The 57,671-nt window shown below is 39.9% G+C and carries 41 protein-coding genes (1 of these 41 running past the window's edge); 23 read left to right on the top strand and 18 right to left on the bottom strand.

What is annotated here, in order from left to right:
• On the top strand, window positions 1–1,446 hold the 3' portion of the coding sequence (gene rnr, locus DXD04_RS03820; RefSeq protein WP_022053793.1) for a ribonuclease R. Its footprint begins 705 nt before the window's first position; the window shows 1,446 of its 2,151 coding nt (coding positions 706–2,151); its start codon lies off the left edge, out of view; the stop codon is at window positions 1,444–1,446.
• Between the two features lie 74 nt (window positions 1,447–1,520).
• On the opposite strand, the gene DXD04_RS03815 is transcribed toward rnr, so the two are convergent.
• The 5 genes from DXD04_RS03815 to DXD04_RS16855 form a co-directional block, all read right to left on the bottom strand.
• Window positions 1,521–3,542 carry a beta-galactosidase gene (locus DXD04_RS03815; protein WP_259299509.1) on the bottom strand — a complete coding sequence of 674 codons (2,022 nt, stop codon included), beginning with the start codon at window positions 3,540–3,542 and terminating at the stop codon, window positions 1,521–1,523.
• A gap of 69 nt (window positions 3,543–3,611) precedes the next feature.
• Window positions 3,612–5,393 (bottom strand): RagB/SusD family nutrient uptake outer membrane protein, encoded by a 1,782-nt coding sequence (locus DXD04_RS03810; protein WP_117671040.1) that lies wholly within the window; start codon window positions 5,391–5,393, stop codon window positions 3,612–3,614.
• Between the two features lie 11 nt (window positions 5,394–5,404).
• Complete coding sequence (locus DXD04_RS03805; protein ID WP_409034795.1) at window positions 5,405–8,437, bottom strand: SusC/RagA family TonB-linked outer membrane protein; 3,033 nt, start codon at window positions 8,435–8,437, stop codon at window positions 5,405–5,407.
• A 339-nt stretch (window positions 8,438–8,776) separates the two neighbouring features.
• Entirely contained in the window at window positions 8,777–12,784 is a 4,008-nt protein-coding gene (locus DXD04_RS03800) for an ATP-binding protein (protein WP_181977450.1), read from the bottom strand.
• A gap of 20 nt (window positions 12,785–12,804) precedes the next feature.
• Window positions 12,805–12,936, bottom strand: coding sequence for a hypothetical protein (locus DXD04_RS16855; protein WP_007560208.1), 132 nt, complete (start codon window positions 12,934–12,936; stop codon window positions 12,805–12,807).
• Between the two features lie 88 nt (window positions 12,937–13,024).
• On the opposite strand from DXD04_RS16855, the gene DXD04_RS03795 reads away from it, so the two are divergent.
• Window positions 13,025–13,930, top strand: a complete 906-nt coding sequence (locus DXD04_RS03795) for a serine O-acetyltransferase (protein ID WP_117671034.1) — start codon at window positions 13,025–13,027, stop codon at window positions 13,928–13,930.
• A gap of 264 nt (window positions 13,931–14,194) precedes the next feature.
• On the opposite strand, the gene fucO is transcribed toward DXD04_RS03795, so the two are convergent.
• The 5 genes from fucO to DXD04_RS03770 all read right to left on the bottom strand — a co-directional run bounded on the left by fucO (window position 14,195) and on the right by DXD04_RS03770 (window position 20,032).
• Window positions 14,195–15,349 (bottom strand): lactaldehyde reductase, encoded by a 1,155-nt coding sequence (gene fucO, locus DXD04_RS03790; RefSeq protein WP_117671032.1) that lies wholly within the window; start codon window positions 15,347–15,349, stop codon window positions 14,195–14,197.
• A 32-nt stretch (window positions 15,350–15,381) separates the two neighbouring features.
• The gene (gene rhaD, locus DXD04_RS03785) at window positions 15,382–16,191 is read right to left on the bottom strand and encodes a rhamnulose-1-phosphate aldolase (RefSeq protein WP_007560202.1); all 810 of its coding nucleotides are present in this window, start codon (window positions 16,189–16,191) and stop codon (window positions 15,382–15,384) included.
• Window positions 16,192–16,217: 26 nt separating this feature from the next.
• Complete coding sequence (gene rhaT, locus DXD04_RS03780) at window positions 16,218–17,228, bottom strand: L-rhamnose/proton symporter RhaT (protein WP_117671030.1); 1,011 nt, start codon at window positions 17,226–17,228, stop codon at window positions 16,218–16,220.
• Between the two features lie 65 nt (window positions 17,229–17,293).
• Window positions 17,294–18,547 carry an L-rhamnose isomerase gene (locus DXD04_RS03775; RefSeq protein ID WP_007560199.1) on the bottom strand — a complete coding sequence of 418 codons (1,254 nt, stop codon included), beginning with the start codon at window positions 18,545–18,547 and terminating at the stop codon, window positions 17,294–17,296.
• Between the two features lie 6 nt (window positions 18,548–18,553).
• Entirely contained in the window at window positions 18,554–20,032 is a 1,479-nt protein-coding gene (locus tag DXD04_RS03770) for a rhamnulokinase (RefSeq protein WP_117671028.1), read from the bottom strand.
• A 26-nt stretch (window positions 20,033–20,058) separates the two neighbouring features.
• Here DXD04_RS03770 and DXD04_RS16640 point away from each other — a divergent pair, with 26 nt between their 5' ends.
• Both DXD04_RS16640 and DXD04_RS03765 read left to right on the top strand, forming a co-directional pair.
• Window positions 20,059–20,220, top strand: a complete 162-nt coding sequence (locus tag DXD04_RS16640; RefSeq protein WP_181976305.1) for a hypothetical protein — start codon at window positions 20,059–20,061, stop codon at window positions 20,218–20,220.
• A complete protein-coding gene (locus DXD04_RS03765) occupies window positions 20,195–21,088 on the top strand; it encodes an AraC family transcriptional regulator (protein WP_007560193.1) in 894 nt (297 codons plus the stop codon). Before DXD04_RS16640 ends, DXD04_RS03765 begins: the two co-directional genes overlap by 26 nt.
• 85 nt (window positions 21,089–21,173) lie before the next feature.
• Here the strand turns inward: DXD04_RS03765 and DXD04_RS03760 are convergent, their stop codons facing one another.
• The 7 genes from DXD04_RS03760 to DXD04_RS03735 form a co-directional block, all read right to left on the bottom strand.
• On the bottom strand, window positions 21,174–23,741 hold the full coding sequence (locus DXD04_RS03760) for an alpha-L-rhamnosidase (RefSeq protein ID WP_443683835.1): 2,568 nt from the start codon (window positions 23,739–23,741) through the stop codon (window positions 21,174–21,176).
• Window positions 23,647–24,576, bottom strand: coding sequence for a glycoside hydrolase family 78 protein (locus tag DXD04_RS17150; RefSeq protein ID WP_462333460.1), 930 nt, complete (start codon window positions 24,574–24,576; stop codon window positions 23,647–23,649). Before DXD04_RS17150 ends, DXD04_RS03760 begins: the two co-directional genes overlap by 95 nt.
• Window positions 24,577–24,883: 307 nt before the next feature.
• Window positions 24,884–26,440 (bottom strand): sulfatase family protein, encoded by a 1,557-nt coding sequence (locus tag DXD04_RS03755; RefSeq protein WP_117671026.1) that lies wholly within the window; start codon window positions 26,438–26,440, stop codon window positions 24,884–24,886.
• Window positions 26,441–26,460: 20 nt separating this feature from the next.
• Complete coding sequence (locus DXD04_RS03750) at window positions 26,461–28,101, bottom strand: RagB/SusD family nutrient uptake outer membrane protein (RefSeq protein ID WP_117671024.1); 1,641 nt, start codon at window positions 28,099–28,101, stop codon at window positions 26,461–26,463.
• Between the two features lie 6 nt (window positions 28,102–28,107).
• Window positions 28,108–31,413 carry a TonB-dependent receptor gene (locus tag DXD04_RS03745; protein ID WP_117671022.1) on the bottom strand — a complete coding sequence of 1,102 codons (3,306 nt, stop codon included), beginning with the start codon at window positions 31,411–31,413 and terminating at the stop codon, window positions 28,108–28,110.
• Between the two features lie 230 nt (window positions 31,414–31,643).
• On the bottom strand, window positions 31,644–32,648 hold the full coding sequence (locus DXD04_RS03740) for a FecR family protein (protein ID WP_117671020.1): 1,005 nt from the start codon (window positions 32,646–32,648) through the stop codon (window positions 31,644–31,646).
• Window positions 32,649–32,714: 66 nt separating this feature from the next.
• The gene (locus DXD04_RS03735; protein WP_117671018.1) at window positions 32,715–33,323 is read right to left on the bottom strand and encodes an RNA polymerase sigma-70 factor; all 609 of its coding nucleotides are present in this window, start codon (window positions 33,321–33,323) and stop codon (window positions 32,715–32,717) included.
• A gap of 449 nt (window positions 33,324–33,772) precedes the next feature.
• On the opposite strand from DXD04_RS03735, the gene DXD04_RS03730 reads away from it, so the two are divergent.
• The 7 genes from DXD04_RS03730 to DXD04_RS03700 all read left to right on the top strand — a co-directional run bounded on the left by DXD04_RS03730 (window position 33,773) and on the right by DXD04_RS03700 (window position 37,779).
• On the top strand, window positions 33,773–34,093 hold the full coding sequence (locus DXD04_RS03730) for a DUF3836 domain-containing protein (RefSeq protein WP_117671016.1): 321 nt from the start codon (window positions 33,773–33,775) through the stop codon (window positions 34,091–34,093).
• 26 nt (window positions 34,094–34,119) lie between these two features.
• Window positions 34,120–34,989 (top strand): CPBP family intramembrane glutamic endopeptidase, encoded by an 870-nt coding sequence (locus tag DXD04_RS03725; protein ID WP_117671014.1) that lies wholly within the window; start codon window positions 34,120–34,122, stop codon window positions 34,987–34,989.
• Entirely contained in the window at window positions 34,976–35,605 is a 630-nt protein-coding gene (locus DXD04_RS03720; RefSeq protein WP_117671012.1) for a DUF2975 domain-containing protein, read from the top strand. The genes DXD04_RS03725 and DXD04_RS03720 overlap by 14 nt, the downstream gene beginning before the upstream one ends.
• The gene (locus DXD04_RS03715) at window positions 35,602–36,249 is read left to right on the top strand and encodes a DUF2975 domain-containing protein (protein ID WP_117671010.1); all 648 of its coding nucleotides are present in this window, start codon (window positions 35,602–35,604) and stop codon (window positions 36,247–36,249) included. Before DXD04_RS03720 ends, DXD04_RS03715 begins: the two co-directional genes overlap by 4 nt.
• Window positions 36,250–36,263: 14 nt before the next feature.
• Window positions 36,264–36,503, top strand: coding sequence for a hypothetical protein (locus DXD04_RS03710; protein ID WP_117671008.1), 240 nt, complete (start codon window positions 36,264–36,266; stop codon window positions 36,501–36,503).
• A gap of 12 nt (window positions 36,504–36,515) precedes the next feature.
• Window positions 36,516–36,725, top strand: coding sequence for a helix-turn-helix domain-containing protein (locus DXD04_RS03705; protein ID WP_022053808.1), 210 nt, complete (start codon window positions 36,516–36,518; stop codon window positions 36,723–36,725).
• Between the two features lie 175 nt (window positions 36,726–36,900).
• Complete coding sequence (locus tag DXD04_RS03700) at window positions 36,901–37,779, top strand: hypothetical protein (protein ID WP_147330739.1); 879 nt, start codon at window positions 36,901–36,903, stop codon at window positions 37,777–37,779.
• Window positions 37,780–37,824: 45 nt separating this feature from the next.
• Here DXD04_RS03700 and DXD04_RS03695 read toward each other — a convergent pair whose 3' ends face one another.
• Complete coding sequence (locus DXD04_RS03695) at window positions 37,825–39,033, bottom strand: ROK family transcriptional regulator (protein WP_117671004.1); 1,209 nt, start codon at window positions 39,031–39,033, stop codon at window positions 37,825–37,827.
• A gap of 250 nt (window positions 39,034–39,283) precedes the next feature.
• Between DXD04_RS03695 and DXD04_RS03690 the strand changes: the two genes are divergently transcribed.
• The 12 genes from DXD04_RS03690 (at window position 39,284) to DXD04_RS03635 (ending at window position 57,605) form a co-directional block, all read left to right on the top strand.
• Window positions 39,284–40,366: a cyclically-permuted mutarotase family protein gene (locus tag DXD04_RS03690; RefSeq protein WP_117671132.1), complete on the top strand. Its 1,083-nt coding sequence runs from the start codon at window positions 39,284–39,286 to the stop codon at window positions 40,364–40,366.
• A gap of 91 nt (window positions 40,367–40,457) precedes the next feature.
• The gene (locus DXD04_RS03685) at window positions 40,458–41,375 is read left to right on the top strand and encodes a dihydrodipicolinate synthase family protein (RefSeq protein WP_022053812.1); all 918 of its coding nucleotides are present in this window, start codon (window positions 40,458–40,460) and stop codon (window positions 41,373–41,375) included.
• Window positions 41,376–41,385: 10 nt separating this feature from the next.
• Window positions 41,386–42,570 carry an AGE family epimerase/isomerase gene (locus DXD04_RS03680; protein ID WP_117671002.1) on the top strand — a complete coding sequence of 395 codons (1,185 nt, stop codon included), beginning with the start codon at window positions 41,386–41,388 and terminating at the stop codon, window positions 42,568–42,570.
• 38 nt (window positions 42,571–42,608) lie between these two features.
• Entirely contained in the window at window positions 42,609–43,847 is a 1,239-nt protein-coding gene (locus DXD04_RS03675) for an MFS transporter (protein WP_117671000.1), read from the top strand.
• A gap of 19 nt (window positions 43,848–43,866) precedes the next feature.
• Window positions 43,867–44,313 carry a NanQ anomerase/TabA/YiaL family protein gene (locus DXD04_RS03670; RefSeq protein ID WP_117670998.1) on the top strand — a complete coding sequence of 149 codons (447 nt, stop codon included), beginning with the start codon at window positions 43,867–43,869 and terminating at the stop codon, window positions 44,311–44,313.
• Between the two features lie 15 nt (window positions 44,314–44,328).
• The gene (locus DXD04_RS03665) at window positions 44,329–45,951 is read left to right on the top strand and encodes a sialidase family protein (RefSeq protein ID WP_117670996.1); all 1,623 of its coding nucleotides are present in this window, start codon (window positions 44,329–44,331) and stop codon (window positions 45,949–45,951) included.
• Window positions 45,952–46,293: 342 nt separating this feature from the next.
• Window positions 46,294–49,659: a SusC/RagA family TonB-linked outer membrane protein gene (locus tag DXD04_RS03660; protein WP_117670994.1), complete on the top strand. Its 3,366-nt coding sequence runs from the start codon at window positions 46,294–46,296 to the stop codon at window positions 49,657–49,659.
• Between the two features lie 13 nt (window positions 49,660–49,672).
• The gene (nanU, locus tag DXD04_RS03655; protein WP_117670992.1) at window positions 49,673–51,232 is read left to right on the top strand and encodes a SusD family outer membrane lipoprotein NanU; all 1,560 of its coding nucleotides are present in this window, start codon (window positions 49,673–49,675) and stop codon (window positions 51,230–51,232) included.
• 97 nt (window positions 51,233–51,329) lie between these two features.
• Window positions 51,330–52,808 carry an alpha-L-fucosidase gene (locus DXD04_RS03650; protein WP_117670990.1) on the top strand — a complete coding sequence of 493 codons (1,479 nt, stop codon included), beginning with the start codon at window positions 51,330–51,332 and terminating at the stop codon, window positions 52,806–52,808.
• A 20-nt stretch (window positions 52,809–52,828) separates the two neighbouring features.
• Window positions 52,829–54,838, top strand: a complete 2,010-nt coding sequence (locus tag DXD04_RS03645) for a family 20 glycosylhydrolase (protein ID WP_117671130.1) — start codon at window positions 52,829–52,831, stop codon at window positions 54,836–54,838.
• Window positions 54,839–54,865: 27 nt separating this feature from the next.
• On the top strand, window positions 54,866–55,528 hold the full coding sequence (locus tag DXD04_RS03640; RefSeq protein ID WP_117670988.1) for a GDSL-type esterase/lipase family protein: 663 nt from the start codon (window positions 54,866–54,868) through the stop codon (window positions 55,526–55,528).
• 1 nt (window position 55,529) lies between these two features.
• A complete protein-coding gene (locus DXD04_RS03635) occupies window positions 55,530–57,605 on the top strand; it encodes a GDSL-type esterase/lipase family protein (RefSeq protein ID WP_117670985.1) in 2,076 nt (691 codons plus the stop codon).
• Window positions 57,606–57,671: the final 66 nt, after the last annotated feature.

Raw genomic sequence — 57,671 nt, 5'->3', positions numbered from 1 at the left:
GTATATCCGCAGGCAGTAGAAGCTGCAGCAGAGAAACTGTCGGCCGATATCACGCCGGAAGATTATGCCGAACGCGAAGATTTCCGCGATGTCGTGACGTTCACCATCGACCCGAAAGATGCCAAAGACTTTGACGACGCATTGTCTATCCGCACCCTGAAACCCGGCTTATGGGAAGTGGGTGTACATATTGCGGACGTATCTCACTATGTAAAAGAAGGAAGCATCATCGACAAGGAAGCAGCCAAACGTGCGACTTCTGTCTATCTGGTAGACCGTACCATCCCGATGCTGCCGGAACGTTTGTGCAACTTTATTTGCTCCCTGCGTCCTGATGAAGAAAAACTGGCTTACTCTGTCATTTTCGAAATGAATGAAAAGGCGGAAGTGAAAAACTACCGCATCCGTCATACGGTAATCAAATCCAACCGTCGGTTCACGTACGAAGAAGCACAGCAAATCATTGAAACAGGAGAAGGTGACTACAAGGAAGAGGTACTTCAACTGAATCGTCTGGCACAGATTCTGCGAGAGAAACGAATGGCCGCCGGCTCTATCAACTTTGACCGCTGCGAAGTAAAATTTGAAATTGACGAGACCGGTAAACCGCTCAGCGTATACTTCAAGGTATCTAAAGAAGCCAACAAGCTGATTGAAGAATTCATGCTGTTAGCCAACAAAACGGTGGCAGAATACGTAGGAAAAGTCCCCAAAAACAAAAAACCGAAGGTACTTCCTTATCGTATCCACGACTTGCCCGACCCTGACAAGCTGGATAACCTGAATCAGTTTATCGCCCGCTTCGGTTACAAAATCCGCACAGGAGGTAGCAAAGCTGAAGTATCCAAGTCCATCAATCACTTGTTAGGCGAAATTGAAGGAAAGAAAGAACAGAATCTGATAGAAACAGTGTCTTTACGCGCCATGCAGAAAGCACGCTATTCGATTTATAACATCGGACACTACGGACTGGCATTCGATTACTACACGCACTTCACCTCTCCTATCCGCCGTTATCCGGACTTGATGGTACACCGCCTGCTTACCCGTTACCTGGCAGGAGGACGAAGCGCACAAGCCGACAAGTATGAAACTCTCTGTGAACACAGTTCGGCAATGGAGCAGACTGCAGCCAGTGCAGAACGTGCATCCGTGAAATACAAACAGGTGGAATTTATGGGTGAACGTATCGGAGAAGTGTACGATGGTGTAATTTCCGGTGTCACAGAATGGGGACTCTACGTAGAAATCAACGAAAACAAATGCGAGGGCATGATTGCCATGCGCGACTTGGGCAACGATTTCTATGAGTTCGACGAAAAGAACTACTGCCTCATCGGACGTCGTCATCACCAGAAATTCAGTCTCGGCGATCCGATTAAGATTAAGGTAGCCCGTGCTAACCTGGCTAAGAAACAGCTGGATTTCGTATTGGCTGAAGCTTAAATAATCCAGCTATAAAATCCCCTTACTCTATCTCATTCCGAATTGATGCAGACAAAGTAAGGGGAATTTTTTTATCAATATTCTTCTCCTATAATTACGCCCCAAGGCTCTATTACTACAGAAGCACCTTTCTTCAATTGTTGTTCATCCAATAATGAACGGCTGTCACTATATGGATAATCAAGCGTAACTGGCTTCATTGAATAATTAAATAAATAATGAACTTTCTTTCCATATCCATTCTCCACAGAGCGAAGAATCAATGGGAAACTAAATTTACGTTCTACAGAGGCAATCTGCTGACGGTCTGCTGCACGAGCGATCAGCTTTTCCAACAACTTCTGCGAAGGTACTGTCCCCACATAAATCAAATGTCCTTTTCCATAAGCATTTTCCGTTATGCACGGCCATTTACCGAAAAAAGGATGATCTGCGTACGCCAACGGAACTGCAGTTGTAGGACAAAGAAACTCCATCCATGTACTTATCTGGTTTTCTTCCACTCCTAACTCGTTTGACTTCAAAGGCAACTGGTTGATACTAGAAAACTCCTGATAAGTAAATCCACAGGCTTTCGCCAAAGGACCTGGAGCAAGCATAGGCCGAACTACATTATCCGGATCGCAATAACCGCTTTTATAGAACATAACCACATCACCTCCCTTTTCAACAAAATCAGCAATTTTATACAAAAGTTCGTCTGATGCCACATAAAGAGGAGGAATTACCAACATATCATACTTATCAAAATCAGTTATCTTATCACACGGAACGATATCGCATTCAATATTCTGACGATATAATGCCTCATAAATCATATAGTCCTTATATTGATCACCATGAGTATACGGCATAAAATCCAGTCCAAACTTAGAATCATGGCTAAATAACATAGCAACCCGGTTATGTTTACGAGAATTCACCAACCTTTTTCCAATTTTCTCCAATTCCTTAGCTCCTCTCGAAAACTCAGCATACACGCGGTTAGGTGTCATGTCATGGCCCAAGAGACCTCTCCAGTATGTTTCCTGACCATAATGTAAGGTGCTCCAATGCCAATATTCTACCATATTTGCGCCACCTGACAAAAACGCATACATATTCTGCCGCAATTGCCCATCATACGGAGGCCATTGGTCGCGACTACTCCATCCCGTACCCTGAGCATTAGTCTCAGTTATCAGAAAATTTTTATGCTTGCATAGTTCACGCATATAATCACAAGCATATCCAATCCACTGACCATCCTGGCCGTCCTGCATCGTATAATACACATTAATGGCGGGATAATCCATCTGCCGGAAAGCTTCTATTTGGTCGATATTACAGAAATAAGGCATAAAACAATGGGTTACAAATTGATCCGGTCGTTTATATTCATTCACAATATCCACCTGCCAGTTTAAGAAATCAGCCGTAACCTTACGGTTCCATCGTTCCCACCACAATTTATAAGAAGGATTCGTCACTCCTTTACGGTCATAAAACTCCTCCCACGTATTAATGTTCATGCCCCAGTAATTCAACCCCCACCGCGCATTTAATGAATCCAAATTAGCATGAAAGCTATCTTTTATATAATTTCGGAAACTTTCAAAATAACCTGGATTATCTATACCTCTGGCTTCTACTTCATTGTCAACCTGGAAACCAATAATAGCCGGATGTTTGGCATAACGCTCCATCAATTTTCGGATAATACGCTCACAATAATGACGATAAATAGGATTAGTCAAATCCATATTCTGGCGGATACCATAATAGCTTTGTTTACCATCCACAGTTTGTGAAAGCACTTCCGGATGTTGATGAGCCATCCAAGCCGGAATAGAATAAGTAGGAGTACCTAAAATAATTTTAATGCCAGCTTTACTTAATTTATCAATAATCCGGTCCATCCATTCAAATTGAAAGACTCCATTCTGTGGTTCAAAGACCGACCATGTAGACTCACCGATACGTACTACCGAGAGATTAGCCTGCTTCATCAGGCGTATATCTTCATCCAACCTATCTGTCGGTGTATATTCACTATAATATGCCGCTCCATAAAGAGGCTTTTCAAACTGAAAATATGTAGAAACAGATTGAGACATACTTCCTAAAGGAATTAACAACAAACTTAAAATTAACCTTAAACATCTCATATTCAAAAGGATAAAAAATTAATAACCTGGATTTTGTATTAACAAATCATTTTTATTTATTTCATCTAAGTAAATAGGCAGAAAATAAGCCTTATTATTCCATTTACGTTCTTGCACTTCTATTACAGAATAAACTGGATCCTGTGAACCATAAGGATAACGAATATCTATACCTTGAGCTGGTTGTATAACCTCTGGAGCAATCATCCATCTACGAATATCAAAATAACGATGTTGTTCATAAGCTAGTTCTATTTTTCTTTCATTACGATAATGGTCCATTAATTCTTTCCCTGTTTCAGTAGATGGAATATCAGGCATACCAGCACGTTTTCGAATCATATTAATATATTTTCTAGCTTCTTCTTCCTCTCCTAATTCCAAACAAGCCTCAGCATAATTCAACAGAACTTCTGCGTAACGAATTTGTCTCCAAGGAAAAAGTTGTTTGTCATATTGATGGTTAACTGAAGGATCTAAGAATTTACGCATATAATATCCTGTATATGTACCATTCCAATCTTCAATTGGACCTTGCCTTGTATCTAAACCTGCAGTATAAGAACCATCTGCCTGTTGATAAAATCCAGTCTGTACAATTCCGTCAGGGTCAGCATCAACTGTATCATCTGGCCTTTCCCGCCAATGAGCTCCATCGTACAAAATACATGCATAAAAACGAGGATCTCTATTTTCATATGGATGTATTGCTTGGGCAGGATTGCTCCAACTAAATTTTGTTCCATCACTCATTTCATAAGAATCAACTAACTGACCCGTAGGCGTATTTCCACCCCAACCATGAAAACCATTAGGGCTATTAAATAAGCCAACACGAGGAAGCTGAAAATCATCGCTATTATGATTAACCAAATCATAATACTGAAGCATTATATCTTCATCCGAATTATGGCACAAAAAGATATTAACATAATTAGCTACCGCTTCATCTGGAGTAGCCCACTGCTGACCTTCTCCATAAAGATGATAAATACCTAAATCTATCACATCTTTTGCTGCTTTTTTTGCATTCTCCCAACGCTCTCTCTGATCACCATCCACATAGCCTACTAACTCAGGATGTTCATATCCTACAGCCCACTGAGATTGAGAAACATATAAATCACTTGCAGCATACAACAAAACACGAGATTTTAAAGCTAGTGCAGCTCCTTTTGTCGCACGTGCCTTATCTCCACTCAAAGGAAGAAGAGAGGCCGCATCATCCAAGTCTTTCACTATAAAATCTACAGTTTCCTTGAAAGTATTACGTGAAACTTTCAGTTCATCCTCGGGAGTAAAAGTCTTATCAATTAACGGAACACCTCCCCATTGAATTAACAACCAATAATAAAAATACCCTCTAAGATATAACACTTCACCATGTAAACGTTCTATAGCCTCCCCTTGTAACTCATACTTCTTGACATTTTCTAAAAACATATTACAAGCTCTAATATTTTTGTACAAACTATTCCATGTAATATTTTGAAATGTCATAATCCAAAAATTAGGAGCTAATATGCCTTGATAGCTTGGACTCAATTCACTCTGAACTACAGGCTGACTTTCCCACGACCATACTTCCATAGATTCATCACAAAGTGAAGATAACATTACTGTATGAAATCCCCATTTTTGTCCTTCATAAATATTATTTACAAATGCAGTCACCAGCGCTTCATCTGTCCACACAATCGCATCAGAATAACGATCTATAGGAGTTATATCAAGAAAATTATCATTACACGATGAAAATGTTAACCCTAAAAGCAATGCTAAAGAATATATCTTTTTCATATTTCTCAAATTTAAAAAGTAAGATTAATACCAAAATTTATAACCTTATTCAAAGGATAATTATAACCAGATCCACTTGTGTTTTCTGGATCATAATCCTTCATATCTGGGCTAAAGGTCAAAAGATTATAAGCATTTATATATATACGTAAATGTTCAATACCTGCTTTTTTCGTCAATATAGAAGGAATAGTATAACCCAATTCTATATTCTTCATTCGGACATAATCTGTTTTATGTAACCAGAACGTATTCTGTTGATTCACATAATATTCATTACTTCGATTATACGTACGTGGGAAAGAAGCTGTCGGATTATCTTCTGTCCAACGATTATCATAAAAACTTTTTAAGAAATTTGCAAAATCTCCAGACTCTGTGGTCTGATAAAAAATACCCCCAAAAGCTCCTTGAAACATACAAGAGAAATCAAAGCCTTTATATGCAACATCAACAGTTAATCCACCTGTAAATCTAGGGGTACGGCTACGATCATCCCTTACACGGTCATTTCCATCAATAACCCCATCTTCATTTACATCTTTAAAAATAATATCTCCAGGACGAGCTCCGGCCCAATGAGGATAAGCCTCAACTTCTTCTTTATTCTTAAAAATACCTATTGCCTGATAATACAATCCGGCATCAATAGGTTTACCTGTTGATTTTTGATAATCAGGAACTCCAGGAGCTTCATCCCAGAATAAAATTTTATTTCTGGCATAAACTCCGTTTAAATTTACTCCTAAACGCCACTCATTAAATGTTTTCCGATAATCAATATTAAAATCCACCCCCTGATTTAGAACCTTACCTAAATTTTCATCCGGCAATTCCAATCCTGATGTAGCAGGAACAGAGGCATTCCTTTTCCACAGAATATCAGTTCGTTTATTATGAAAATAATCAACTGTCAAAGCCAAATCTCCCTGCAAGAACTGTAAATCAAGACCTATATTTTTTTGAGTTGCAGTTTCCCAAGTTACGTTTTGATTAGGAGCAACACTTTCCATTAAAGCTTGATTCATCGTAGTTCCATTATTTGTTACATACATCAAACTATTAAATAAATATGAAGACATATATTGATAAGGATCTATCAAATCATTTCCCGTTTGTCCCCAAGACGCTCTAATTTTTGCAAAAGAAATAAAGGGGACATGCTTTTTCCAAAAGTTCTCTTCAGAAATTACGTAACCCAAAGAAATTCCTGGAAAGAAACCAAATTTATTCTTCTTAGCAAAAATATATGAGCCTTGATATCTCCAGACAAATTCAGCTAAATACTTTGATTTATAAGCATAATTCAAACGTCCAAAATAATTCAATCGGGCCTCCTTGTAACCAGTACCTGTGTTATTTATTTCATCTTGCCCACCTGCAAACAACTGATCTATAGATGAAGATAAAAAATACCGTCTAAAAGCTTCAAAAGAATCACCTTCATCTGTAATACGTTCTACACCAGCTAATACATTTACCGAATGGTCATCCATAAAAGTACGAGAATAGGAGGCAATACCACTTAAAAGTATTCCTAAATTATCTTCCATAGACTCCGTCAATCTTGGATCACTAAACCCTTTCTTTCCTTCTACCAATACAGGTTGTCCATTTGAATCTACAGAAGTTCCGTCCCACGAATACAAATACCATGGCTTCTGCCAAATTTTTCTGAAACGAAACCCTTTATCCAAAGAGGCTGTAGCTTTTATTGATAATCCCTCAACGTGAGGAATTTTAATATTCACTCCAAAATCACCATTCAATACATACTGCTTATCTCTATCATATCCTGTTTGATTTGTACAAATAACTACCGGATTATCACCAAACTCAATATCTGGTCCAGGCAAGCCATTAGGCCAATATGCTGGAGAATTAGGTTTAGATCGCATCAACATACGAAAAATATTTTCTGCAGAACGAGTGGGATATTTTCTGTCCTCCATACGGGCAGCTACATTTATATATGCATCTATATACCTATTGATTTTTGTATCCAGATTCATCCTTAAATCATACTGATTATAATTTGCTCCACTATTTTTATAAAAAGCATCTTGGCCTTTTGCCGACAAACTAGCAAAATATTTTACATTTTCAGTTCCTCCCTCAATTGTTGCATTAGCATAAGTCTGTGCAGACCACTTTTTCAATGTTTCTCCAAACCAGTCTGTATCAGGATGTCCCCAAGGGTCGCTTCCATCCACATATTGTTTCAAGTCTGATTCTGAATAACGAGGTTTATTACCTGCATATGCATCTATTTCATTCATCAATGTAGCATACTCGTACGCGTTAGTCATCTCTGGAATAACAGTCGGAGCCGAAATTCCATAGTTATAAGACATACTTACTTTTGGTTTTCCCAATTTACCTCGTTTCGTAGTAATAAGAATAACCCCATTCGCAGCTTGCGCACCATAAATCGCTGCAGAAGCATCTTTTAGCACTGACATCGTCTCAATTGTAGCCGGATCAATTCGCTCAAGAGAACGGCCAGGTACTCCATCTACGACTATCAATGGATCAGATTTACCAAATGTATTAACTCCACGAATCGTAATTGTTGCACCATCATATCCTGGTTCTGAGGTATTAGAGACTGCTACAACTCCAGGAAGACGCCCTGCTATACCTTGACTTAGATTGACAACAGGAGTTCTCGCAAGCTTTTCTCCTCCTACACTCGTTACAGATCCAGACAATGTTGCTTTTTTTTGTGCTCCATATCCCACCACAACAACCTCATCTAACTGCTCACTATCTTCTTTCAATAAAACTTCCAGAACTTGATTATTATCAACAGACACTTGCTGGGTCACATAACCAATATATGAAATATTCAGAATAGCATTCCTACTATTAACCGTTAAAGAAAAATTTCCTTCAAAGTCCGTAACAGTACCATTAGTAGTATTCTTTTCCAAAATAGAAACTCCTATTAAAGCCTCTTTTGTTTTTTCATCCAAAACTTTTCCTCTAACGAACCAATTTTCCGCTTTTAATTGCAGAAGTACAACAAAAGAAAATAAGAAAATAAATAATAGACTTCTTTGTAGTCTATAATCTCTACCACTTATATCAAATAAGCTTATATTTTTCATATGATTTAGATTAAGTAAATAATTAATGATTAACGATTAAACACAGACCACAAAATGCATAATGACTATAATAGCAAAGAATGATACAATAAGTAACTGGCTTTATAAAAACACAGCTTTGCATCATCCTTACATTGTCTCTTTATAAAAAATTTTTCCTTTACCATTTTGAAACATATTATTATTTCACAATGGCAAAGGAAAATTAAAACTCAGTTCAAAGCGTGTCTAAATACTGCCTGAAGGGAGAAAATATTATCGCATGCAAGGATTTTATACCTCTCTTGACATTTTTATTATACTTTTTTGTTGAAATTCAGTCGGCGTTACACCAAACTCATCCTTAAAACACTTGGTAAAATATTTAGGATTTGTGAATCCTAATGCATAAGCTATCTCAGAAATAGATAATTGACGAGCATTAAGCATAACACAGGCTTCTTTCATTTTTATATTCCGAATAAAATCCAATGGTGTAAGCCCTGTCATAGCTTTTATTTTTCTATGCAAAGTCGATTTCGACATGCCCAGTTCTTTTGATAACATTTCCAAATCAAACTCTGCCTCCTCTAAATGTTCTCTTACAGTAAAAGTTATTTTTTCCAGTAATTTTTTATCTGCAGCCTGATAAGGAAGTATAGAGAAATCCATACTTTGTTCTTTACGAAAAGTTGACTGCAATCGCTTATAAGTTAAAATTAAATTATCGATACGTGCTTCGAGCACTTTTATTTCAAATGGTTTGGTCAGGAAACCATCAGTACCAATATTATAACTTACCACCTGGTCTTCTACTCCTTGTTTAGCTGTAAGAATAATAATAGGGATATGCATATATCGATAATCTGTTTTTATCTTTTTACATAAATCCCATCCAATCATATCTGGCAATGTAATATCACACACAATCATATCAATATCATTGTGTGACAATTGTTCTAAAGCACACTTAGCCGTTTCCGCCACCAATACATTATATTTACCTAAAAATGTTTGCTGTAAAACATAAAGCAATTCCTTATCATCATCAATAAACAAAACTGTACTTTTTTCTACTACTGTACCTTCATTCTCCACAACAGAAACTATATCAGAAGCATCCATTATTTGTTTATTATCCCCAGAAAGAGTGGTCGTCTCTTCTATTGTTGCATAAACCTCTTTATTCAATGGAAGTGAAACCGTAAAAACAGAACCCTCTCCATACACACTCTCCACTGAAATCTCACCATGATGAAGTTCAACCAATGACTTTGTCAAATACAGGCCAATTCCATTTGATTCATTACCGGTCGCATTTTTACCAGTATAAAACTGATTAAAAATCAATTTTAAATCTTTCGGTTTTATCCCTATTCCCTGATCTGAAACTTTTATTATCAAAAAATGTCGGTCGCTTTCCATTTTTTCTGAAACTTGTAACTCAACCCTCTTACCTTCCGGAGTGTATTTTATGGCATTAGAAAGCAGATTATATAAAATCTGATCCAGTTTTTCAAAATCCACATAACCTTCAATAGATGAATTCGTTACCACATTAAATTGTTGGTGTTTTTTGCTTGATAAAGCCATAAAAGAAGCTACGCATACATTTTTTATATATGAATCTATTCGACCATAACTAATATGTAAAGGCATGGTCTGCGTATTGATTTTACGAAAATCTAATGCCTGCTGAATCAAATGGCGCACCTTTAAAACATTTCTTTTCAATATATTAACTTGTTTTCCGTATTGATCATGAAAAGTGTTTTTCTCAAAGAACTCTATAACCGTTAATATGACTGTCAAAGGAGTCAGTATTTCATGAGAAACATTAGTAAAATAATCAATCTTCGTTTTTGCCAGCTCTTCCTTAAGTTTTATCTGATTTTTCTTTTTCAATCTTCTCAAGTAAAAATACTCTACCAGACATAATACTGTTATTCCCAAAACGATATAAAAAGTATATGCCCACCATGTTTCATACCATGCAGGAAGCCGAACAATAGTCAAATCATATTGACTATCCACCCATTTTCCATTATCTATATACTTTAATCTAAAATGAAAGGTACCTTTAGGCAGTTCATTATAAAAAGCAGTAAATTTATTTACTTCAGGATACACCCAATCCTTATCTACCCCTTCCAACTTAAAGGCTATTTGTTTTTCTCTCTGAAGTCCATATTCCAATGTAGAAAAAGATAATTCTATATTTCTATCACGACTTGTCAAAAACACATGAGATACCGTATTTCCTATTTTCGGCTTATCAAAAAACACGCTACTCCCATCTACCTTAATATCTGTCACCATAGGAGCGAAACTACAATCTGCTCCCCACTGACTACCAGACTGAAGCAAATGAATAAATCCATTATGTCCACCGGCATAAATTCCACCCGAATTATCCGGACAAGCAGCCTGCCCTCTAAACAAATGAACTCGTATATTACTGTCTCGAGTGGAATACTCTGTATAAAGCTTCGTTTGCAGATTATATTTTAAAATCTTTTTATTAGTAATCACCCATAGGTTCCTACGGTCTACCAACAACTTCAATACAATACAGTCATTTAATATCTCATTAAGTCCTATCAGTTCAAATTTATCTTTGGCAGGAGTCGACCTATAGACATACCCCAATGAAGATACAATCCACATACAATCATCATAATCTACACAAGAAAGTTTGGGAGTATCTTCTTGTTCCGAAGTAAAACAAATAACTTTTCGTGTCGCTACAATTTTCTTATCACTATATCTCAAAGAAAACACTTGATTGGAAGTCGAAATTCCCCAAATCTCTCTATGAGTATCTACACATAAATGAGTAATATTTCTTTTATTCAAAGGTTCACAAAAAACAGCAGAATAATCATTGGGGGATATAACAAACAAATTATTGGAAGTTAATACCCACAAATTTAAATTTGAATCTTCCATCATTTGAAGAATATCTCCACAATTGTCCGTATATAAAGACAAATCTATTTCCTTTGTCACATACAATTTACTGCCATTTCTAATTATTTTTACTAAACGCGAATCTCCTCTTCCATTCACCCATACAGATAAAGGTTGCTGAGCTTTAACCATTAAATTAACCTCTCTGACTTTACCATTTAAATCCGCATAATGCAACTTATCAGTATCCAACTCATACAGACACAAGCCCAGTCGATCTTGATTCACCCATGCTACATTATTTTCATCCACACACAAATGCAAAATATTGGTATCCCATCCTAAATCATTCTTTACTTGCGATAATGAATAATATTTAATCCCCGATTTATCAAAACGAACGACATTTGCCAAATCATAAGAGCTTAACCATAAATTTCCTTCCCTATCCTTCAAAATACGAGTATACATCTTTTGAGTATCCACACGGCTATCTATATCAACTAACTTTATATCACCATGAGATATATCTAATGCATAGAGTTTGTTATAAGATAAAAACCATAAATAATGATACACATCATCTTGAACTATACTATATACGGCGGATTCTTTCCCATCTTTTCCCATTAAAAAAGAACAATTTACAAAATAAGCTTTTTCTGGTGAATCAGGTTGAAATTTCCATAAACCATTTCCCCATGTACCAATCCAGTAACCACCCGCTTTATCTTGATACATCGTATAGTAATCTACGTCAATCATATAAGGATAATAGGAGAATGTATCTAACTTCGAATCATAACGGCATAGTCCACCCTTTCCCATCAGCACCCATAATACACCAGATTTATCTTCATACAAACTATTAAGTATAATTGCCTGCTGACTATCGATTTTTAGTATATGCCGCATGTCATATTTACGGACAAGACTTCCGTCTTTTCTGCAACGATAAAGATTTCCTCCAGAAGCTATCCAGATTTCCCCTTTTTTTGTTGTAAGCATAAACGCTATGTCTTTATCTTGTAAGCTTTTCTCCGGAATAGGAATAACTTTACCTGTATGTTTTTCAAATAAATTGATTCCTTTGTGAGTACCAATCCACAAATAATCTATGCTCTCCGCAAAACTTGTAATCCTATTATCAGTCAGCAAATGAGGAAAACGATAGTCATTCTTAAAAGAACGGACTTGATGTCCGTCATATCTAGCTAATCCATTGGATGTACCAATCCACAAATATCCCCATTCATCTTGGTATATATCCCAAATTTCATTTGAAGCCAAATCTGAATAGAAAGGCATCGGCTTAGATAATATATCCTGAGACATTCCGGGTATAATACCAATCAAGAAAAAATAAATTATAGCTACTACTGTGTTTTTCATGGGTATCATGTAGATTTTTATTATTTCACCCTGCGGTTCAACTGATTATTCGCTTTCTCCGGACGGGACTTTCCCACCCTTTTTCCACTTGTCTTTTTCTTATTGCTCTGTTTTGCCTTGAAAGCAAACGGATTTTTCTTGTTTACTACCATACCATTCTGATTTTTCTACAAAAATAAGATTTTATTGGATTCATCACAAAATATCGTTACTTTTGCCAATTATCAAAAAGGAATGCTTATGAGCCCAATTGATTACACACATATACTGACAAAGGCTGTTGACGAACTTTCCGACAGCCAATCTTACCGTGGACTGTTCCATCAGCACAGAGAAGGTGAACCGCTTCCTTCCGGAAAATCACTGGAACGTATCGTAGAACTATCACGTGCCATCTTATTCCCCGGCTACTTCGGTAATTCTACCATCAACAGCCAGACCATTAATTACCACATTGGTGTCAATATTGAAGAGCTGTTTTCTCTGCTCATCGAACAGATACAGGCCGGATTGTGCTTCGGGGTGGAAAATTCAGGCCAGTGCGACTGTCAGTCACCTTGCCGTGCCACGGCTACCCAATTAGCGGCTGAGTTTATCAGCCGTCTGCCGGAAATCCGACGGATTTTGGCTACCGATGTAGAAGCTGCATACTACGGTGATCCAGCTGCCACCTGCTTTGGTGAAATTATCTGCTGTTACCCTGTTATCCGTGCAGTGACCAACTACCGGATTGCCCACGAACTTCACCGGCTCAACGTGCCTCTTATTCCGCGTATCATCACGGAAATGGCTCACTCTGAAACCGGAATCGACATCCATCCGGGTGCGCAAATCGGACATCATTTTACCATTGACCACGGTACGGGTGTCGTAATCGGTGCGACCTGCATCATCGGCAATCACGTGAAACTATACCAGGGTGTCACATTGGGTGCCAAGAGTTTCCCTTGCGACGAACAGGGAAACCCCATCAAGGGTATTCCACGCCATCCGATACTGGAAGACAATGTGATTGTCTACTCCAATGCCACCATATTAGGACGCATCACCATCGGTGAAGGAGCTACCATTGGAGGTAACATCTGGGTGACGGAAAGTGTACCTACCGGTGCCCGCATCGTACAGCGAAAGAGCAAGGAAAATTAAGGAGAAAATGCCTGCCCAAAAACGCACTTACGTTTACTCCAAAACGCAAGGACGTTTGAAACCAAACGCAAGTACATTTCATCTAAAACGCCCTTGCGTTTCAATCCAAACGTAAAGGCGTTTTAGAGTAAGCACAAAGACATCTTATTATTGATGGTTGAAACGGCCGTTTTTTACTTAAGAACCTAAAAAAAATAACGTCCGCAGTCCCGGAAAACTCACCGGAAACTGCGGACGTTTTTGTATATAAAATAATAAGAATGCTTAGAAAGCCTTATGGTAGAGCGCTTCAATATCTTCTACTGAAGTCGGACGCGGGTTACCTCCAGTGCAGACATCATTGAATGCATCGATAGCCAACTGATGCAAATCTTCTTCCTTCACACCGATTTCATGCAACTTCTGTGGAATACCGATGCTCAAAGAAAGCTGGCGAACAGCTTCTACCGCAGCTTTTACACCTTCTGCTTCGCTCATGCCGGTAGTATCTACTCCCATCGCCTTAGCAATATCCAGGTATTTTGGTGCGGCAGGAGATTCTGCATTGTATTCCATGACGTAAGGCAACAACAATGCATTGGCTACGCCGTGCGGAGTGTCATAGTGCGCACCGAGAGGATGAGCCATAGAGTGAACGATTCCCAGACCTACGTTGCTGAATCCCATTCCGGCAATATACTGTGCCTGCGACATGGCTTCACGAGCTACTGGATCACTACCATTGTCTACAGCAGCCTTCAGATTCTTGGCAATCATCTCAATGGCCTTCAGTTCAAACATATCTGACATCACCCAAGCTCCCGGAGTAATGTAGCTTTCAATGGCATGTGTCAGGGCATCCATACCTGTAGCCGCAGTCAGGCCCTTCGGCATAGAATACATCAGTTCAGGGTCTACGATAGCTACCGACGGAATATCGTTCGGGTCTACACATACCATTTTCTTGGTAGCAGCCTCATCAATAATCACATAGTTGATGGTTACCTCAGCCGCAGTTCCAGCAGTAGTAGGCAGAGCAAAAGTCGGCACTGCTTTATGGCGCGTATCTGCTACTCCTTCCAATGAACGTACATCGGCAAATTCCGGATTGTTCACTACGATACCGATACCTTTAGCCGTGTCAATGGAAGAACCGCCACCCAATGCAACGATAAAGTCGGCACCGGAAGCCTTGAAAGCTGCCACACCATTCTGTACATTGGCAATGGTGGGGTTGGCTTTTACATCACTATATATTTCGTAAGGAATACCTGCCTTTTCGAACACTTCCACCACCTTGTCGGCTACGTGAAAACGAATCAGGTCCTTGTCAGTCACAAAAAAAGCTTTCTTGAAACCTCTACGGCCTGCTTCTGTAGCGATAGCTTCGCGACATCCGGCACCAAAGTAAGAAGTTTCGTTCAAAATCATTCTGTACATAATTTCATGGTTTTAAAAGGTTAGATTTTTATTTATTTCGGAAGATGGAACACGTCCGTCAGTTCCTGCATTTGTTCTTTCGTCATACCGTCCGGCTCAAATCCCATGCAACGGGCATTAATGTAAATCTGGGCAGCCTTGGTCAGCACGTCAATCTGGTCAAATGCATCCATTACATCGGTACCGACAGCAAACACACCGTGTTTTTCCCACATTACTACATCATAATCGTCCAGTTCCTTCAGTGTAGCATCTGCCAGTTCTACTGAGCTCGGCATCTTATAAGGCACGATACCCAATCCACGCGGACAGAATGCCTTTGTTTCCGGAATCATGCTCCACAACAGATAAGTCAGTACATCCTTTTCCAGGAACTTCGGAGTATGGCTCATTGCCACCAGTTCGATGGGGTGTGTATGTACGGTAGCCTTTTTCTGGGCACCTTCCGCAATCAGCGTATTGTGAACAGTCAGGTGAGAAGCCACCTCCGAAGTCGGCATCACCGGCTGGTCAGCGATAATGACATAGCTGGCACAATCGTCGCAGATACGAATCACCGAACCGTTTTCCATCGGCCAGCGAGCCAAGTCGCGCATACGTTTCTGTGTACCTTTGCAGAAAAAATAACAGCCTTTCAGATGCGGTAATACTGCTCCAATCTGTTTCGGTTCACTGATGGCCGGCATCTGACGGATTTCATCGTCCACAAACTCTGTTACATTGATCGTGATATTTCCACCGTTGCGTTCAGCCCATCCTTTTTGCCACAAATATCCGGCCACTTCAGCCACTTTATTGATTTCACGGGCCAAACCCGGACGTCCTTCAAGAATTGATTTCATTATATTATGTATTTAAATTTAATTTTTTATTTCAACAGCTGCGGAAGGAAAGAAGATACAATCAGGACAATCAGTCCCAGTACCAGTACCCAGATGGTCTTTGCAGAACATCCTTTCCATTCCTTCAAAATAATTCCCCACACATTCGAGAATGTCACGTTCAGCGACATCAGGATACACCAGGAGAACGTAAGCAGTACCGGTGAAGCTATCAGGAAACCTTTTCCCAGACTCAAGCCAAAGAACTGACTATACCATAACACACCGGCCAACGCACAGAACAGAATGTTGTTCACATACAGCGAGGTCTTTCCATAATCACCCCATGTCTTGTTCTTTGCATTCTGATAAAAACAATACACCATGTTGGTAAGGAAACCTCCGGCAGTCACCATAAGAGTAGCCGGCAAAGTTTTATACACTTCTGCACTTTCCGGGAAACACAAACTCTGCCCGAATCCTAATCCGATACTGAAACAGGCGCTCATGAAACCGGCCAATAAAGCTACGAAGATTCCTTTAGTAAAATTGAAATCTTTCACAGCTTTTTTCTTTTCTTCCTCGCTCAGACTGGCAGACTTCATATTTCCTGCATAACCGATGATGCCGATACCTAGCAAAGTCACAATCACTCCCACAATAACCGGCATGGTCAGTTCCTCCATGTGACCAGTAAATATGGGCGTCAAGATTGTTCCCAGTCCGGCACAGGTACCCAGCGAGATAGACTGTCCCAATGCTACTCCAAGGTAGCGCATACTCAAACCAAATGTCAGACCACCCACTCCCCAGAGTACACCGAAGAACATCGCCCAAAGCGTATCGGCTGGATGAGCCGCATAAACCTCAAAAAGGCTGTGTCCGTCCGGAACAGCCAGCAACGCGCCCAAGAAAGGAAAAACAAGCCAGGCAAATACTCCCTGCACAATCCAGTAAGATTCCCAGCTCCAGTTCTTTATTTTATTGATGGGTACATAGCAACTCGACTGGCAGAATGCTCCCACTGCAATAATCAACAATCCGATAATGATTTCCATAGCCTATAAATTAAGCCAGCCGGACAACGGGCAAGACAAGCTTTTCCCGTCGTCCGGCTGTAAGATTAATTTCTCTTAGAAGTTACTTCCGCTTCGTATTTTTCTACTTCAGCAATGTATTCTTCGCCTACAGGTACATTATTCTTCAAGCAGAACATATCCCATACAGCTCCCCAAGGCAATGACTTGCATTCTTCGAGCAATGCCAGACGCTGGAAGCCACGGTCAGTTTCTTCATAGTCACGCAGCGTGTTCAGCGGTTCGAGCAACGCCTGCAACAGGCACTTCTGTGTAGCACGCATACCGATTACATACGCACCGATACGGTTGATAGAAGCATCGAAGTAATCCAAACCGATGTGTACACGGTTCAACGCATTGCAACGTACGATTTCCTTGCACAAATCGAGTGTATCGTCGTTCATGATAGTTACATGGTCTGAGTCCCAACGAACCGGACGGCTTACGTGCAACATCAGTTCCGGTACATAAAGTAACAGAGAAGAAACCTTATCAGCCACACTTTCTGTCGGATGGAAGTGACCGGTATCGAGTGTAATCAGTTTCTGGTTCTGTACACCATAACCAATATAGAAGTCGTTAGAACCCACTGTATAGCTTTCCAGACCAATACCGAATACTTTTGATTCGATGCAGTCCTTCATGTGATCGTACTTCTGTGCAAAAATCTGGTCCAAAGAATCTTTCAGCAATGCACGGTACTTCATACGGTTTACGGTAATATCCTTGCTACCATCGTGTACCCACAAGTTCATGATACAAGGATCTCCCTGACGCTTACCCATTTCTTCAGCAATGGCACGGCAGCGTTTGGTATGTTCAATCCAGAAATCACGGATAGCCTTGTCAGGATTTGACAAAGACAAGTTTCCAGACTTCGGGTGAGAGAAAGAAGTAGAGTTGAAATCCAGCTTCATGTCATTCTCTTTTGACCACTGCATCCAGCCTTCAAAATGTTTTACTTCCACCTGGTCACGGTCAACAAACTGTCCGCCGAATTCACCATATATTTCGTGCAAGTTCAAGCGATGTTTTCCCGGTACGTAAGAAGCAGCCTTCAGGATATCTGCACGCAATTCTTCAATGTTACGAGCCTTTCCCGGATAATTTCCGGTAGCCTGAATACCTCCGGTCAGTGAACCCTGTGATTCGAATCCGGTCACATCATCTGCCTGCCAGCAGTGCATAGACATAGGTACAGACTGTAAAGTTTCCATTACGGCATCCGTATCGATACCCAATTTGGCATAGCGTTCTTTCGCTATTTCATACGCATTGATAATCTGTTGTTCTTTCATGGCAAATTATTTTTTAATGATTGATATATATTTCTGATAAGCTTCATTCCACACTTCCGCATCTGCCGGTGAGAAATAATCCGGTTCCACATTGACAGAAATCACGTTACGCATTTCCTGCAACGTACTTACTACTCCGGCTGCTTTAGCCTGAAGCATGATATTTCCAATTGAAGATGCCTCGCTCGGTCCGGCCACAACCGGCAAGCCGATAGCATTTGAAGTAAACTGATTCAGCAGTTTGTTGCGTGAACCTCCTCCAATGATATGCAACTTTTCAATCGGATTTACGGAAAGTTCACGGAATACATCGAGTACCTCACGGTATTTCAGTGCCAGACTCTCAAAGATGACACGAATAAACTCACCATGTGTCTGCGGTGCATTCTGTCCCGTACGTGCACAATACTCACAAATGGCTTTAGGCATATCCTGTGGATTGGTAAATCCCGAGTCATCCGGATTGATGAAGCAAGCAAACGGGCGAGCAGCCTGAGCCAGTTCCACCATCTGCGGATAAGTATAATCCGTTCCTTCCTTATGCCATTTCTTCAGACATTGTTCTACAATCCACATACCTGTGATATTCTTCAGCAAGCGAATGGTACCGTCTACTCCTCCTTCGTTCGTAATATTATAGTGAGTTGTCTTTTCATTCACAACCGGACCATCTGTTTCAATTCCCATCAATGACCATGTACCTGAACTCAGGTAAGCAAAGTTCTTGTTGGCAGCCGGTACAGCCGCTACGGCAGAAGCTGTATCGTGTCCGGCTACGGCAATTACCGGAACAGATTCTATCTGAAGTTCTTCACACAAATCCTCGGTCAGCATACCGACTTTAGCTCCCGGTTCTACCATATCCGCAAACAAGAATTTGCTGACACCCAGCACTTCCAGTAATTTTTCATCTAATTTGCGTGTTTCCGGATTCAGCAACTGAGAAGTCGATGCAATGGTATATTCTGTCACCATCTTTCCAGTGAGCAAATAAGAAAGCGCATCCGGCATGAAGAGCAGGCGACTGGCGTGCGTCAGTCCGAAATCCTTCCGTTGTTTTAGGGTATACAACTGGAAAATACTGTTGAAATCCATGTGCTGGATTCCCGTCTTTCCATACAACTCATCTGCCGGCATTACCTTTTCAAAGAACTCTTCCTTCTTACCGATAGTCTGCGGGTCACGATACGCATACGGGAGGCCTATCAGTGCTCCTTCCTCATTCACAAAAGCAAAATCCACTCCCCATGTATCAATACCGATAGAAGTGACAGATACTTTTTTCTGTGCCACAGCAGCCAGACCTTTCTTCAAATTCTCATACAAGGAAAAAATATTCCAGTAAAAATGTCCGTTGAGTTGCAGCATCTGGTTCGGGAAGCGGGTAACCTCTTCCAGCGTCAATTTATCACCAGTCAGCGTCCCCAATATGGTTCTTCCGCTAGTTGCTCCTAAATCAAATGCAATAAAATATTTGGAATCCATGCTAAAAGTTTATTTGGTTAACTACTGTGGCAAAAGTAGAAAGAAAAAATTCCCTTCTTGCGGAAGAAATGACTTTAAAATATAAGTTTTTGATTTTTCCTGCTAACGAAAATTCAGGAGTTTATCAGGGATTTTTTATCTTTGCGAAGAAAGGGACAAAAAATGGAAAAGAACAGCGTAAACTATAAATATCTGGTACGAAGTCCGCGCGATATAGACTGGGGAATTACCGTGGATACCGTAGGTTCGGAACCCATTCCACCCAACTATCCGGTGTACCCACCTCGTACCGGACATCCGGATGCCTTTTATTTCACTCCCTCACGCGGCCGTGTGCTGGACAGCTACCAGCTATTATACATCACTCACGGAAAAGGCTATTTCTATACCTCTCCCGACACATTTATCGAAATCAAGGAAGGAGACATCTTGATTCTCCAGCCTCACGTATGGCACAGCTATTTCCCCGATAAAAAAACCGGCTGGCAGGAATACTGGATCGGATTTCAGGGAATCAACATGGACAGCCGTTTCCAAAACAACTTTTTTGCAAAAGACCAGATTGTTTATCACATCGGTGTGCAGGACAGTATCGTAAAACTTTACGAACAAGCCATCCAGGTGGCCATGGAAGAAAAAGCGGCCTGTCAACAATATCTGGCTGGCATTGCTAATCTTATCTTAGGCATGACCATGTACTACTCGCAGAACTACGAGTTCGACAACAAAGCCACCGAGCAGATTAGCAAAGCCAAGGTATTCATCCGCGAGAACCTGCTAAAAGGTATAGGCCCGGAAGAAGTCGCCGACTCCCTGCACATGAGCTATTCCTGGTTCCGCAAACTGTTCAAAGAGTATACCGGACTTTCTCCGGCGCACTACATTCAGGAACTGAAAATCCAGCAGGCCAAAGACTTGCTGGCCACCACTCAGCGAAGCACCAAAGAAATAGCCTATTACCTGACCTTTGACGATATACCTTACTTTACCAAAGTTTTCAAGAAATATACAGGATACACCCCGCAATCCTATCGAAAAAAATTCGGAAGAGAATAAAAATACAACCTCCTTCTGCGCTGAAGAATCACTCACAGCAAGCAGAAGGAGGTTGCTTTGTTTTATGCCGATGTATAGCCGAGAATTATTTCACTACAAAATGGTAAGTTCCCGACAACAATTCCGCCTTACACATTCCACCCTGATACGTCACTTCTTTTATACCCTCTTTTCCAGCTTGTAACGCGCGACCATTTTCAGTTACGCTATCCATTGAAGCAGCAGTCAAATAAAGTGTCGCACTGGTATTCGCCGGAACCGTGAATGAATACCTCACTTCTCCATCCTTCACTTCCCATGCGCTTTCTATACGTCCGTACAGCGAATCATAATATCCTCTGGCAAAAGTCATCTTTCCTGTAGGGTCTACCTTCGGACAAAGCACAAAATGCTTGAATCCCGGATGATGCTCATCCCGCATAATTCCCAGCGAGTAGGCATACATCCAAGCCCCGACGGCTCCAAAGGAATAATGGTTAAACGAGTTCATCCGGTTGTTCTCTCCAAATCCGTCGACATGCGTATACGAGTTCAGGCGTTCCCAAATGGTAGTAGCTCCCTGCTCCACAGAATACAACCACGAAGGATAAGTAGTCTGTTGCAACAAGTTATAGGCTACCTCATCATATCCATTATCCGAAAGTGCCTTGCTAATCCATGCCGTACCGATAAATCCCGTCATCAGCGAATAAGCCGGATAAGTCTTTCCATCGTCCGCCACATTCTCCCGCTGCACCGTATGCGCCAGATTAGCTGCAAACCGCTCTTTCCATTCCGGATTCACAATGCCGAAAGACAAAGGAAGCACATACGAGGTCTGTATATCCACCAGTTTTCCCTTTTCCGGACCGTTTGTTCCCGAAGAAATCGTTTTCGCCGTCTGCGGGTCGATATATGTACGGTTAAAAAACGACTTACGTTCGTCATACAACTTCTCAAACTTTTCTGCATCCTCCTTTTTACCTAAAATCTGAGCCACCTTTTTCATGATGTCCAGGTCATAGAGAAAGTACGCTTCCCACATCAGTGTCTTGTCATTCTTGTTATCCTCCGGTCCCAGCCAGTCACCCAAGTTTCCCCAGACCTTCTCCTGTTCCAGTACGCCCGTCTCCGGATTGATATTCTTGGTCCGCACATAATCCACATAACGGCACATCGCCTCATAGTGCTCTGCCAGCAAGCTCTTGTCACCATATTGCTGATACACTTCCCACGGCACTGTAATACCTGCACTTCCCCACAGTAGACCACCAAATCCGCCACCTAGAGGAGCCACATCCGGGAAACGGCCATCCTCACGCTGTACGTCCCTCATGGCACACAAATAACGACGCAAGAACTGCGGCACATCTACCAGGTAAGTAGCCGTGCGGGAGAAGACCGATATATCACCCGCCCATCCCAAACGCTCGTTACGTTGCGGACAGTCGGTTGGGATAGAGAAGAAATTGGCATAAGTAGACCACACAATATTGTGCCACAACTGGTTAACCTTCTCATTAGACGTTTCATACTTAGATGCCAGTCCGTCAATCGAACTCAACACCACTCCTTTCACATCCTCCAGCGGCAAAGCCTTGTCTATGCCCGTAATCTCAATAAATCGGTATCCATGATAGGTAAATCTCGGCGCAATCATTTCATTTCCTCCTTTCGTGATGTATTTATCCTGCGCCATAGCTGCACGAATATTTTCCAGCATAATCATTCCCTCATTTCCGGCATAACGCGGCAAGTCGGGATATTTCACCTCGGCATAACGCAGATTGATTTCCTGTCCTGCCTTCATTCCCTTGAGGGTGATTTCAGGCACTCCCACCATATTCTGCCCCATATCGTACACAAAGATGCCCGGACGAACCTCTTCTACCGATTGTGCCGTCAGCTTCTGAATGGCCTTTACCGTCTGACCGTATTGAGCCACCAAGTGGAAATTAGAATAATCATCGACTTTTGGCATTGTTCCTCCACCTAACCGACTGACATGACCTCCGAGCGAGACTTCTACTGCTTTCGTCCAGGCCGAATCATCATATCCCGCTTTCGTCCATCCTTCAATCGCTTTTTCTCTCAAGGCATCATATACCTCGCCCTGAAAGAAACTACCATACACCACAGGCCCCTGATTAAAATACTTCCACGTATCTGGAGAAGTTACGATTGTCTGTACCTGACCATCTTCATAAGTCACAACCAACTGTGCCAGCAACGACTGACGGTCACCAAAGAAATTCCAGTTTTCTCCGGCATAAGTTGCTCCTCCGCTCCACCATCCTTCGGCCAAAATTGCTCCAACGGCATTCTTCCCTTTCGCAATCAGTTTTGTCACATCGTACACCTGATACAGATGCGTTTTATTATACTGTGTCACACCCGGATTAAAATAGTCCTCTCCCACACGCTGTCCGTTGAGATATATTTCATAAATACCCCGGGAAGTCACATACAAACGCGCCTTACGAACCTTATGGGAGGAAGTCACAAACTCCGTACGCAGCATCGGCATAGCGTTACGGCTGGGATTCTGTACATAGCACTTCTTTGCGCCATTCAACAGTTTAGCATCCAAGGTGACAGAAGCTACTCCGGAAATTGCGAATATCCGTTCTGACTCCTGAAAAATCAGTTGCGTGCTCCAACACATACCCCACATCACCGACTACCGGAAACGCCACGAAATCACCTCCCTGTCCCAAAGGATTCAGATTCACTTCCCCAATCTGCACCTCTCCTTTTTTCAGTGTAGTGAAACCCAGATTGGAATACAAAGAGAACGTATGCGACTGATATTGATTCTCCGCATTCAGCACATCAGCGGGCAACATAAAAGATTTCAAAGGAACAGAAAGTTTGTCATCCGGCCGATAACCGGCACGATAAATATGTACCCAGGCATTTCGTCCGTCTTTCAAAGGAGACAAATCGAATTCTATTTTTATGTATGACTCATCCTTTCCGCTGGCAATGTGATAAATGTTCTTATTCGCATCCATCAGACGTTCATCGTTGGCACCATACACAAATGCTATCTTACGCGACGCAGCCTGCTTTTTCATCTGAAATGAACAATCCAGTCTGAATACTGGCAAATAATGTGAATAAAGCACCATATCCTCGTCACTGCCTCCAATCCAACGTGCTCCGTTCCAGCCCTCTTTATCATCAGACGTCATCAGGCTTGTCTCAAACCAAGAATCTTTTTCCGCAATTTCTCCCTTATTGTTCCAGATTTTTACTTTCCAGGTATAACGGGTAGCCGGCTTCAACGCCTCTCCCTGATAAGTCACATGCTGGGACACATCTGTTGTCACTTTTCCGGAATTCCAGACTACCTTTCCAGCCTCATCCTTTACCTCTAATTGATAAGCTGTCTGATATATGCCTCTTTCGTGTGGGTTACTTACAAGTTGCCAGCCGAATCTGGGGACTGACGTATCTAACCCTAAAGGATTCTCAGCTAACCCCACTTTCATTTCAGCTATTGACATGTATTCCTTCCTATAAGTGCTGCTCGATAAAATTATTCCTAACAAAATTATTATCAAAAAAGATTTTCTACCCATACCTCATTATAATTAAATTTCTCTCGAAATTACAAAAAGAGATTTATCATACAAAAAGAGATTATCTCAAATAGAATTACAAAAAAATTAAAAATAAAAAACCTCCTACTTTTAGACATATCATTAAGGTAAATGAAAGCTAAAGCAGGAGATTTTTATATTATAATTTACAGACTTTAAGTAAGTCTATCCATTGATTCTCCTTTAGAGCACCAACTAAATAGCTTTACAACTACTGACCTAATTTCGCTTTTCGCAACAAAGTCTGCATTTCAAATAACTTTTCAGGATATTGAGCCGCTACATTTTCTTGTTCGTTAACTTTCTTCATTTCATACAATTGTGGAATACTGTCATTACCTGTTTCTATTCTCGGTCCCCAAGTAATCATACGTGGCCCATCATTTGGTTCTATATATTTCCAATCTTTAGTTCGGATAGACAATACATGATTAGCCGCAAACTCTACAACCCAGGAACGATCTGTATTATCCGTACCCAATAGATTACCTAACCGGCTCCAACTATCAGGAGCACTCCCTTTAGGTAAATGTGCATGAATCAACTCTCCTAATGAAGCCATCCAGTCAATCTGCGACATCAACACATTTGATACGCCTTTTTTTTGTATCATTTTTGGCCAGCGCACAATGGCAGGAACAGTTGTTCCACCTTCAAAAGCACTATACTTATAACCTCTTAACGGTCCGGAAGGCGTATGCCCATTCAATAGCTCTTCAGCTCGATCATCATAACCATCATCCACAACCGGCCCATTGTCACTAGACAAAATAACAAGCGTATTTTCTGTTAAACCCAATCTATCTAACGTTTTCATAATTTGGCCTACACTCCAGTCAAATTGCAGAATAGCATCTCCACGCAACCCCATCGGACTTTTTCCTCGAAAACGTTCGTGGGGGAAACGGGGTACATGCACGTCATTTGTTGCAAAATAAAGAAAAAACGGTTCATTTTGATGCTGGCTGATAAAATCAATAGCATGCGAAGTAATAGAATCAGCAATATTCTCATCTTTCCACAATGCCTTTCCACCTCCTTTCATGTATCCAATACGGCTAATACCGTTCACAATTGACATGTCATGCCCATGGCTTGGCTTCAGGTTATACAATAGCTCAGGATTGTCTTTTCCTGTAGGTTCTCCTGGAAAATTTTGCTTATAACTCACCTCGATAGGAGCTGTCGGATCATATCCCGCCACTTGTCCATTCTCTATAAATACGCAAGGAACACGGTCAGCTGTAGCAGCCATAATATAATGATAGTCAAATCCCAAATCAGCCAAAGAAGCAGGTAAAGGAGCATTCCAATCCTGCTCACCAGTCTTATCACCTAAGCCTAAATGCCACTTGCCAACGGCTCCAGTCACATAACCAGAATGCTTAAACATATCAGCCATAGTATATTGTTCAGGACGAATAATCATTCCTGCATTTCCAGCTGCAACATCTGTACCTTTTTTCCTCCAAGCATATTCACCCGTCAATAATGAATAACGTGAAGGAGTACTGGTAGCAGCCACAGCATGCATATTCGTAAAACGTAACCCTTCATCAGCCAGCTTGTTCACATTTGGCGTCTCTATATTTTTCGCGCCATAACATTGCAGATCACCATACCCCAAATCATCTGCATAAATGATAATGACATTGGGCAATAGGCGTTCAGTTACCTCATTCTTATTGCTATCTTCCACAGAAGCTCCACTAACCCAATTACAAACAAACGGAGAGAGTAGAGAGAATGTTAAATACTGTATTTTCATATCATTAATTATTATCAGTACTAATCACGTAAATTGGGATTTATATTCTGCTCTGACAAAGGAATAGGCCATTTATAATCTTGCGGATTGCGAAAATCACGACGTCCAACATACCAACGACAATTCCCTGTAGGATCTATTTCCTTAGTAGAGGAAGCATAAGTAGTAGAAGAAGGGTAAGGTGCTCCCCAAACTTCTCCAACTAAAACCTTGTCTGCAATTTCCCAACGCAATAAATCCCAATAACGTATTCCCTCATAGGCCAATTCTATTCTTCGTTCGTTACGGAGTCTTTCCCGTAAAATAGACGGATCTGTTTCTGTAATAGGAGGCATCTCTACCCCGGCACGACCACGCACTTTGTTGATTGTAGCATCTAATATAGGCTTATCAATAACCTCTCCCCCTTCAATCAAACATTCCAGATAACCCAACAACACTTCCGCATAACGAATTATAGGTGTCACTGCGCTATAGCTTTGAATATCATTAATCGGATTCTCATCAAAATACTTCCGCCACATGAAACCTGTTTTTGATGCTTCTGACGAATAATCAAGTCGCTCTTTAGCAGAAGCTTCATAATCTGGACTCATGCGATACGTTGTACCCATAAAATCCGCACCATTATAAAACAAAGTATAGTCCAAACGAGGGTCACGGTTCTCTCCTAAATTATTTGGATTATAACGTGGGTCATCATAACTGAACGGAGTACCATCAACAAATTCATAAGATTCAAACAAGCCGGCAGAAGGATTGGAAAGACTCCATCCTCCATCTTTAGCTGGAAGCACTTGCTGAGGCATACCACAGCCAAAATAATTCTCCAAATAAGCAATATAGAAAATATTCTCTTTATTGCCAACCCCGGTACCTGGCCAGAATAATTCCGGATAACTCGTGTGGATATCATTGTCTCCATAATCTATGATTTCCTTATAAGCGGCAGCTCCACTCGCCCAATCTTTTTGAAGCATACATGTGCGGCCTAGAAAAGCCAAAGCAGCCTGTTTGCAGGCACGGCCCGTTTCACTTGAAGCAAGATCCTTAAAGCGTGGCAAATCTGCAGCAGCTTCTTTAAATTCAGTAGCACACCATGCCAATATTTCAGATTGTGTACTTCTTTTTACCGTATTGGCCTCCTCACCACTCAACACAGTGGTTACTAACGGTACATCCTTAAAATAACTTGCCAGATAATGATATTGAGTCGCACGCAAAAAACGAGCTTCAGCTATCATCCTTTTATTCTGGTCTGATTCTGGCATTTTTTGCATTCCTTCCAGAAAACGATTGCATTTACCAATGCGTGAATAAGCCGACGACCAATAATTCGCGATAAAAGAATTCGTGTTCAGCAACTGCCCACTAGATATCTTGTAAAAGTCATTATTTTCTCCCCTGCGATCAAACGCATTGTCTGTCAAATGTTCCATAAACAGCAACCCATGATAAGACCAGAAATCAGACACGCTATATTCCAAGCCATTAGTTATCTTTCCACGATAAAGAGCAGTCAAGGCAAGTTCTGCATTTTTTTCATCATTCCAAAAATTTTCTTCCGATAGGTCGGTCAGAGGCAATCTTTCCAAGTCACATGACGAGAAAGACAATGAAGCAAGCAAGGTAGCAAGCATCAAATATTTAGAACATTTCATAAGGCTTTAGAATTTTAATGTTAAACCAAAGGTGTAAGTAGACATAGTTGGATAATATTGTCCATCATTACTTGTATTCTCAGGATCCCAACCTTCACGATAGCTTTTAAATGTCAGTGGATTATCCAAACTTACATAAAAACGCATACCACTGGAACCAAACTTCCGAGTCACAGATTCAGGCAATGTATAGCCAAACTGGATATTACGGACTTTGACATAAGAAGCATTCAACACCCAATAATCCGAAGTTAAAGTATTATTGCTTCCCGCATTTGACATAACTTCCAAACGCGGATATTCAGGATAACGATTGTCTTGCTGTACATTCCAGCAATTTTCCATCTGCCAACGCTGTATATTGCCTTCCTGATAAAAAGCATATCCGGCATATACAGAAAGCGTACCTTTTACACCAGCAACTCCCTGTATTAACATACTAAAATCAAATCCTTTATATTCAGCACCCAAATTCAGGCCAAAAGTATATTTCGGAATACGTGATCCTAAGTATGTTCTGTCATCAGGCGTTACTTTTCCATCACCTGTAATGTCTACATAACGGATATCTCCAGCCTGTGAACCTTTGGCTATTTCAGCCTGATCATACCAATCGTTCACTTCTGCGTCCGTAAGAAACACACCATCTGTCTTATACCCATAAAACATCTCCATCGGATAGCCAATAAACAAATCGCTTCCATTACCTATCATACCATTATTTTGGGTTACATTTCCCATTCCCAATGTTAGAACTTTGTTTTTAATGATAGAAAAATTACCATTAACATGATAATGGAAATCACCGATTGTATTTTGATGTCCTATCTCAAACTCCCATCCCTTGTTTTCCAATTCACCGGTATTAACCTCTGAGATGGCCAAACCAAAAATAGAAGAATAACTAGCCGCAGGCTTGTAAAGCACGTCCGTTGTCTTTCGATGAAAATAAGTAGCATTCAAGGTCAGTTTATTATCAAAGAAACCCGTCTCGATACCAAAATCAGCCGTACGCGTCCGTTCCCATTTCAACGTCGGATCTACATAAGTCGTAACAGCTGCACCTTGGGTATATACGCCTCCAAACACATAATTCTGTGCCTCCCCCAAAGTATATACAGACTGGTAAGGATAATTACCGATATTATTATTTCCCAATATACCATAAGAAGCCTTTAGTTTCAAATTATTGAACCAGTCGGACACATTTCTCTCTTTCCAGAATTTTTCTTCAGACACACGCCATCCGGCAGCTACAGAAGGGAAAAAACCGAATTTTGTATTTGACGGGAACCTTGAAGAGCCGTCATATCTCATAGTCGTCTCAAAAAGATACCGCTGATCATAATTATAAGTCAAACGACCAAAAACAGACTGTATTGCCCAGTCATATCCACCTCCATCATTAGTTTGACCGTCAGCTCCACCTGCTCCCAGATACGGCACATCATCTGATGGAAAGTTATTACGGCTTCCACTTAATGTTCGTTGTCCTTCGTCTTCCCAAGTATAACCTAATAGTACCGACAAATTATGTCTCTTTGCAATAATAGTATTATAATCGGCTACGGCCTGAAATGTCTTATATACAGTACGCTCCATGGAATTGGTTAAAGATGAAGGACCTGTACTCTGCCCTCCGGCCAGCGGCATATCTGCCCGATAATTACGGATAGTGCTTAATGCATAGTTATATCCACCAATAGCTCTCAATGTAAGTCCTTTTATAGGTTTCCAAGTAAGCTCTATATTACCATTGAATTTATCAAAATCCTCACGGTAAAAAGAAGCACAATTCACCCACGCCACTGGGGTACCCTGTAATTTGGGTCCCGGACCGATTTCACCAGTTGATAAATAACTAGGTGTCAGTCCCGGATAACGGACAGCATTTGCTATAATACCTTTGAATCCCTCATTATCAAGTACTCCAGGAGTAGAAGGTTCATGCCTATCAGATGTCATTCCGCTAACTCTCACACTAAGTGACACATTTTTAGCAATTTCCGCATTCAGGTTTACTCTTGCATTGTAACGGTTATAATAATTATTATCCAGTAAACCATTCTGACGAAGATATCCAAGTGAAGCCATATACTGAAGTTTTCCAGAACCTCCATTCACACTTAATTCATGCTTAGTCTGCAAGGCATGTCCACCAAGCAATTCATCCAAATACATTTCATCAGCATAATTGTCCGGATCGGAACCATCACGATATTTCCGAATCATCTCTGGAGTGTAAGTTTCTGTTCCCATTGCCATATTATAGTACTCAGCATACTCATACGAATGGGCAAAATCAGGTAATTCCGTAGCCTGACTCATACCTATAGAACCATTGTAGGTAATATGTGTTTTGCCTGCCTTTCCTTCCTTTGTAGTTACGAGGATTACTCCATTTGCCGCACGGGAACCATAAATAGCAGCCGAAGCCGCATCCTTCAGCACTGAAATATTTTCTATTTCCGATGGAGTCAAATCACTAAGAGAACCAGGCATCCCATCAATCAGCACCAACGGATCAGGAGTAGCTCCGAAAGAGCCTACTCCACGTACACGAATTGTACCGGCATCTTGTCCCGGATTTCCACTTGTCTGTGTGATAGTTACTCCAGATAACTGGCCAGTCAACATATTGGAAACATCCGGAACCGCACGTGATTCTAAAGTTTCACTATCTAATGTTGCAATAGAGCCTATCACATTCACCTTTTTCTGTGCTCCATAACCAATGACTACGACTTCATCCAACGTTTCAGAATCTTCTCTTAAACTAATAGCTATTTGTTTCCCTGAAAGCACTTGTACACTTTGGTTCTTGTACCCTACATACGAAATGTCTAGCATAGCTCCTTCGGGCACTTCCAACATAAAATTACCGTCAATGTCCGTAATCGTACCATTAGAAGTTCCTCGTTCCATGACTGTTGCACCAATAATCGGTTCGCCATTCACATCCCGAACAGATCCTTTTGTCTGCAACTTTTTGGACGAAACCACCCCATTCTCGGACTTTTTTATAATAATATTCTTATCTTTAATCTCATAAGTAATTCCTATTTGGCCAGCCAAGATTTGCCGAACCACATCATCTATATTCCCGTCTTGCACGGAAATGGAAATGTGTTTCTGCGTATCCACATCAACTGATGAAAACACAAACGAATACCCTGACGACTTCTTCAACTGTTCCATCGCCTCCTTTACCGTTACATTACCGGTTTTCAGTGTAATATTCTGAGAAAAGACCGATAAGTTCAGGCAAAGCGCTGCCGAGGCTACTAACATAGCCTTATTGAAATATCTCATAATTCTGTTGATTTTTAATTAAATAACTAAAATAAGAATTGTAAGAATCGAAGAATACCTATCTTTGCGGCATCTTTGATTCAAGTTTTTGCCCTATGCAGAAGACTTGCAAACCAGCAAGGAGGATGTGCCCGCATCTTCCTTGTTTTTTATGTCTTCGCCTTATGGACCCTGTCAGCCGGAAGATTCTATGTTCATGGTGTTTCTCTTTTTAAGGTTTGACAAATTAGTTAATAAAGGATGTATTTTTCATTTTCGTATCGATACTTCATACGATTGGTTGAAGCAATAGTTTCCAGTACTTCTTCTATAGTATTACCCATCACCTTGAAGCTACCGTAGAAACGACGGTTCTTCAGGCTGTCGGCTATCTCAATTCGTACATCGTAGCTACGCATCAGTTTCTTGGCAATGTCTTCCAATAATTCCTCGTCGAAGAACAGCTCATCGTTTGTCCATAACATGGAATTCTCTGCACGGGCTCTCGATTTCACCATTTCGCCCGTACGCTTGTTCAGCACCATTTTCTCATTAGGAGAAAGATATAAGTCTGACATGGATTTCAAACTATTATGCAAAGCAACCTTTCCCTCCAATAGACTCACCGTCACTTCTTCATCATCCGAGTAGTTCTTGAAATTGAACTTGGTACCCAATACACGCAAGTCTACTTCATGCGTATGAATCTCAAAAGGAAGGTCTTGATTATGAACCACCTCAAAATAGCCTTCTCCTTCCAGACTGAGCTGACGGTTATCCATACCAAATCCCTGCGAATAGGTGATTTTGGAACCAGCATTCAGCCACACTAACGTACCATCCGGCAAATACAGCTTGGTACGTGCTCCCAGCGGAGCCTCTACCACCATATCCGAGAACGTCTGGCGAAGTGTTTCCTGTCCTTTCCAGTAACCGGCCAGCGGAAGCAGCACAATCAATATCACGGCTGCCACCCGGTAGAAGGTCTTCCATGAGAAACGGTACACCTTCGGCTCTTTCTTTCCGATTCGTTTCTGGAAACGGGCAAAAGCTTCTTCCTTATCGAACACCTTATCTTTTGCAGTCACTCCCGATGAAAACCAGACTTCTATCTGATTACGGACGTACATCCGGTTCTCGTCCGACTGCTGGCTCCAGTTTTTCAATTCCTGAAAAGCGTCTGCCGTCAGACTACCGGAAAGGTATTCCGCAATCAACTGATCAATCCGTTCATTTATCATTTCTTCGTGCTGCATAATTTGCTGTGTTTATAAGTAAGACAAAAAAGAGAAAAAAGAGGGTAGTCAAAAAAGAAGATTTTTTCAATTTCCCAGAAAAATATACCACACGAGCAGCTTCAGATAGCCTGACATGCGCTTCTGAAGAAAGGCCAATGCATTCTTTATGTGATACTTAACTGTATTGACAGAGATATTCAACTCGCGGGCTATTTCTTCGTATTTTTTTTGTTCAAAACGACTTTTTTTGAAAACCACACGACATTCTTCTGGCAGGGCCTCGATACTGCGTTCGAGTTCTTCCTCCAGTTCCTGCTCCAACAGATAACCTAACGGATGGTCTTTCTCTATAAATAAGGTATCCAGAAATTCCACATTCTCGGGAAGAGAAAAAGAAGAAAACTGCAATTCTTCACGATGTGCAAGAGAATTCAGTTCATTCAAGCAACGATTACGAACCGATTTCATCAAATAGGCTTTCAAAGAATAAGTGATTTCCACCTCACTTCGATGTTCCCACAAATAAAAGATGGCATCATCTACCACCTCCTCTGACAAAGATGCGTCATGGAGAAACAAATCAGCGAAACGGCAGAGAGGGACATAGTGCCGGTCGTAGATCCGTCTGAAAGCAGATTCATTTCCACATCGCAGTTCTTCTATCAGTTGTTTTTCCGTCATAGCTCGATTCATACTCAGCAAATTTAGAGATTTTCTGTCTATATCCACGGTTTTCCTCCATTATTTAATGTAGAAAATGACTCATCAATAAACAGAAAATGTTTTGGAATATTCTATGTCTCTCAGCCCAGAACCCTACGTTTCCCTACCCGAAAACATACGGTTCCGCCTTGAGAAACGTACGTTTTCCGTACGCAAAACATAGAACATATACATTCATTCTCCAGACTACACAATCAGACTTTCCTCTTTATCCCTCTCCCCTCACAACACCTGAATTTGGTATCTTCAGATGAGATTTTCCTCAAAAAGGCAAATTTTTATCGTTTTTCGATAAAATATTTCTGTTTTTCTTTTGCAGTTCAAAAATAATATCTACATTTGCATATCGAAAAACGATAAATATTTATCGAATACAAACGCAAACAAACACTATTATTTACACACAAACACGTACAATTATGAAAAAGACATTCACAAAAAAGACACTGGTAGCAGGAATCGCTGCTGCATTGATGACATTGACAGCCACAAATGTAAACGCAAAAGAAACCTTCATTTACGGACAGAACCAGCAAAGCCTGATTGTTTCTACCTTGAATGAGGACGGCAAAACACTTACTCCCAAATGGAAGTACGAATACCAGTACGACACGTTGGGAACCATGACCGAGAAAAAAGCTTACCGCTGGGATGCAGAACAAATGACCTGGACACCAGCTTATCTGCTGACTTGGAGAACTGAGGGGCCAACCCTTCAGAAGCTTTCTGAAAACAAATAAACTAACCATTTAAAAACGCACACATTATGGGACGCACTATCAAATTATTACTGTATTTCTTCGCTTACCAATTAGCTTTCATGGGAGTAGCTATCTGTGGATATATGTTGTATCAAGGCAGTTATGAGGTTCCACAGACACCCGACAGCCTGTATACAAACCTTATCATGCTGGCACAAATCCTCTCCACCGCGGCAGTAGGTATTCATCTGTTAGTAGGGAAATATGTGGGACTGGACCAGAAGACCTGGGGGTATCACCACTCACCCAAACTGTTAGCAACCTCAGTGGTATTCATTTTAGCGATGGGCTTATGGACCAACTATTTCAATGAGCTGGCCGACTTACCTAACAACATGCAGGAGGCGTTCGAAATGATAATGCGTAACCCACTGGGCATCATTGCCGTGGTCATCATGGCTCCTATCGTAGAGGAACTGCTGTTCCGTGGAGCCATTCAGGGACATTTACTTCGCAAATGGAAACATCCGGCAGGAGCCATCGTACTTTCGTCATTGATTTTCGGAGTAGTGCATGGTAACTGGGTACAGGCACCGTTCGCCTTCGTAACCGGATTGGCACTGGGATGGATGTATTATCGCACAGGCAGTTTGTTGCCCGGCATCCTGATGCACTTTGTCAATAACAGCGCAGCCGTAGCTTCTTTCTTATTAGCAGACGATCCGAATGCTACCATGGTTTCTACTTACGGACAAACGGGAGCAGCTCTTATGGCGGCTGGAGGAATGGCTCTTACCATCATCTGTGTGCTGTTCATTCAAAAGAAACTGGTTCCGCAGCCGGCAGTATGGCATCAGCCTGCTCAGGCAGAAACAATTGAAATAGAGAACAATACACTGTCTTCACAAACACATTCACACAATGAAAACATTTAAAATCATTGGATTAATAGCCCTATTAATCGTACTCTTTGAATTCATAGGCGGCTTTAATGACGGCTGGAGCGATGTAGATAAACTGGCTCCCATCAGTATAGAGTCTGCAGATCCGGCTTTTGACAAGGTAACTGCAACCACCTTCGATGTATTGCCCGATTCAGCCATACAAGCAGCCAACTCGCAAGCCGGCACAACTGTTCCCACCGGATTCATGCAATGCCATTCGTACATCGTACCCAGCGGACTGACAAATTTCACTTATATACTGCTTGGTCTCACAGGGCTGGTATCCTTTTATGGACTTTACAACCTCATCCGTCTGTTTATCTCTATCATCCGCAAAGAGGTCTTTACATCCATCAATATCCGACGGATACGGTGGGGAGTTTATCCTCCTATTGCCTATCACTTGGTTAAGTATTTCCTCAACTGGAGTGAAACCCGTGATGCCATGGCACAACTTACAATTCCGGGATACACCATCCAGCCCGCATCTCCTTTTGAGTTCAGTTGGATAGGTATATTGTTGCTGATACTTCTCACGGAAGTATTTGTAGTAGCAGTAAAACTAAAACAAGAATTTGACCATTTAAAATCTTCATCTACATTATGAAAAAGAGACTGAATATATTCTGTGTATGCATGATTGCTGCTTTCCTGTTGTCCGTTTCCGGAAATGTGTACTTAATTATAGAAATGTTTGTAAACGGAGTAGAGGTAGGCATGAAAGCTGCACAAGGAGAAATCACTGAGATACCTCAATATAAAATGGTACACGTCTTGCCTACTGACATGATGGAAACGACCGGAACAGTCACCAACTTGAAAGACGGCAGACAACTGGCTGTCAAACCGATTACAGCTCTTGTGGAATGCCCCTATTCCCATTCCAGCCATGGCTTTGAAGTGCTGCAAGGTCTCATCGGTTTTATTGTCATTATCGGATTTGTCTATGCAACTGTCTATTTCGCCAAACTGATGATACACATCAACCGAAACATCGTGTTCGACTGGATTAACGTAAAACACCTGCGCCGCGTAGGATGGAGCCTGACAGGAATATGTGTGCTTTCTTTTATTAGTATCTGGATTTCAAACCATCAGCTTGCACAATGCATTGAACTGGCAGGAAGCAAATTGAATATATTAATTGCCTTCTCTGATTCCACACTGATTTTAGGCTTTATCGCCCTCTTAGCCTCAGAAGTGTTTGCCATCGGCTTACGGTTGAAAGAAGAGAATGAATTAACCATTTAAATTTGAATGGAAAGATGAAAACTATTAATACTAAATGGAAAGCTGCAATCGGTATCATTCTGACCATGATACTTACCTTGATGCTGCTGACCATCATTTACTGGTTGTTCATCGAGCAACAGATAGAGATACGTTCCCACCGCGTGTTAGTCATGACGGGAATGATTTATGGTGGAATGTACCTGCACCATGTATTAGTAAAACGCTATACCCGCTGGTGGAAGGTATTGACTGAAGAAGAAGAAGAAAACTAAACTGAATAATTTATGCCGATTATCGTAAATCTAGATGTGATGATGGCGAAACGAAAGATTTCGCTGGGAGAACTTGCTGAAAGGATTGACCTTACGCCGGCAAATCTCTCTATTTTAAAAACAGGAAAAGCCAAAGCCATACGCTTCTCCACTCTGGAGGCTATCTGCAAAGAACTGGACTGCCAGCCGGGAGACATACTGGAATACAGAGTGGAAGACTAATTTTACACTCACAATGAAATGCATCTATCTGAAAAATTTTATTCCGGATAGATGCATTTTATTACTCTTTATTCTTTCATAGATTACATTTAATCCCTAAAGCCGTTTCTCATCACTTTTTGTTCCCACGAAAAAGGATTAAACTTGAGGAAGTTAAATATAAAAAAAGAGTGTTATGAGAAATCTAAAAAGCTTATTCGGTATTATTTTGGGTATGTTATTAACAATGCCATTTCTAACTGCATGCGGAGATGATGAAAGTATTGATTTAGGAACTCCTAAATACGAATCCATCAGCGGAAAGTACACCATTAATAACCCCTCTTCCCCTTATAAGAGTATTGAACTAGGTGCAGGTGGAGACTATATTGTCACACTAAACAACGGATATAACACCAATTTATCCACAAAAGTCACACTCAATAAAGAAACATACGGTATTTTCAGACAACCTAAAACTAAAAGCCGTGCGACCAACTACAATGGTATTATTTATGGACAATACACTGAAAACTCAGATGGGACATTAAATTTGGAAGGCTTTGGTACTATTGAAATCGTATACGGAACGGGAGAAGAAGTAAAAGGTTTCAATCTGACTCCAACCAATGGCGGCCCTGTAACACTTGATGTAACTAAGGAAGAAACCATGTCAGATGATGAATTAACCAATGCCTTATGCCGTACATGGAAAATTGAAAAAGTCCGGATGATAGAACAAGGTGATGGAGAGTCCTATGATATCACTCTTACTCCTCAGGATTGGGAACAATTCGAAGGTGAAATCGAAGTTTTTCCCAAAGAAGTACTATTCTCTAAATCTGGTACATACATGATTTACTACGCAGACCAGAGTATAGGAATTTCATCATGGAAATGGAAAAACCAATCTGCTGGAACCATCTATTACAGCTGGGATAATGAGTGGTATGACGATGAATTTGCCACACTAAGCTTCTCTGGAAATCAGCTCATCATATCTGAAACTTACGAAGAAAATGATGAGCTTGGATACTATAAATTTGAAACCTACACTTATCTTGTTGAAAAATAAATTTATTCCCCGGGTGTTAGTAACGCTCGGGGAATAAATTTATTATTACCATTCAAATAATTTACTTCTTGATAATAAGCAGGCTCCTATAACTCCAGCCTTAGCCTGTAACTTAGATAATACAACTGCTGAATCTTTGCTCACTAAATTTAAAGAATACTTGCGTATAGCAGTCTTTATAGGTTGCAGAATGTAATCCTCCGTCAATGCCAAAGTACCTCCAATTACAACTAATTCAGGATTAAACAAATTTATCAAGCCGGCAAGATAACGACCTAACTTACGACCTATCTCCTCAACCAACTCGATGCACAGAATATCTTCCTTATTGGTCGCATCTACAATTTCTTCTAATGTGAGAGACGTTTCTCCTGTAAGAATCCTTTTTGAAAGAATAGAACTTTGTCCATTCTTTACTTTTTCACAAAGAATCCGATGTAAGGCTGAGCCTGAAACTTCTGTTTCCAGACAGCCTTTTTTTCCGCAACGACAAATTATCTCGTTATCAAACACACTAAAATGGCCAAATTCACCTGAAAAACCGGAACGGCCTGTATAGATTTTTCCATCAATAATAAAAGCAGAACCTAACCCCCAGCTAATATTGATAAAGACAATATCTTTTTCTCCTTTCACAGCACCTTTCAATAATTCTCCGTAAGCCATTGCACGAGTATCATTATCAATGCTTACAGGAATCCCAATCTTCTCATATAAAACTTCAGCTAAGGGACGCTCTTCAAAATTAAACATACTAAAGCTATAACCAGCTTCAGGATTCACCCGTCCTGAGATATTGACACCAACTTGCAAAATTTTGTCTTTAACATTTACATGTTTATCCAAAAACTCACAAATATGACAAGTCAATTCGTCCAATCCCTCCAAAGTATTCTCAAGTCGACATTCTATCCCCATTTGCAGATCAATCATGTCTCCCGTAAAATTCATCAAACCAATATTCAAACAAGAAGACTTAATATCTACGCCCACCATATAAGCAGAATCAGGATTTAATCCATATAAATTAGGGGGCCTTCCCTCACTCGTTTCTTGTTTACCATAATTCACAATATAGCCAGCATCAACCAATTCCATTAGAAATTTAGTCACTGTAGGAATACTCAAATCGATATCTTTTGCCAAATCCGGAATGGTAGAAGAATGATTATGCATCAAATAAGTAATAATCTTTTTTTGGGTGATTCCACCTTTCGTTCCACTTTCCATCTCTTTAATTAATTTATGTGCCATAAAATATTCTCAAACTAAGTAAATAATTTTGACTTTAATAACTAGTTTAATAAAGTCTTGGTAAAGATTACTGTTATCTAACCAACATTTTGCTAAATTAAAAAAATCAACAGTATAAAACAATAAAAACAAAGTAATAATTATGACCTAACTATAGAAAAATCTCTCATTAATATAGTAGAAAACTTAAATATTATATTTATTTTTAGCATGTACAACAGCAATGACCTTACACTTAATAAAAATATTTATGAATAAAATCTTTTTAATTTTGGAAATACTGATATTCCAATGCACAATAAATATGGCACAAGTTCCTACGCTACTTCCTGATTACCCTATTGCAAAAGGCGTATCTGCACCTTTCGCTGGCTTTATAAAAAACTGGCTAATTGTGGGGGGAGGTTGCAATTTCCCGACAATTCCTGCAGCCGAAGGAGGAAAAAAAGCCTATTACAATCAATGCTATGCACTGGATATTCATGCCGCATCTCCTCGTTGGACAAGAATCTCTGATCTGCCCTGTTCCGTAGCTTATGGTTGCAGTGTAGAAACACCTCAGGGACTAGTCTGCATTGGGGGAATGAATGCAGATTCTGGTCTGACCAGTGTATTTCGGATTCAAAAAGCTCCTTCCTCTGAAAGCTTTCAAATCCACCAGCTACCTTCTCTTCCTGAAACAATAGACAACGCCTCCGCCACAATGTTGAATGAATGTATCTACATCACAGGAGGAAATCAACAACTGCGACAAAACGCATTATACAAACTGGATTTACAAACATGTGACAGATGGCAAAAACTATCTTCCTTCCCTGGGCCTCAACGAGTACAACCTATTTTGGTCAATGATGGAAAGAAGCTTTATTTGATTGGAGGTTTTCAAGCTCCATCGGATTCTTCTGCCAGTATTCTTTCACATGACATATTATGTTATACTCCCCAAACCGACAAATGGGAATATGATTCTCACATACCTTATCAGGGAAACAAGGAAAAACGCTGTATGGCAGGAGGTAGCGGTATACAGACAGACACACAACTTATCCTAACAGGAGGAGTTAATTATCGCATCTTCAAAAACGCACTGGATGGAAAAGCAGGAAAAGATTATTTAACTCACGCCCCCTCTTGGTACAAATTTAATAATGATATTCTATTTTATGACTTTACCCATAAAACATGGACCATAAAAACAAATATTTCAGGTATGGCACGTGCAGGAGGCATCCTGCTACATCGTGAAGGTTATTTATATATGATATGCGGAGAAATAAAACCAGGCATAAGAACTCCAAAAATTACAGTTTATCCTCTCAAAAAAGAAGAATAATTTCAAAATAAGCACATAAAACCTTGTAATATAAAAATTATATCCTTATTTTTGCGATTATTAAATAAACTAATTTATTAAATATAATATTATGGAAAAGATTATTGGCTTAATTGATGCCCCATTTACTCCATTTTATGAAAATGGTGAAGTAAATTATGAACCCATTTCTGCTTATGCAAAAATGTTAGCAAAAAATGGACTGAAAGGTGTGTTTATCAACGGTTCATCTGGTGAAGGCTACATGCTGACCGAAGAAGAACGTATGAAACTGGCAGAAGAATGGGTGAAAGCTGCTCCCGAAGGTTTCAAGGTAATTGTACACGTAGGAAGCTGCTGTGTAAAAGCAAGCAAAATGCTGGCCGAACATGCTCAGAAGATTGGTGCATGGGGTATCGGTGCCATGGCTCCTCCATTCCCGAAAATTGGTCGCATTGAAGAGCTGGTGAAATATTGTGAAGAAATTGCGGCTGGAGCCCCAAATCTTCCTTTCTATTATTATCACATTCCGGCATTCAATGGTGCTTTCTTACCGATGGTAGAATTACTGAAAGCTGTAGACGGACGTATTCCTAACTTCGCAGGTATCAAATATACATACGAAAGCATTTACGAATACAACCAGTGCCGCTTGTACAAGAACGGAAAATTCGACATGCTGCACGGTCAGGATGAAACAATTCTTCCATCATTAGCTATGGGTGGTGCACAAGGTGGTATCGGCGGTACAACTAACTATAACGGAATCAACCTGGTGGGCATCATCGACGCATGGAAAGCTGGTGACATCGAAAAAGCACGCGAACTGCAGAACTTCTCTCAGGATGTAATCAACGTGATTTGCCATTACCGCGGTAATATCGTTGGTGGTAAACGAATCATGAAGCTCATCGGGCTGGATTTAGGTAAGAACCGTACTCCGTTCCAAAATATGACAGACGAAGAAGAAGCACGCATGAAGGCAGAACTGGAAGCCATCAACTTCTTTGATCGTTGCAACAAATTCTAAATCCATTCTTATGTCTATAGAAACTTACGCTAAATATTGGGCTGAGAACTACAAAGAAGATCTCACCCATAACATCATGCCATTTTGGTTAAAGAATGGTCTTGACAAAGAACACGGTGGCATATACACCTGCGTGGCTCGTAACGGTCAACTTATTGACACCACTAAATCGGTCTGGTTTCAGGGACGCTTTGCTTTCATTTGCTCGTACGCATATAACAATATAGAAAAAAATCCTGAATGGCTGGATGCTGCCAAGCTTACACTCGACTTTATTGAAAAGCATTGCTTCGATACTGATGGAAGAATGTATTTCGAGGTAGCAGCAGACGGAACTCCGCTCCGGAAAAGAAGATATGTATTTTCTGAGAGTTTTGCCGCCATCGCCATGTCGGAATATGCACTGGCTACCGGTAATAAAGAATATGCCCAAAAAGCACTTGATTTGTTCAAGCGCATGCGCCACTTCCTGAATACTCCAGGTATACTTGAACCGAAATATTTACCTACGGTTCAGGCACAAGGACATTCCATTACCATGATTATGGTCAATGTGGCTTCCAGTATCAAGAAAGTAATTTCAGATCCTGAACTCGATGCACAGATTGAAGAATCCATTTATGCATTGAAAAACTATTTCATGCATTCTGAATTCAAGGCTTTGCTGGAAATGGTTGGCCCTAAAGGAGAATTTATCGATACAATGAATGGCCGTACCATCAATCCGGGACATTGTATCGAGACCTCTTGGTTCCTGTTCGATGTAGCACGTAACATGAACAATAACAAAGAACTCATTGACATGGCCCTAACCATTCTTGACTGGTCTTGGGAATGGGGATGGGACAAACAGTATGGTGGCATCATCAATTTCAAGGATTGCAAGAATCTTCCTCCACAGGATTATTCACAAGACATGAAATTCTGGTGGCCACAAACAGAAGCCATCATTGCCAACTTATATGCATATAAACTGACCAAGGACGAGAAATACCTGAAACGTCACAAACAAATCAGTGATTGGACGTATGCTCATTTCCCTGACAGTGAATTTGGAGAATGGTACGGGTACCTGCATCGTGACGGTACAGTAGCTCAACCTGCGAAAGGTAACCTCTTTAAAGGTCCTTTCCATATTCCAAGAATGATGATAAAAGGATATACATTATGTAAAGAAATACTTGCCGGAGAATAATCCGGCAAGTTACATTGCTAACTGAATAACCATAATATATGAAAAACTCAAAAATTTATCCGTGGATTGTAGTAGGCCTACTATGGGGAGTGGCATTGCTTAACTATATGGACCGACAAATGCTTAGCACCATGAAAGATGCGATGCAGGTTGACATTGTAGAACTGCAATCAGCTACCAACTTCGGCTATCTGATGGCAATCTTTCTCTGGATTTACGCACTGATGAGTCCCGTTTCAGGCGTCATAGCTGACCGTTTGAACCGCAAATGGCTGATTGTTGGAAGTTTGTTCGTATGGTCTTCCGTAACTTATCTGATGGGAATAGCCGAAACATTCAATCAGGTTGTCTGGCTACGTGCCTTAATGGGAGTGAGCGAAGCACTCTACATCCCTGCCGGACTTTCCTTGATTGCAGACTATCATACTGGAAAATCCCGTTCTTTGGCCGTAGGTATCCATATGACAGGTTTGTACACAGGACAAGCCATCGGAGGATTCGGAGCAACCGTAGCCGATGCCTTTTCCTGGCACACCACTTTCCATTGGTTCGGTATCATCGGAATTGCCTATGCCGTAATTCTGATGTTATTTTTACATGACAAAAAAACAGAAATTCTTCCTACAGAAAAACTTCAAGCCAATCCACAAAAAGAGAAAGAGAGCGTCTTTACCAGTCTAAAATCCTTGCTAACCAACGTAGCTTTCTGGGTAATCTTGCTCTACTTTGCAGCCCCAAGCCTTCCCGGGTGGGCTACCAAAAACTGGCTTCCGACCTTGTTTGCTGAAAACCTTGATTTACCCATGTCACAAGCCGGACCTATTTCTACTATAACCATCGCCGTATCTTCATTCATCGGAGTTCTTATTGGCGGTCCTTTATCGGATAAATGGGTGCAGAAAAATCTACGCGGACGTGTATATACCGGAGCCATCGGTTTGGGATTGACCATTCCATCACTACTTTTATTAGGATTCGGACATAATCTGGTAGCAGTAGTAGGTGCCGGGCTGCTGTTTGGTATCGGTTATGGAATCTTTGATACTAATAACATGCCTATCCTCTGTCAGTTTGTATCTCACAAACAACGGGCTACTGCCTATGGAGTGATGAATATGATTGGTGTATCTGCCGGTGCTTTCATTACTCATCTTTTAGGAAGATGGGGTGATAGCGGCAATTTAGGAGCCGGTTTTGCCATGCTAGCTATCGTGGTAGCTATTGCTCTTGGCGTACAGTTGTATTTCTTACGTCCTAAAACAGACAATATGGAATAACTAAAAACTTTTATATATTATGATTGTTTCCAATTTACAAAATAGTAGCAGAATTGAACCGCTACATCCTTTATTTAAACAATTGTTCGATTATGTAAAGAGTCACGACTTATTGCATACACCATGTGGAAGAATAGAACTGGATGGAGATAACCTGTTTATCAACAACGTTAACCCCACATGCGTGAAAGAATCTGAACAGGTTCTGGAAGTACATCGTGATTACATTGATATACATATTCTTTTGGAAGGGAAAGAACGTATCGGTTGGAAAGCCATTGAAGATGTAAACCAACTGAAACAAGCGTATCAGAAAGAAGGTGATTGTGCACTCTATTCAGATGTACCTACAACCTTTGTTGATTTGCTTCCCGGACAATTTGCCATTGTATATCCGGAAGACCCACATGCCCCTGTAATTGGAGAAGGAAAAATAAGAAAACTTATAGCTAAAGTAAAAATCTAAACCAGCAACTGCATTATGAAAAAACTATTATCCTTATGTATCGGAATGCTTTCCATCGGTCTGCACGCTGCTGATACTGTCTTTGTTAAAACCCCACAAGTACCGATATTAATAGAAAGACATGATAATGTCTTGGCTTATCTGCGTCTCGATGCCAAAGAAACAAAGACCCTTGACAATGTCACTATCACCTTCGACAAGAACGTACCTTTGTCACAAATCAAAGCTATTAAATTGTATTATGGAGGAACAGATGCTCCACAAGACAGAGGAAAAAAACGCTTTGCACCCGTAGAATACATTTCCAGCAACAATCCGGGGCAAACCCTTTCTGCTAATCCATCTTATTCTATAAAAAAGGCAGAAATAACACCTAAAACCAATACGCTGACACTGGAAGGAAAACAGAACCTCTTTCCTGGATATAATTTCTTCTGGATCAGTATCGAAATGCAACCAACAGCTTCACTACACACAAAAATCTGTGCAGAAGTAACTCAGGTAAAAGGTGATGGGAAAATTATACCCACAAAAAATACGACAGAACAGAAAGTCGTACAAAGAATGGCAGTAGGAGTTCGCCATGCAGGTGATGACGGTTCAGCAGCTTTCCGTATTCCAGGGCTGGTTACTACAAATAAAGGTACTCTCTTGGGAGTATACGATGTGCGTTACAACAGCAGTGTAGATTTGCAGGAACATATCGACATAGGCCTCAGCCGCAGTACAGACGGAGGAAAAACATGGGAAAAAATGTGTTTACCTCTATCATTCAAAGAATACGGTGGACTTCCTTCAGCTCAGAATGGTGTAGGCGACCCTTCTATCTTGGTAGACACCAAAACCAACACCGTATGGATTGTAGCGGCATGGACACACGGAATGGGTAACCAAAGAGCATGGTGGAGTTCACATCAGGGAATGGACTTGAACCATACCGCTCAATTGGTACTCGCTAAAAGTACAGATGATGGAAAAACATGGTCTGAACCAATCAATATTACCGAACAAGTGAAGCTTCCGGAATGGTATTTCTTATTGCAAGGCCCGGGACGAGGCATCACAATGGAAGATGGTACATTGGTATTCCCCATTCAGTTTATCGACAAAACCCGAATCCCCAATGCGGGTATCATGTATAGCAAAGACCGTGGAGAAACATGGACCATACACCACCATGCACGTACTAATACCACAGAAGCACAAGTGGCAGAGCTTGAACCTGGCACTTTAATGCTGAACATGAGAGATAACCGAGGAGGAAGCCGGGCCGTTTATACCACACAAGATTTAGGTAAGACTTGGAAGGAACACGAATCATCCCGTACTGCTTTGATAGAGCCCGTATGTATGGCCAGTCTGATCAGTGTAAAAGCGAAAGATAATGTATTGGGTAAAGACCTTTTAATTTTCTCCAACCCCAATTCTACAAATGCCCGTAAAGACATGACGATTAAAATCAGCATGGATGGAGGAAATACCTGGAGTTCGGAACATCAGCTTCTGTTAGATGAGGGATACAATTGGGGATATTCCTGCCTGACAATGATAGATAAAGAAACTATCGGTATATTGTATGAAAGCAGTGTAGCTCACATGACTTTCCAAAGCATTAAACTGAAAGATATTATAAAATAATTTATTATATAAAGATTTCAATAAAAAAGGGGATATCAATTATGATATCCCCTTTTTTATTGCTGAATATCAGCATATATAAATAACATTCTTATCATTATACGTATAATCAGAATCACAATAAAAGAAATTCAACTTTATAAACTATCGGTAAAAACAAAAATACAACACAAATAAAATCGGTATTTCATAAAATATTTTATCAAATAATTGTGACATCAAATTTTTATTTCTATATTTGCCACATGTAAATAGACGTATTAATAAAATTCATTTTAAAAAGGCCTTAAGTTAACTGAAGAATCATCAATCGCAAACTTTAACCTTATATATGCATGAATTATGAATAGAAAAATGAAGTCAGTCGGTATGTGGCTGTTACTAGGCAGTTTATCTACGGGTATGGCATATGCGGACTTATCAAAAAATGAATCTGAAATTGACATTGTACAACAAACTGGTATATGTCAAGGTATTGTGAAAGACGCAACAGGCGAATCTGTCATTGGAGCTTCTGTAATAGTAAAAGGAACTACAAATGGAACAATTACAGACATTGATGGAAACTTCTCTCTATCAAACGTAAAGAAAGGGGATGTTATTGAAATTTCTTTCGTAGGATATATTACACAAACCATAAAATGGGATGGTACTCCGATTAACATCATTCTGAAAGAAGATACCCAAACATTGGAAGAAGTTGTCGTAACCGGATATGGTGGTTCACAGAAACGAGCTGCATTAACTACGGCCATTTCAAAAATGGATGATCAAGTTCTGAAAAATGCTGCTATGAGTAACGCAGGACAGGCTTTACAAGGTTCTGTAACAGGTTTGCGAGTTATCAATACAACAGGACAGCCTGGAGCTGAACCTGATATCACTCTTCGTGGTGGAGCAACAATTACCGGTGGTAATAGTAAAGCATTGATTGTTGTTGATGGTATTATTCGCGAAAGCATGAGTGACATCAACCCTTCAGATATTGAATCTATACAAGTATTGAAAGATGCCGCTTCTACTGCTATCTATGGTGCACGTGCCAACGGAGGTGTTATCCTTGTAGAAACAAAAAGTGGAAAAGCAGGTAAAGCTTCAGTAAACTATAAATTTAAACTGGGTGTAAACTTTGCACGTTACGGATATGATTTCTGTAATGCCCACGATTATCTTTACTATAACCGTCTGGGTTATAAACGTTATACAAACAACGTACCGGGAGCAGCAAGCGTAGATACTCAAACTGGATATGGTACACAAAATGACCTTATCGACGTAAAATATCTAACCGATGAAACTTCTCATCTAAGAAATGAAGGTTGGCTAGTTATGGATGACCCATATTATGAAGGTAAACAACTTCTTTATAAGGATTATAGTGGTCAGTTGGATGATGCCGTTTTTGCTAATACAGCCTTGACACAAGATCATTATGTAAATATTACCGGAGGAAATGATAAGGGTACTTACATGGCCAGCATGGGATATTACAATGAAGATGGTCAGATTAAGGGAACTGGGTACAAACGTTTCAACGGCTCTGTAAGCGGTACCTACAAAATTTTCCCATTCTTAAATGTGAAAGCCGGTGCTACCTATACATGGTCACAGCAACCATCATTATGGATTGGTTCTTATGAATTATTCTATCGTACACGCTCACAACGTCCGACATGGAATCCATACAACGAAGATGGTTCGCCTGCATCAGGTTGGGGAACAGGTGATGGTAATCCTGAATATTATCGAGACAAACTGACTAGTGAAGATGGTACACGTAAATCGACATATAACTTTGGTTTCGATTTGGATATTATTCCTAAAAAACTGACATTCAGCGGAAACTCATCGCTTTACCATTATGATTATCAATATGAAACATTCAATAAATCATACCAGCTTCAAACCTCATCTACACCAACTAACACACGTGATGCTAGTGCAAAGATAGAACGCTATACTCAGATTCAGGTCAATGGAACATTGAATTATAAAGATACATTCAAAGACAAGCACAACTTGGATGTAATGGTAGGAAGTGAATATTTCGGTTATAATGAATTTATGATGGAGGCCAAAACTCAGAACTCTCCAACAGATGATATTCCGACTCTAAATGCAGGAGCATCACGTACATCCACCAAGTCTGAAAAAACAGGTTATCGGATTGCATCCGTATTTGGTCGTGTAAACTATAACTATCAAATGAAATATCTGCTTTCATTAGTAGCTCGTTACGACGGTATTTCTCGATTGAAAGACAACCGTTGGGGTTTCTTTCCTGGAGTTTCTGTGGGATGGAATGTCACAGAAGAAGATTTTTGGAAAGAATCTAAAATTTCAGAAGTAATCAGTAACATCAAACCACGTTTAAGTTATGGAGTAAACGGTAACGTAAATGGTATCGGGAACTTTGATATTTACGGAATTTATAAGCAGATTGGAGCCGGTAATTACGATGGTGCAACTGCATACTACAACTCTTCTTTAATAAATACAGGATTAAGATGGGAACAGAGCCGTTCATTTGAAGCCGGTTTGGACCTAGGATTCTTCAACAACCGGTTAAGCTTCATCTTTGACTATTACAACAGAACAACAGATGATTTGCTAACCGATGTGAACCTGCCCGCATATACTGGTTTTTCAAGTATGAAAACCAACTTGGGAAAATTGCGTAACTCAGGATTTGAAATGGAGGTAAGAGCTAATATTCTATCTAATGCTAAAGGTTTTAACTGGGAAGTTTCTGCTAACTTAACTTCAGTGTCAAACAAGGTTTTAAAATTACCTACAAGTGACAAACCATTTAACCAGATTGATGGTTATGAAGTGGCAGCTGGACTCTACAACCCTGAAACAGGAGAGACTCCGACCAAATGGATTGGCGGCTATAGAGAAGGTGGAAAACTCGGTGACATGGTAGGCTATGTGCAGAATCATATCTTTAGAGATTGGAATGATGTAAAAGCTAACGCCAACATGGTCATTGACGAAGTTGCCAACTTGTATGGACCAGGTATGGCCAATGAAATAAACCCACAGACAGGTGTAACTTATGCTGAATCAAACGGATGGAAACCCATAGAACCAGGAGATGTATGCTGGGAAGACATTAATAAGGATGGAAAGATTAACAGCCTTGACCGTGCTGTAGTTGGTAATATATTCCCTAAAGTAACAGGTGGATTCTCAACGACCTTATCTTATAAGAACTGGTCATTATACGCACGTTTCGACTATGCTTTGGGACACACTATTTACAACGACTTAAAGGCCCGTTCTTTAGGACAGTATCAAGGACAGTTTAATATCATAGATAAAGTTCATGACACATGGAGTGAAACGAATCCAGATACGGATCTTCCAGTCTTCACTTATGCTGACCAGTTGAACAAGAAAAACATTACTCGTTCTAACAATGGTAATACAGCTGTGGATAATAATAGTTCACGTTTCTATGAAAAAGGAGATTATCTGGCACTAAGAGAGATTACCCTCAGCTACTCTTTACCAAAAAAATGGATTGGTAAAGCAGGTATGCAAGATGCATCTGTATATGTAACAGGACAGAATCTATTCTATATTACTGGATATGACGGTGTATCGCCTGAACCAGCTGTATCTACAGTTTACGGACGAGGAATTGATAATGGCCGTTATCCAACTCCTAGAACCTTATTGTTTGGCTTATCTGTAACATTCTGAAAAAACAACAATTATGAAAAAAATATTCAACTATATTATAGCCGGATGCCTGGCAACATCTTTTACTGGTTGCTTGGATATGGAACCTGTTAGTAGTATTACTGATGTAAACTATTGGAAAGATGCGGCTCAATTTGAGGCATTTAATGTGGGACTTCACGGTCTGCTTCGCGAAAGATCTTATACTATTTTCGAATTAGGAGAACCTCGCGCTGATATTTACAATTCCAATCCATTCACTGGGGAAGCTACTCAAGGAGTGGAGAGAATGATTGACAACACTTTAAATGCAGCCAACCCTGTGATTAGTAATTATGGAGATTTCTATGTATTAATTAATCAATTAAACTTGATGATTAGTCATACTGAATCTACTGATTTACTAGATGCAAGTACTAAAAACTATTATCTAGGAGAAGCTTATGGTTTAAGAGCTTATGTATATTTCCATTTGCTACGTTCATGGGGTGATGTAGTACTCCAGTTAGATTATACTAACGGTAACTCCATTGATATAGGTAATCCTAGCAAAGCCGCTTCATCTGCAGCAGATGTAATGACCCAAATCAAAAAAGATATCCAAAGTTCAGAAGATGCCTTTGGTGATGACTATTCTTTCAAATACGGCAAATGCTATTGGTCAAAAGCAGCCACAATGATGCTGAAAGGAGAAGTTTACTTATGGAGCGGAAAACAAATGAATGGCGGAGAAAGTGATTACACTACAGCTAAGAATGCGTTAATGGCAGTAAAAACAGCTGGTGTAGGATTGTTGAACGACTTTAAAAAAGTATTTGCATACGACAATAAAGAAAATGACGAAATCATTTTCGCTATACATAACGGAAGAAACGAATACAGCCTCTGGAATGACCAATATAGATCAACGATGGTCATGAATCAGGCAAATTTTGGTACTTATTACGATGAAAATGGAGCCCTACTCAATGAAACGGAAATGGCAGACATGAGTGGATTAATTCGTTATCAAGTTGAACAAGATTTATACACTCAGTTATTCCGAGAAGGAGATACTAGAAAATCAATTTCCATAAAAGGTATTTATAATAAAGACAATACAAGTGGAACTCTTTCTTTCAACTCACCTATCGCTTATAAATTCCAAGGAGTATTATTGGATGGTGATGCTCAAAGAAGCTGGTTAGATGACTATCCAATCTACAGATATGCAGATTGTCTACTTGCGTTAGCTACAGCCAAGGCTTTCTTAGGAGAGGATATTACTCAAGAAATCAATGAAGTACGTGAACGTGCTTACGGAACTACATACTTCAATGAACATAGAAGCGAAATAGCCTACCCCAATGATAAGGATGCAACCTTCTATGCCAACAATAGATTCGTTGGAAGTGATGATAACCCTATTGAAGCAATTTTGAAAGAAAGAATGAGAGAATTCCTATTCGAAGGAAAACGCTGGTATGATATTCGTCTCATGGGAAATGAGTATGCTACTAAATATTCAAATGCAAATTCAGAACGTCTATTATGGCCTATTGATGAAAATACATTAGGAGAAAATAGTGCATTGAACCAGACTCCTGGATACTAAATCTCATTATTAAAGATTGATAACAAGCCTTAGAATTTTCTCCAAAGAGAATTCTAAGGCTTTATTTTATTTAGAATCCAATTCAAATAAACACTATATGAAAACCTTCTTTTTCGGAATCTATTTCTTTTTTATCACTTTAACAACAGGGCTTTCACAAACCATATATACCCCAAACTGGGAATCTTTGGACAAACGCCCTATTCCAACATGGTTTCAGAATGCTAAATTTGGTATATTTATCCATTGGGGACTATATTCAGTACCAGCATGGTCACCTAAAGGAACTTACGCTGAATGGTATCAATACTGGCTTGATAATAAAACGCTATTTGGCAATGGAGATTTTAAAGGAGACGAAATTTATAACTACCACCAAAAAATCTATGGAAAAGATTTTACCTATATGGATTTTGCCCCATTGTTTAAAGCACAAGATTACAATGCTACAGAATGGGCTGATTTATTTGTTAAATCTGGGGCTAGATATGCAGTATTAACAACCAAACACCATGATGGCTTTGCCTTATGGGATAGCAAAGAAGCATCTTTCCACCATAGACGACCATGGAATAGTATGGAAATAGGTGCACACAGAAATTTGGTAGAAGAATTTGTAAAAGCAATTCGAAAAACCCCTCTTAAAGTAGGTTGTTACTTTTCTTTACGAGAATGGAACAATCCTTTTTACACAACTTCTACAATGCCTATCTATGTGGAACAACACTTATACCCACAATTAAAAGACCTTATAACAAAATATAAGCCTGATTTAATTTGGGCCGACGGACCAGATAACTACGACGAAGAAATCTGGAAAACTAAAGAATTCTTTGCATGGTTATATTCTTCCTCCGAAGTAAAAGATAGTGTTGTTATCAATGACCGATGGGCAAAATTCAAAAATGGCAAGCATGGTGACTTTTATACAAGCGAATATAGTTCATCAAATAAAAAATATGACAAGCCTTGGGAAGAATGTAGAGGAATGGGGTTTTCTTTTGGATATAACAAACTTGAAGACATTGAAGATTATGCAGTCCCCCAAGCTTTGATCCACACACTAATAAAAATAGTTAGCCAGGGCGGAAATCTTCTGTTAAACATAGGTCCTACAGCAGAAGGAAAAATACCTCCAATTATGCAAGAACGACTACTTCAAATAGGAGAATGGCTTAAAGTGAATGGAGAAGGCATCTACAATACTCGACCATGGAAAAAGAATTGCCAATGGTCAGAAGGAAAACGTGACTGGAAGTCTGGAGAAAAATATTATGTCAGCGGGAATGCTATTCTAAAACAAACAGTTAACCCTGAACCTGGATATGCTACACAAGAAGTATTTTTTACCTGTAAAGCAAACAATTTATATGCTATCCTAACAAACTATCCTGATAAGATAACATTAAAAGATGTTAAATCAACTTCACATACAATCATTAATCTACTTGGTTATCCGGATAAATTAAGATGGGAACAAAAAGGACAAAATCTTATCGTATATTTGCCTCAAATAACATTTTTGAAGATGCCATGTAAATATGCATGGACTTTAAAAATTACCAATATTCAATAGTCTATAACATGAAAAATAACATGAAACTTATTTCCCTTTTCATAGCAACATTCTGTATCTGGTTATCCAGTTGGAGTAACCCAACCTACCCTCTTCTACCCTATCCGCAAAAAATAACTTTTACCGGAAAACAATTAATATTAGATCAAATACATCTTGAAACAACAGAAAGTAGTATATCAAAAGAATGGGAAGACTGGTTACAAGGCAACAAGGCATCCTCAACCTCTGTACAAACCGATAAGATCATTAAAATTAGCATTATAGATAACCTACCTGAAATTCCTATTAATTCAAATGAAGGTTATAAACTAAAAATTACAGAAAAACAAATCTATGTCACAGCGACCTCTTCTACAGGAGTATACAGAGCTTTGCAAACTATACAACAATTGACTTGCAAAAGTAATGAATATCATTTTCTTCCTACCTGTGAGATTATTGACTGGCCTGCTTTTCGCATCAGGGGATTTATGCATGACGTAGGACGTACTTATATCTCCATGGCAGAATTAAAAAAAGAAATCGATTTACTCAGTAAATTTAAAATCAACGTATTCCATTGGCATCTAACTGAAAATCAAGCATGGAGACTGGAAAGTAAGATATATCCCGAGCTCAATGCTCCTGAAAACATGAGTCGTATGCCAGGAAAGTATTACACCCTACAAGAAGCCAAAGATCTTGTGGCTTTCTGCAAGCAACGGCATGTCACATTAATTCCCGAAATTGATATGCCCGGACATAGTGAAGCTTTTGTCAAAACTTTCCAAACTGATATGCAAAGTGAAAAAGGAATGACTATTCTAAAGCAACTCATGGATGAAGTGTGTGAAACATTTGATACACCTTATATACATATTGGTACAGACGAAGTACAATTTATAAACCCACAATTTGTTCCAGAAATGGTAACCTATATTCGACAAAAAGGAAAGAAAGTCATTTCATGGAACCCAGGTTGGCAATATCAAGCAGGCGAAATAGACATGACACAGCTATGGAGTTACCGAGGAAAAGCCCAGTCTGGCATTCCAGCAATCGACAGCCGCTATCATTACATTAATCATTTTGATATTTTTGCTGATTTGGTAGCTTTATACAATAGCCGCATTTATAATCAAGATATGGGAAACGAAGATATTGCAGGAAGTATTTTGGCTATATGGAACGACCGTTATCTCAGCGATGAAAAACAAATCGTTGCAGAAAACAATCTATATGCCAACATGCTGGCTCTAGCAGAACGAAGCTGGAAAGGAGGAGGATATGGGTATTTTGACGACCAGACTAACCTTTTATGGAAAAACGACACAGGAATCTATACTCAGTTTGTTGATTTTGAAAATAGAATGCTTTGGCATAAAGAACATACATTCACAAACGAACCTTTTCCCTATGTTAAACAAACCAATGTGGTATGGCGCATCACAGAGGCATTCCCAAACGAAGGGGATTTGACCCGTTCATTTCCACCAGAAAAGGAAGAAAAAGAAAGCTATTTATATAAAGGAAAAACCTATCAAAGCCGCATCATTTATGGAGCCGGACTATACTTACGCCATGTATGGGGAGATTTAATTCCTGGGTTCTATACTTCTCCAAAGGAAAATCATACAGCTTATGCTACTACTTGGGTATTTTCTCCTTACGAACAACACGTAGGACTATTCTTGGATTTTCAGAACTACAGTCGTTCCGAAAGTGACCTAGCCCCACAACAAGGAACATGGGACTATAAAAGTAGCCGTGTCTGGCTGAATAATAAAGAACTACTTCCACCTGTTTGGAGGAATACCCATAAAGACCGATCAAACGAAATTCCATTAATGAATGAAAATGCAGCCTCCCGTCCGCCAATACAAGTTACTTTACAAAAAGGATGGAACAAACTCTTCCTCAAGTTACCTGTAGGAAAGTTTAAAACCCCAGAAGTCAGATTGGTAAAATGGATGTTCAATGCTGTCTTTGTAGCTCCTGACGGGAAAAAAGAAATAGACAATATTATTTATTCCCCCAATAAAAAATAATTTTAATCTGTTTAATACTATATACTTATGAACAAAATAATATTATTCATCATAGGCTTAGCAGTAAGCCTATCTACTTTCGGACAAACAGAAAGAAAATATTCTACTTATTACTACCAACGAGCTTCATTATTTGAACAACTCCCAACAAGTTCGGATGATATTCTTTTTATCGGAAATAGTATAACCGACGGAGGAGAATGGAGTGAATTATTCCAAAATCCCCATGTCAAAAATAGAGGAATCAGTGGAGATACTACGTGGGGAGTCTATGATAGAATCTCTGTCCTCCTTAAAGGAAAGCCTGCACAAATCTTTCTAATGATTGGAATCAACAACGTTCCTCAAGGAGAATCTCCGAATAATATTGCCTCTGATATACAACAAATCATACAAAAAATAAAAAAAGAGTCACCGTGCACAGAAATCTTGATACAAAGTGTATTACCTGTTACCACAAAATACAACATGTTTCAAGAACATACCTCCCATTGGCAAGAAATCCCTGACATTAATCAGGCTATTTTTAATATTTGCCAAAAAGAAAATGTGAAATATATTGATCTTTTCACTCACTTTGTAGATGATAATGGACAAATGAAACCAGAATATACCAATGACGGACTACACCTTTTAGGAAAAGGTTACATGTTATGGAAAGAAATAATTACCCCTTATCTAAAAAAATAAAATGAAACAATCTATCTTAATTTCACTAGTATGGCTGTTTGCCTTTTTGCGGCAACCGATACAAGCTACAGAAACAATAAAAGTCGCTTGTGTAGGAAACAGTATCACATATGGCACTGGCATCACAAACCGTGATGCAGACTCTTATCCTGCACAATTACAGAAGCTATTGGGAAAGAAATATTCTGTGGGTAATTTTGGAAAGCCAGGCGCCACTCTACTAGCACATGGACATCGTCCTTATATGCAACAAGAGGAATATCAAAAAGCTCTTGATTTTTCTGGAGATATTGTAGTCATTCACCTTGGTATCAATGACACAGATCCAAGAAACTGGCCTAACTACAGAGATGAGTTCGTTCATGATTATTTGAAGCTAATAGAGTCTTTTAAAAAAGTCAATCCTCAATGCCGCATTCTATTGGCATACATTACCCCAATAGCTGACCGACATCCTCGTTTTATCTCAGGTACCCAACAATGGCATGAAGAAATTCAAGAAGCAATTAAAGTCGTTGCACAAATAAGTCAGGCAGAGCTCATAGATTTCCATACCCCATTATACCCTTACCCTCTTTTATTGCCTGATGCCATTCATCCTAATGAAGAAGGAGCACATATTTTGGCTCAGACAGCATACTCAGCTATCACCGGCGATTATGGAGGGCTTAAACTACCGATTCTCTATACTGATTATATGGTATTACAACGTAATACCCCACTACGTATTCATGGCACAGCTAATACGAAAACTCCTGTCACAGTAAGTATTGACGGACAAAAGAAAAAAACCATTACTGATAAAAACGGTAAATGGGAAGTAATCTTAGATCCGATCAAGGCTGGAGATAACTATGAACTTTCCATACAAACTCCACAGCAATCACATACTTTTCATCACGTAGCAGCAGGAGAAGTATGGCTATGCTCTGGCCAATCTAACATGCAGTTCATGTTGCAACAAACCCAAGATGGCCCTACAGCTGCATCCCAAGCACACAACTCTCAAATTCGTTTATTTCATATGAAAGGGAAATGGGAGACCAATGCTTCAGAATGGCCTACAAATGCTATTGATTCTGTTAATCACTTACTATATTACCAGACTACTTCATGGAAAGAATGTACCCCCAATACCGCTGCAACTTTCTCTGCTGTAGCATACTATTTCGGAAAAATGTTACAAGACAGTTTAAAAGTCCCTGTAGGACTAATCTGCAACGCTGTAGGAGGATCTACCACTGAATCCTGGGTTGATCGTCATTCATTAGAAAAGTATTTTCCTGCAATACTGAAAGACTGGACTAACAACGACTTTATCCAGGGCTGGGCTAGAGAAAGAGCCTTATTAAATTTAAAACAAAGTACAAATACATTCAAACGACACCCGTATGAACCTTGTTATTTATACGAAGCCGGCATACTTCCTCTACAACAATATCCTCTCAAAGGGATAATCTGGTATCAGGGAGAATCGAATGCTCACAATATGGAAGCCCATTATAGATTATTCAAGCTTCTAGTTAATGGATGGAGAGACAACTGGAATAACCCTGACATGCCTTTTTATTTTGTACAACTTTCAAGCCTAAACCGTCCCTCATGGACCTGGTTTCGAGATAGCCAACGACGCTTAATGAATGAATTACCCCATACTGGTATGGCCGTCTCCTCCGATAAAGGTGATTCACTGGATGTACACCCTAAAGATAAACGTCCTATTGGAGAGCGTTTAGCTAGATGGGCATTAAATCAAACTTATCATTATTCTTTACTCCCATCCGGTCCTCTTTATAAAAAAGCAATAAGTAAAAATAATGAAGTTATTATAGAATTTGATTATGCAGAAGGATTACACAGTTCTGACGGAAATCCTCTTACCGGTTTTGAATTAGCCGAACACGAAGGAAAGTATTTCCCTGCCCAAGCTATAATTGAAGGGAATAAAATTAAGGTTTATACTAATCAGGTAAAGAACCCCCAATATATACGTTATGGATGGCGTCCTTTTACACGAGCAAACTTAGTCAACAAAGACCAACTTCCTGCATCTTCATTCCGAGATAACATTCAATAGGTAAACATTACATGAGGCTGTCTCAAAATGAAGTGACCCCAAAAAGTTGGACAAGTTAAACATTAT

The sequence above is a fragment of the Phocaeicola plebeius genome, assembly GCF_003437535.1.
GTDB lineage: Bacteria > Bacteroidota > Bacteroidia > Bacteroidales > Bacteroidaceae > Phocaeicola > Phocaeicola plebeius_A.
The sequence above is the reverse complement of the archived record's forward strand: the minus strand, read 5'-3'. Positions and strand labels throughout refer to the sequence as shown.

What these genes read in the sequence shown, in the direction of transcription:
- DXD04_RS03815 (WP_259299509.1), bottom strand. Translation starts at nt 3,542, where the DNA reads ATGTCTCAATCTGTTTCTACATATTTTCAGTTTGAAAAGCCTCTTTAT.
- DXD04_RS03810 (WP_117671040.1), bottom strand. Translation starts at nt 5,393, where the DNA reads ATGAAAAAGATATATTCTTTAGCATTGCTTTTAGGGTTAACATTTTCA.
- DXD04_RS03800 (WP_181977450.1), bottom strand. Translation starts at nt 12,784, where the DNA reads ATGAAAAACACAGTAGTAGCTATAATTTATTTTTTCTTGATTGGTATT.
- DXD04_RS16855 (WP_007560208.1), bottom strand. Translation starts at nt 12,936, where the DNA reads ATGGTAGTAAACAAGAAAAATCCGTTTGCTTTCAAGGCAAAACAGAGC.
- DXD04_RS03795 (WP_117671034.1), top strand. Translation starts at nt 13,025, where the DNA reads ATGAGCCCAATTGATTACACACATATACTGACAAAGGCTGTTGACGAA.
- fucO (WP_117671032.1), bottom strand. Translation starts at nt 15,349, where the DNA reads ATGTACAGAATGATTTTGAACGAAACTTCTTACTTTGGTGCCGGATGT.
- rhaD (WP_007560202.1), bottom strand. Translation starts at nt 16,191, where the DNA reads ATGAAATCAATTCTTGAAGGACGTCCGGGTTTGGCCCGTGAAATCAAT.
- rhaT (WP_117671030.1), bottom strand. Translation starts at nt 17,228, where the DNA reads ATGGAAATCATTATCGGATTGTTGATTATTGCAGTGGGAGCATTCTGC.
- DXD04_RS03775 (WP_007560199.1), bottom strand. Translation starts at nt 18,547, where the DNA reads ATGAAAGAACAACAGATTATCAATGCGTATGAAATAGCGAAAGAACGC.
- DXD04_RS03770 (WP_117671028.1), bottom strand. Translation starts at nt 20,032, where the DNA reads ATGGATTCCAAATATTTTATTGCATTTGATTTAGGAGCAACTAGCGGA.
- DXD04_RS03765 (WP_007560193.1), top strand. Translation starts at nt 20,195, where the DNA reads ATGGAAAAGAACAGCGTAAACTATAAATATCTGGTACGAAGTCCGCGC.
- DXD04_RS03760 (WP_443683835.1), bottom strand. Translation starts at nt 23,741, where the DNA reads ATGTGGGGTATGTGTTGGAGCACGCAACTGATTTTTCAGGAGTCAGAA.
- DXD04_RS17150 (WP_462333460.1), bottom strand. Translation starts at nt 24,576, where the DNA reads ATGTCAATAGCTGAAATGAAAGTGGGGTTAGCTGAGAATCCTTTAGGG.
- DXD04_RS03755 (WP_117671026.1), bottom strand. Translation starts at nt 26,440, where the DNA reads ATGAAAATACAGTATTTAACATTCTCTCTACTCTCTCCGTTTGTTTGT.
- DXD04_RS03750 (WP_117671024.1), bottom strand. Translation starts at nt 28,101, where the DNA reads ATGAAATGTTCTAAATATTTGATGCTTGCTACCTTGCTTGCTTCATTG.
- DXD04_RS03745 (WP_117671022.1), bottom strand. Translation starts at nt 31,413, where the DNA reads ATGAGATATTTCAATAAGGCTATGTTAGTAGCCTCGGCAGCGCTTTGC.
- DXD04_RS03740 (WP_117671020.1), bottom strand. Translation starts at nt 32,648, where the DNA reads ATGCAGCACGAAGAAATGATAAATGAACGGATTGATCAGTTGATTGCG.
- DXD04_RS03735 (WP_117671018.1), bottom strand. Translation starts at nt 33,323, where the DNA reads ATGAATCGAGCTATGACGGAAAAACAACTGATAGAAGAACTGCGATGT.
- DXD04_RS03730 (WP_117671016.1), top strand. Translation starts at nt 33,773, where the DNA reads ATGAAAAAGACATTCACAAAAAAGACACTGGTAGCAGGAATCGCTGCT.
- DXD04_RS03725 (WP_117671014.1), top strand. Translation starts at nt 34,120, where the DNA reads ATGGGACGCACTATCAAATTATTACTGTATTTCTTCGCTTACCAATTA.
- DXD04_RS03720 (WP_117671012.1), top strand. Translation starts at nt 34,976, where the DNA reads ATGAAAACATTTAAAATCATTGGATTAATAGCCCTATTAATCGTACTC.
- DXD04_RS03715 (WP_117671010.1), top strand. Translation starts at nt 35,602, where the DNA reads ATGAAAAAGAGACTGAATATATTCTGTGTATGCATGATTGCTGCTTTC.
- DXD04_RS03710 (WP_117671008.1), top strand. Translation starts at nt 36,264, where the DNA reads ATGAAAACTATTAATACTAAATGGAAAGCTGCAATCGGTATCATTCTG.
- DXD04_RS03705 (WP_022053808.1), top strand. Translation starts at nt 36,516, where the DNA reads ATGCCGATTATCGTAAATCTAGATGTGATGATGGCGAAACGAAAGATT.
- DXD04_RS03700 (WP_147330739.1), top strand. Translation starts at nt 36,901, where the DNA reads ATGAGAAATCTAAAAAGCTTATTCGGTATTATTTTGGGTATGTTATTA.
- DXD04_RS03695 (WP_117671004.1), bottom strand. Translation starts at nt 39,033, where the DNA reads ATGGCACATAAATTAATTAAAGAGATGGAAAGTGGAACGAAAGGTGGA.
- DXD04_RS03690 (WP_117671132.1), top strand. Translation starts at nt 39,284, where the DNA reads ATGAATAAAATCTTTTTAATTTTGGAAATACTGATATTCCAATGCACA.
- DXD04_RS03685 (WP_022053812.1), top strand. Translation starts at nt 40,458, where the DNA reads ATGGAAAAGATTATTGGCTTAATTGATGCCCCATTTACTCCATTTTAT.
- DXD04_RS03680 (WP_117671002.1), top strand. Translation starts at nt 41,386, where the DNA reads ATGTCTATAGAAACTTACGCTAAATATTGGGCTGAGAACTACAAAGAA.
- DXD04_RS03675 (WP_117671000.1), top strand. Translation starts at nt 42,609, where the DNA reads ATGAAAAACTCAAAAATTTATCCGTGGATTGTAGTAGGCCTACTATGG.
- DXD04_RS03670 (WP_117670998.1), top strand. Translation starts at nt 43,867, where the DNA reads ATGATTGTTTCCAATTTACAAAATAGTAGCAGAATTGAACCGCTACAT.
- DXD04_RS03665 (WP_117670996.1), top strand. Translation starts at nt 44,329, where the DNA reads ATGAAAAAACTATTATCCTTATGTATCGGAATGCTTTCCATCGGTCTG.
- DXD04_RS03660 (WP_117670994.1), top strand. Translation starts at nt 46,294, where the DNA reads ATGAATAGAAAAATGAAGTCAGTCGGTATGTGGCTGTTACTAGGCAGT.
- nanU (WP_117670992.1), top strand. Translation starts at nt 49,673, where the DNA reads ATGAAAAAAATATTCAACTATATTATAGCCGGATGCCTGGCAACATCT.
- DXD04_RS03650 (WP_117670990.1), top strand. Translation starts at nt 51,330, where the DNA reads ATGAAAACCTTCTTTTTCGGAATCTATTTCTTTTTTATCACTTTAACA.
- DXD04_RS03645 (WP_117671130.1), top strand. Translation starts at nt 52,829, where the DNA reads ATGAAACTTATTTCCCTTTTCATAGCAACATTCTGTATCTGGTTATCC.
- DXD04_RS03640 (WP_117670988.1), top strand. Translation starts at nt 54,866, where the DNA reads ATGAACAAAATAATATTATTCATCATAGGCTTAGCAGTAAGCCTATCT.
- DXD04_RS03635 (WP_117670985.1), top strand. Translation starts at nt 55,530, where the DNA reads ATGAAACAATCTATCTTAATTTCACTAGTATGGCTGTTTGCCTTTTTG.